Raw genomic sequence first — 57671 nt, 5'->3', positions numbered from 1 at the left:
GCCATGCATCGCCTCATCATCTGCAGCATCCTGTTGGCATGGGCTGCCACCGCCAACGCCGCCCAGCCAATTCGTCTGGGCTTGAATTACCCAAGCACCGGCAACTACAAGAGTGAAGGGCTTGAGCTGCGCCGCGGCGCCCTCCTCGCCATCGAGACCATCAACCGACAGGGCGGTGTGCTGGGCAGGCCGCTCGAGCTGATCAGCCGCAACTCGGCCGCCCGTGAAGAAAAGGCGCGGGCCAACATCGACAAATTCGCCGCCCAAGGCGCCGCGATGGCGTTTGGCGGCGCTACCAGCGAGGAAGCCGTGGCTGCCGGCCAGCGCGCCCGCGAGCTGGGCATGCTGTTTTTCCCCACGCTGGGGTATGCCAACGCGATCACCGGACACGATGGGCAGCGTTACCTGTTTCGCGAAACCAACAGCGCCTTGATGAGTGCACGCGTGCTAGGCGAGTACTTGAGCTGGCATCTGCCGAACCGTCGCTACCACTACGTCAGCCTCGACGACACCTGGGGCCACAGCATGGAACAGGCATTGCGCGAAGCCACCCGCAGCCGGGACCGAGCTCGCCACGGCTTCTCGCGGATCAGTGCCAGGGGGGCGCATCATGAGGAATATCGCGCCGCGCTGAAGAAGGCCGCGGCCAGTGACGCCGATGTATTGGTCGTCATCCTGCTCGGCCAGGATCTGGTGCAGACCATGCGTCTGGCGCATGACCTCAAGCTCGACCAGCGGATGCAGATCATCGTCCCCAACCTGACCGGCAGCATCGTTGAACAGGCGGGCCCGCAGGTCATGGAGCACGTCATTGGCACGGCAGCCTGGACCTGGCGCGTCCCGGCCCTGGTCAAAAGCGAACAGGGGCAGGCCTTCGTCGATGCCTATATCGCCCAGCATCAGCGCTACCCCGACAGTACAGCCGCATCCGCCTACGCCATCGTTCGGCAATGGGCTGCGGCCGTACAGCGTGCAGGCAGCTTGCACAGTGAGAAAGTCATCAAGACGCTTGAAGACCATCGCTACAGCCTGCTCAAGGATGAACAGTACTGGCGCAGCTTCGATCATCAGAATGTCCAGAGCATCTACGCCGTGCGGGTCCGATCGCGTGAGGAGATCATGCAGGACAGGTTCAAGCAGGATTATTTCACCATCATCCACCGCATGGATGGTGAAGCGGCAGCCCCAAGCCTCGATGATTGGCAGGAGGAGCGCGGTGACGAGTTGACCTTACGCTAGGCACCGCGTTGCGCAAGGAAGGTCACAGACTGAAACGCGGGCTCATGGGTCGTTAATCACCGAGCGAATGAGTGCCCGGACTTCACTTCGAGTCGATACAGTAGGCGCCTAGTGATCGGAGCGTTCATGTCTCCATGCGGGCCGCGCTGGAAAGACGCCATTCTCACGTCAAATCGGGCTTTATCAATGAAACAAACCTGGTCCCCATTTCCCTGGGTGTGCTTCGCCATGTGCGTCGGTGTCATGGGCACGGCACTCATCTCACCGCTGTATCCGCTGTATCAGCAGGCGTGGCAGCTTCGCACCAGCGATATCTCACTGATCTATGTCGTGTACATGGCAGGTGCGCTTTTCGGGCTCCTGTTCATGGGCCGACTGTCCGATACCTTGGGTTTTCGCAAGGTCATGCTCAGTGGTTTGCTGCTCGGCTGGGGCGGGACGCTGGTGACGATGCTGGCGTGGAATCTGCCGAGCCTCAATATCGGCCGCTTCGCAGTCGGCCTTTCTTCCAGCCTGATCGTGACCAGCGCGTCGGTGGGCCTGGTGCAGATTTCCCGTGACGGCGCGTCCCAGCGGATTTCGATGATCACCAGTTTCCTGCTCGCCTTTGGCTTCGGCCTCGGCCCGCTTACCGGCGGCGTTACTGGCCAATGGTTTGCGCAGCCGCTGATAACCACCTATATCCCGACGCTGATTCTGGGCGTGCTGGCTATCTACGCGTTGCTGCGGGTGCAGCTCAAACCGCATCCGGAGCTCAGCGCAGCCGCGCCGCTGGGTTTGCGCACCTTCATTCCGCGACTGACCTGGGCAGCGCGCCATGACTCGCTGGCGTTCCTGCTGACCTGTGCCTGCCCTTTTTTCGCCTTTGGCGTATTCGGCATCTATGCATCGATGGCCCCGCTGTTTCTCGAAAAGATGCTGCCCTGGCATGGCCCGGTGGTGAGCGGCACCTCCATCGGCGTCATCCTGCTGGCTTCAGCCCTGATGCAACTGGCCTGCGCGAGGATGAGCCTGCGCTGGTGCGGGCTGCTCGGCCTGTTGTCGGTGGTATTGAGCAACGCGATGCTCGTGCTCAACTTCACGGCTGGGTCTTCGCTGGTATTCATCATCGGCGTCTGCGCGGCTGCCACCGGCCATGGCATGTGCCTGTTGGCCGGCATCAGCATGGTCAACCGTATTGCCAGCCTGGGCGAGCGCTCGGGGCTGATTTCGACCTACCTGGTGTGCGGCTACGTTGGCAGCATCGTGCCGCTGCTCGGCGTCGGCTGGATCGCCGACCACTATGGACTGCCCGTTGCGATCAGTTTGCTGGGCTGGGTGGTGGTTGCACTCGCTACGCCGCTGGCTGTGTGGTTTTTCCGGCATCCACGGATGCAGGCCTGCGGTCATGCCGGGCCAGCGGACTAAATTGGCGGTCGGACGGATCAGGACACACGAACTCCGTCCGGCGCCAACAAACAGACCCCGCAGGCATCGGCAGCCGGATAGAGCGCTGATCAGTTCTCGCCCAGCTGCACCTGATACAGCTCGGGCAACTCATAGCGCAGCCCGTAATCGGCATAGATTGCCTCAACTGCACCGTCTTTCATCAAGCCTTCCAACTCACCCTCGAGCGCATAGGCCAATTGCCGATTGGATTCATGCACGGCCATGCCCAGCTCCCATACCTGCTTGCCCATGTTCGGATAGGCGTTTTCTGCAGGTTTGAGATGACTGTCCTTGGCTTGCCCCAGCATCCAGTCGATCTCGCCGCGCATGGCCATGGTCGCGTCAACTTCCCCGGCCTGCATCGCTGCGAATGCGGCCTGAGCCGTCGGGTAGTGATGCAGCATCTTGGCGATGCTGCCGTTGAATACTGATGACAAATAGAACGAGGGGACGCTTTCCACTTCCACCCCGACCGGGTGGTAACGGAACACTGCGACACTGGGGAGCGCTTCGAGGCGACGATCGTCATAAGCCGACTGCCAGCGCTCACGCTGGTACGGGCCAAACATGACCACCAGCTCGTTTATCAGCTCGCCCAACTCGTTCTGCTTGTAGGAAAACTCACGGTCGTAGGGCACACGCATCATCACGTCGGCCAGAACGTTCGGCCGCAGGTAATGCCCTTTCCAGATGAAGTTGCGCAGGTCGTCATCCAGCGTCTCGTCTGGCGTTACCCATAACACTTCGATCTCTAACCCGAGTCTGGACGCCAGTTTTTGCGCGAGCTCGAAGTCGACCCCACGCGGCTTGCCATCGGCCATGAAGCTGTACGGCGGAAAGTTCTCGTACATCGCCACCTTGAGCACGCCCGAATCGATGATGTCATCGAATGCGCGCACCTTGACGACCTCCGCCTGTACCAGCGCACAGGCCATCCACAAGCAGAGCCCCGCAAGCAACTGGCGCATGGTGATCACCGCTTGGCAGCTTCGCTTTCGACGTACGTACGGATGGCCCAAAGTGCTTCCTGGCTGAGGTAATCGGCCATGCGGGGCATGTAGACGGCGCCATCGCGAACGGCACCGTTGATCACGCGCTCCTTGAACCACTCGTCACCGTCATAGCTGGCTTCCAGGTCACGCAGATCCGGTGCGATGCCGCCAGAGATTGCCTCAAGGCCATGGCAGCGCGCGCAGTTCTGGTTGTACGCCGAAGAACCGATTTCAACAGCCTTGTCATAGTCATCGCTGGGCGCGCGGTACGGATTTTCATCGAGCCACTCTTCTCCCAACGGCGTCAGCCCCTTGGTTTCCACCTTTTGCGGCGTGACATCGCCATGGGCGAAGGCAAAGCCAGCGAAGCCGAGCAGACCAGCAGCAAAGAGTGCGCGCAGTTCAGTTTTATTGTTCATGACTACCACCGTTGTTATCGAATACCTGAGCAAGGCAGCCCCAGTTGGAGCGCATGGTGGTCATCTTGGGCATTGCGATCAGGTGGCAGAATCCTGCTTTGGTTGTCGGCGTCTCCTCCCTTGGTAGTAGGGCCTCATGCGCCATCGGCGCAGCACCCAGGTAGCAGACCGAAATCACAGGCGGATTGGGAAGTTTTCCCTGAATCAGCGGGAGCTTTTCCGTATCAGCCGTCGCGATCCCATCCCAATAATCGAATCGCCTGACCAGCCTCTCGCACAACCCGTGTAGCGAGCACAGCAACTGGCCTCGTCCGAATCGACCAAGGGAAACCAACCATGACAACTACAGCCCACCTGGGCAGCAAACGCCCCCTCGTCATCGCCGTTCTGATTGGCGGTCTCTCACTCAGCGGCTTGGCAGCTGCCAAGAACGTCACCTGGGACGACATTGCCAACGACCACCTCTCGACCGAAAACGTGTTGCAGTACGGCCTGGGCACCAACGCCCAGCGCTGGAGCCCGCTGCAGCAGGTAAATGACGAAAACGTGTTCAAGCTAACGCCGGCCTGGTCGTTTTCGTTCGGTGATGAAAAGCAGCGAGGACAGGAGTCCCAGGCGATCGTGCACGATGGGGTCATCTACGTGACCGGTTCGTACTCACGCGTGTTCGCGCTCGATTCGCGTACCGGCAAACGTCTCTGGAGCTACGCCCACCGCCTGCCCGCGGACATTCGCCCCTGCTGTGACGTGGTCAATCGAGGCGCGGCGATCTATGGCGACAAGATCTACTTCGGCACGCTGGATGCCCAGGTAGTCGCCTTAAACAAGGACACTGGCAAGGTCGTCTGGAAGAAGAAGTTCGGTGACCACGGCGCGGGTTACACCATGACCGGCGCACCAACTCTGGTCAAAGACCAGAAGAGTGGCAAGGTCCTTTTGATTCACGGCAGTTCGGGCGACGAATTCGGCATTGTCGGCAAGCTGTTCGCCCGCGATCCGGACACCGGTGAAGAGGTCTGGATGCGCCCCTTCGTCGAAGGGCATATGGGGCGGCTGAATGGACAAGACAGCACACCAACAGGCGATGTGAAAGCGCCTTCCTGGCCGGATGATCCCAATTCACCCACCGGCAAGAAAGAAGCCTGGAGCCAGGGCGGCGGTGCCCCATGGCAGAGCGCGAGCTTCGATGCGCAAACCAACACCATCATCGTAGGCGCAGGCAACCCGGCGCCCTGGAACGGTTGGGCGCGTACCGCTGATGGCGGCGAGCCGAAAAACTACGACAGCCTCTATACCTCAGGGCAGGTCGGCGTGGACGCCTCGACGGGCGAAGTGAAATGGTTCTATCAGCACACCCCCAACGACGCCTGGGACTTCTCTGGCAACAATGAGCTGATTCTGTTCGATTACAAAAACAAGGAAGGAAAAACCGTCAAGGCCACGGCTCACGCCGATCGCAATGGCTTTTTCTACGTGGTCGATCGCAACGATGGCAAGCTGCAGAACGCCTTTCCTTTCGTCGATAACATCACCTGGGCCAGCCACATCGACCTGAAGACCGGTCGGCCAGTCGAGAACGAAGGCCAGCGCCCACCCATGCCGGAGCCTGGCGAAGCGCATGGCAAAGCAGTGGAGGTTTCACCCCCCTTTCTGGGCGGCAAAAACTGGAATCCCATGGCCTACAGCCAGGACACAGGACTGTTCTACGTGCCGGCCAACCACTGGAAAGAGGATTACTGGACCGAAGAAGTCAGCTACAAGAAGGGTAATGCCTACCTCGGGCAGGGCTTTCGCATCAAGCGCATGTACGACGATCACGTCGGCATTCTTCGCGCCATGAATCCCACAACGGGCAAGGTCGCCTGGGAACACAAGGAGCCGCTGCCGCTCTGGGCGGGCGTGCTTGCCACTAAGGGCAACCTGGTATTCACCGGGACCGGTGATGGTTACCTGAAAGCCTTCAACGCCAAAACCGGCGAAGAGCTCTGGAAATTCCAGACAGGCAGCGGAATCATCGCCCCGCCCATCACCTGGGAGCAGGACGGTGAGCAATTCATCGGTGTGACCGTCGGCTACGGCGGCGCCGTACCGCTGTGGGGCGGTGACATGGCAGCGCTGACCAAGCCTGTTGCGCAAGGCGGCTCGTTCTGGGTGTTCCGGATCCCGAGCTGGGACAAGCAGACCGCCAAACGCTAAGCCTGGGCTGCGCCGTGATGCGGCGCAGTCTCCCGCGCTGGACAGCTGGCGTTGCCAGCTCGGTTGAACCGCAAGGGTTGGCGCTCTCCGGTTCATCGAGCCGTCACACATCAGCTGTCCTCTCCCCTTCGAATACGGAGCTGCCATGAACCCGATTCTTCTTTTGCTGCCCCTTGCATTGCTCGCCAGCACGTCGCTGCTCGCTGACGACGATCAGCCAACAGTCATCAATGGCTGCGTCATCCAGCCAGAAAGCAGATGCCTCAACGCCGACCTACGTAATGCAGACCTGAGCAATCAGGACATGCGCAAGATGGACCTGGCCGGTGCCAATCTGGCCGGTGCCAACCTGCGTCATGCGAATCTCGATCTGGCTAATCTTGAAAAGGCTGACCTGACCGGCGCGACCCTCACCCGCGCTAGCCTGCAACAAACCAACCTGCGGGTGGCGAACCTCACCAATGCCCACCTGGTGGCAATTCAGGGATGGGGCCTGTTCGCTCAGGCCGCACGGTTCAACGGGGCTGACCTGACCGCGGCAAATCTCGAGTTTGCGCGTTTGAGCGGGGCGAAAATGCAGGGCGCGGATCTAACCGCCGCCAACCTTGAAATGACCTGGCTGAGCAAGGCCGATCTTGCACGCGCAACGTTGACTGACGCGAACCTGCAAGAAGGCAAGTTCAACGATGCCAACCTCGCAGAGGCCACCCTGACTGGCGTGCGCCGGCACTATGCAACCTTTCAAGGTACCAATATGGATCGCTGCATCGATTGCCCTATGGATTGGGAGAAGTAAGGGATACGCATCAAACATGCGTCTGGGCGCGTTGTGCGCTAGTCTCGCCTGCATCAGCGAAGCCACTGCACCCCGCTGCTCTTGTCAGCGCTTGCCGGAACCCTTCATGCCCTTCATCCGTATTCCGCAGGTCGTCGAACTGGACGTCCTGCCCCGCTTCGATGGCCTTCATCTCGATCAGATCATCATGCCCGAAACCGCCGAAGCCTTTAGCCAAGCCAAGGATGAACTGCTCGGTTGGCCGCAGGTCGGCTTTGATACCGAATCAAAACCGACCTTCAAGGTGGGCGAACTATCGACGGGGCCGCACTTGATTCAGTTTGCCAGCCCCGAGAAAGCCTATCTGTTCAAGGTGGACTCGGATGGCTGCAGGGAAGCCGTCAGCGCAGTGCTCCAGTCAGATAGGGTGTTGAAGGTGGGCTTCGGGCTGAGCACCGACCGCAGCCGTTTGCGCAACCGCCTGGGTATCGAGATGCAGCACTTCATCGACCTGGGCACTACCCTGCGCTACCAAGGCAAAAAGGGGCAGGTCGGACTACGCGGCGCGGTTGCAGCCGTATTGGGTATGCGAGTGAGCAAATCGCGCAGCGTATCTACCTCGAACTGGAGCAACCGTTCTCTAACCGATGCGCAGCGGCTGTACGCGGCGAACGATGCTTACGCCGCACTTAGAGTATTCCTTGCCTTGGGTGACGACGCCGAACGCGTTCTGCAAGACCGGATCGTCCCGGCCAAAAGGCTGGACAGCTGACAACGCACTTGGTCGATACGAAGGAATGCTCTCTTCCTCGTACTGAATGTGCAACCCATCTACCTCGGTTGGCGTCTACCAAGGGCAGACTCCAAAGGAGATAGATGTGGAAGGTATGTTCTTCAGCGGCTGGTCGACACTGGTCCGCACCCTGGTCATTGGCGTCCTGGCTTACATCAACCTGATCGTGCTGCTACGTATTTCCGGTCGCCGCACACTATCGAAAATGAACGCTTTCGACCTAATTGTCACGGTAGCTCTGGGTTCCACGTTCGCCACCATTCTGCTTAACAGCAAGGTATCACTCGCCGAAGGCACCTTGGCTTTAGCGCTTCTGATCGGTTTGCAGTACCTGGTCACCTGGTCCAGCGTCAGAGTCGGTTGGGTACGCAAGCTCGTCACCGGCGAGCCAGCACTGCTGCTGTATCAAGGTCAAATGCTGAACACCGCAATGCGCGCCGCTCGGGTAACGGAAGATGAAATTCGCGCGGCGATCCGATCCAGCGGATCTTCTGCAATCGATGACGTTGAAGCGGTCGTTCTGGAGACAGATGGCAGCTTCAGCGTGATCAACCAAGGTTCCGGCGGCCAGCGCTCGAGCTTATCCGGTGTTATGACTCCGGGTCCTAAAGACGTCGAGCTTTAGGCGAACACACTGACGTCAACAGCTGCGGTACACGTGATGCCATCCCCAGCCATCGGCGGCCAGTAAAGCGCCCAACAAACGGCGCCGCTCAGTTGCGTTGAGCAACTGGTCCACGTTCGACCTGAGAGGTATTCCGGCTTCTCTGAGTGACGCTAGATCCATCACCGGAGCATTGGCGTGGCTATCCACGCGGCCGAGGTAGTTGGAACGTTGCACCTCGATATGATGGTCCAACGCTGAAACGAGCATTTTGTGCTTCAGCGTATCTTGCGGCACTTCTCCAGCAACCCCTTCGAGCAACTGCAATACCTCGTGCAAGCTCGCCACGGCAGGTATGACGTTTTTCTCCGTCTGTTTGTTATGAAAGCAACGAATCACCGGATAGGCTTGATGATTGAGGGTGTGCTCAACCAGCATCTGACGGATGTTGCTGGCATTGTCATAGAAACGCGAAAAGTCAGACCCGTTCCAACTGTTGATGAGGATCTCCTGTGGCGTCCGGCCCATGCTGCTGATGAGCAGACTGAGCTGGTTTTGCAGGCTGACAGCCGACAGTACCGGAACGATGTAGGTGATCGCAGCCGTGATGAAGGTCAGTCCACAGAAGGCTGCAGCACTGGTCAGTACTCGCCAGGCATCGTTTGACGCTGCGAAATCGCCAACTCCCAGCGTCGAAAGTGTAAAACCGGCGTAGTACAAGGTTTCCCAGAGGTCCGCGGCGAGCTTGGTCGTGTCGTTCACCACCGAGGCAGGATCCGACGCGAGCATCAAAAACAGACTGAGCCATAGACTGACAATCCAGGTGAGCAGCGCCAACAGCAGCACGCACTGCCCGGCATATTCCAACAGTCGGGACTCCCCTCGCCGTCCCGCAACGTTGAAGAAGCAACGCCATACCATCCTGGAAACCGCGTTGGTAATAGGCCCACCGCCTCGCGTCGACAGTGTGGTTTTGATGATATCCATCGCCGTAATCAGAAAGAGCACAATTCCCAACACGAGAAAAACCATATGGCGCGTATTGCTCCATTGCAAAAGGATTCAGTAGGTAGGAAGAATCCAGCCGCTGTTAGTTCAGAGCCGGTTACCTCACTCGAGTAATCAAACCGGCAGGACAAGCGAAGGGCGTGGCGGCATTCCTGTTAGGCGAGCTACGCAACACCGATGCGGCATTCCGTATCGGCGGCGAGGAGTTTTTGCTGATGTTGCCGCGCACGCAGCCGACAGAAGCCTTGGCAAAGCTGGACGCAACTCTGCCAGCAATTCGCGGCTCAACCGCTGGAAACGCGTGCAGGACCTCTGCAGCTGACCATGTCGACCGGCGTAGCGCACTACCCGTCGCAAGCCAGCGACCTGGACGGCCTCATGCAGCACGCCGACAGCCAGCTTTATCTGGCCAAGGGCAGCGGGCGGAACCGGGTCATGGCGATGCCCGTGGTGAACGACGCCGCAGTCAGTGCCCGACCACTACCTCGCTGATCTGCCGGACGGGCATCAGGTCGGTGTAGTTGGCAATGTCAGCAACGATCTCCTCGGCATGCGGAGCAATGCCAGCTTGGAAGGCCTCCAACGAATCGCTAAAAATGTGACACATCGCGACATACGGCGCCGGTTCGTCAGAAGTGCGTCCGCAGATGGCCTTATCAATGGTGTAGTAAAGGCAGGCATCGCCCATGCGGGCCTTGAGAAGCGGTAGGTGCTTGTCGCGGTAGTAATCGTGATCGAACCTCGCGCCGGGGGTGTTGGGGTACATCACGCTGACTTTGATCATTGTTATCTGCCTATATGGGGACGTAACGCGTTCAGGACCCTTGCTCGATTGCAACCGTTGCGTGTGCAGTATCAACGTTCAGACACGACGCCACGGGGGTCAGCTTCTGACAAGCTGCGATGCCCAACGGTTTGCACAAAGAACCGTCAGTTCGCACTGCCGCCGACAAAGGCGACGTCATCAAACCCCGGCCTACCGAGCTAACCGGCTGCACGATCACCCAGCCGCAGAATACCGGTATCGATGGCCAGATGAACCAGCTCGGCATGGGAGCTGACCTGCAGCTTGCTCTTGAGTAGCGTCAGGTAGTTGGAAACCGTCTTGCCACTGATGCAAAGCCGTTCGGCGATCAGCCTCGTTGGGGTGCCCTTGGCGAGCATCACGAAGATTTCAAATTCACGCTGGGTCATCCCTTGCAAACGTGGATCCAGCGCATTGGCAGTCGCCGGGTTGCGTGCCAATTGAGTGGCCAGCGGCTGTTCGATATAGGCATAACCAGCCAAGGTTCGGCGTACCGCATCCAGCAACACATCCGGCGACGAACTCTTGGTGATATAGCCGGCGGCCCCAGCATCCAGTGCCTGTCGTACCAGGGGCAGTTCGTCGTGCATGCTAAAGAACAGCACGCGCAGTTGTGGCAGCCGCTGCAACAGACGCCGGGTGGTTTCGACGCCGCTGATGCCGGGTAGCCCCACATCCATGATCACCAGACTTGGGGAAGCCTCCTGAGCTTTGGCCAGGGCCTCCTCGCCGTCGCAGGCCTCAATGACCTGAACTTCGGGTAGCAAGGCGCGTAGCAGCGCAGCGTAGCCCTGGCGGACCACAGCGTGATCGTCAACGAGAAGGATCTTCATTGGAGCATGACTCCCTGATCGGAATGTCCAGATAAACCACCCAGCCGTAACCTACTCGCCTGCACGCGATCAACCGGCCATCCAGCGCCCGCGCACGCTCATGCATCGAGCGCAGGCCAATGCCCGGCCGTCCGGGTGCGCCGTGGCCGTGGCCATTGTCACGGACAAGCAGCCTCAGTCGGCCGCCGTTCATGCGCAGGCGGATAAACACGAAGCTGGCGCAGGCATGCTTGGCCACGTTTGTGAGCGATTCCTGCAGCAACCGATACAGCTGTTCTTTCTTGTTCAGCGGAAGGGACGGAATGCGCCGGTCGATCTGCACGCGCAGCTCGATCCCTTGCGCGCTTTGCCACTGCTCGGCCAGCAACTGTATTGCTTCAGGCAACTCCAAATGGTCGAGCATCACGGGATAGAGCTCGCGCGTTAGCCTGCGAAAACCGTCCTGCAACTGTTCACAGTGATCATCCAGAGTGCGTGCGGTTGTGCTGACCAGCTGCGGCTGGTCTTTTATCGCCTGTAGCAAGCAGGCCTGGGCGCGGATACCGGCCAGGTATTGTCCAAGGTCGTCATGCAGCGCCTGAGCAAGCTGTGTGCGCTCCCGCTCCTGCAGCTCCAGCAACGAGCGTGTCAGGTCATCGTTTTCCCGCCGGGTGTACTCCAAGGCGCTGACCATGCGGTTGAAATGCCCGGAGAGCTGCCCTGCCTCCAGCAGGGAGTGGCTCGGCAGACGCGTATCGAGGCGGCCTTGGGAAACTTGGCCAAAGGCTGCAAGCAATTCGTTCAGCACGCCGAGCGCCGGCCGGACAGCCCACCGGATCGCCAGCAGGCTCAGCAATAACGCACTGCCAAACCATACCAATAGCTGTACCAGCGAATCCTCTACCTCCTCAATTTCGTCTTGTGGATCTACGCTCAATTGCAAGGTCCGACCTTCAGGCATCTGTACTGTCAGGGGCGCGGGCAACTCGGCGGGATACAACAGGGTCTCGAGCAAGGTGCTTCGCTGTGGGCGGATCTCACGGCTCGGAACGCCCGGGCCTAACCAGCGAACCTGCACATGCCGCAGATGACGCGTCAGCTCAGGTTGGAGAGCAGCGGGATCGCGTTTCGCTATATCGCCGAGATAGCTAAGCACGGCACCCGCCGCAGCCAGTTCACGGCCTACGTCTTGGCTCGCCTGACGCAGCAGTACGGCCAAGCAGACGGCCGCAACCAGGCCGAAGAACAGCGAAACCAGAAGACTAATGCGCCAGAGTGCCGACATGTTCAGCGTCCGCTTTAAGGGCAGCAGGTTGCTGTGCTACTTGACCACGAAGCTCCCTTCCATGCCCTTGTTCTGCAGCCCTTTGCAATAGAAGGGGAAACGCCCGGGCTTGATCGGCAGGAAGAAAATTTCCGCCTCGCCCGCTTCTTCGAACTCCAGTTCGACGAGCGTCACGGCTTTGATCTCCACACCGCCGGCCTCGACCTTGCGCAGGAAGATGGCCTGTGAAAACTCAGGAGCCTGAAAAGCACACTCTTTCTGGCCATCGGCGATGACTTTGAGTTGATAGGCGACGCCGGTTTCCAGCTGGTATTCCTTCTGGGAAACCGCGTAATCGCTTTCTTCGGAGCCAAACCTGAGATCGGGCAGCGATTGTGTACGACGGGTAAGGTCACCGGCTGCAAGCACCTGATCGAAGCCGATCAGGCTGGCGATCAGCAAGAGGTGAAGTGTTAGCGCTTTGAATGGAGGCATGGGGCTTCTCGTTCTTGTTATGGATGGCTACATGCTAGAGGCGCCTGCCAGGGTCTTGTTTACTACCTTGGTACACAGCAGCTGGTACTTTCTGCATATTTCCCCGCGCCGACAGGCTTCCTATGCTGACCACAACGCCATAGGAGTCGTCCATGCGCCCTCTTTTGTATCGTGCCGGTTGCTTGATTGCCCTTGCCTGCTGCGCCGTTTTCGCCAGCACTGCAGGCGCGGCGGGGCCAGAACTCTCGGCGCGCATCGGTTACCTCGGTTACCGCCCGGACCCAGGCCCGCTGCTATCGAATGTGATACCTGAGCCGGTTGACGCGGGCTTGAGCGGCGCCGAGCTGGCCATTACCGACAGCAACAGCACCGGTCGTTTTCTCAAGCACAGCTACACCCTGGACCGCGTCACGGCTGAAACCCCAGAGCAGCTACTGGACGAAGCGCGGCAGCTGCATGATCAGGGTGTGCGCCTGTTTGTGGTGAACGCTCCCGCGCAGAGCCTGGAAACGTTGGCCGGGGCCATGCCGGACAGTCTGCTGTTCAATGCCGGCAGTCCCGATGATGAGCTGCGAACGTCTCGTTGCCTGGGTAACGTGCTGCACACCCTGCCAAGCCGCAGCATGTTGGCCGACGCGCTGGGGCAGTTCCTCGCCGTGCGCCGCTGGAATCGCTGGCTGTTGATCAGCGGGCCGACTGAAGAGGATCAGGCCTATGCCGAGGCGCTCAAGCGGGCAGCCAAACGCTTCGGTCACAAGATCATCGAGGAAAAACCCTGGTCGTTCGATAACGACCAGCGGCGCACAGCCCAAGCCGACATGCCTCTGTTCACCCAAGCTGGCGAATACGACGTGGTCGTGGTTGCCGATGAGCGCGGCGACTTCGGTGAATATGTGCCCTATCACACCTGGTTACCGCGGCCGGTTGTGGGCACACAGGGCCTGACTCCGACCGGCTGGCACAAGACGGTCGAAACCTACGGCGCGGCGCAGTTGCAGAAGCGCTTCGAAGCCCATGCCAATCGCTGGATGAACGACCGCGATTTTGCCGCCTGGATCGGCGTACGCAGCCTGGCCACGGCAATCACGAAGCTCGGCACTACGGACCCAGACGCAATCCGCCAGATATCGCTGAGCGAGTCGCTGCCGGTCGATGGATTCAAGGGCCGCAAGTTGACGTTCCGGCCCTGGAACGGCCAGCTGCGGCAACCAGTTCCACTGGTGCATCCGCGCGGGCTGGTCAGCAATTCGCCCCAGGAGGGCTTTCTGCACCCCACCAGCGAGCTGGATACCTTGGGCTTCGATCGGCCTGAGAGCCAGTGCCGGCTGAGCGACGCGGTCCAGAATCAGTGACGTGAAAGCCGCAGAGCGGTTCAAACAACAACAAGAGAGACTTCCGATGACTCAAACGCTTTTTGCTGCAGCCACCGCTTGCGCCCTGCTCTGCGTCAGCGCATCCGCCCTGGCGGCCACCGCCTATGTATCCAATGAGAAGGACGACACCGTCAGCGTGATCGATCTGGATACGCTGGAAACGGTCGAAACCCTCGAAGTAGGCCAGCGTCCACGCGGATTGACGCTGTCGCGCGACAACAAGCTGCTCTACATCTGCGCCAGCGACTCGGACACGGTGCAGGTCATGGACTTGGCGACCCGGAAGATCATCAAGCAGCTGCCATCCGGCGCTGACCCCGAACAGTTCGCGCTGCACCCGAACAACAAGTGGCTGTACATCTCCAACGAGGACGATGCGCTGGTGACGGTGGTCGACGTCGACAACGAAGAGGTGCTCGCACAGATCGATGTTGGCGTTGAGCCTGAAGGCATGGGCGTAAGCCCGGACGGCAAGTGGGCGGTGAACACCAGCGAAACCACCAATATGCTGCACTGGATCGACACCAGTACCAACCAATTGGTGGACAACACGCTGGTCGACCAGCGCCCGCGCCACGTGGAGTTCAACAAGGACAGCACGCTGCTCTGGGCCTCGTCGGAGATCGGCGGGACGGTCAGCGTCGTTGACGTTGAGAAGCGGGAGATCATCAAGACGCTGAACTTCAAGATCAAGGGCGTGCATCCCGACAAGGTCCAGCCGGTCGGCATCAAACTCAGCTCAGACGGCAAATACGCCTTCGTCGCGCTCGGCCCGGCCAACCATATCGCTGTGGTAGATGCTAAGACCTACGAGGTGCTCGACTACCTGCTGGTGGGGCGCCGGGTCTGGCACATGGCGTTCAACATCGATGAAAGCCGACTGCTGACCACCAATGGCGTCAGCGGCGATGTTTCGGTGATAGACGTGGATTCGCTCAAGGTGATCAAGTCGATCAAGGTTGGCCGCTACCCCTGGGGCGTGGTGGTCGCACCATGACGGCCCTGCAGGTCGAGGGCGTCAGCTTTGCCTACGGGGAACGTCAGGCGTTGCGCGACGTGAGTTTCGACACGGCAGCAGGCGGCTTCACCGCCCTGCTCGGCCCCAACGGAGCCGGCAAATCGACGCTGATCGCGTTGCTGACGCGCCTCTACGACTTGCAGCAGGGCGACATTCAGGTGGCTGGCTTCAGTCTGCGCAGCCAGCCGCGCGAAGCCTTGCGGCGACTCGGAGTGGTTTTCCAGCAAAGCACGCTGGACCTGGATCTCAGTGTCGAGCAGAACCTGCGCTATCACGCCGCCCTGCATGGCATGCCGCGCAAGGTCGCCAACGACCGCATCGAAGTGGAGCTGGATCGCCAGCAACTGGGCGAGCGCCGCAAAAGCAAGGTGCGCGAACTCAATGGCGGCCATCGCCGCAGGGTAGAAATCGCCCGCGCGCTGCTGCACAAACCGAGCCTGCTGCTGCTCGATGAAGCCAGCGCCGGGCTCGATCCGGCCAGCCGCCAGAACCTCAACGATCACGTGAGATCGCTGTGTGATGAGCAAGGCATGAGTGTGCTCTGGACGACTCATCTACTTGACGAGGTCCAGGCAAGTGATGAGCTGATCATCCTCAACCGCGGAAACCTGGTCGCGCAGGGTCGAGCCGATACACTGGCCGCCGCGGATGGCGACCTCAAGCAGACCTTCGCCCGGCTCACCCGTAGCGCGGTGCCAGCGTGATGTGCCGCGTTCGAGCCAAGTGCCCCGCCCCACCTCCAATGCAGGAAGTCTCGCCATGACGCCCTATTGGGAATGCCTGCGAGCCATCGTGTTTCGTGAGTGGCTGCGTTTCGTTCAGCAACGCTCGCGGTTCTTCAGCGCCCTGGTGCGCCCGCTGCTCTGGCTGGTGGTATTCGCGGCCGGATTTCGCGCTGCACTGGGCATCGCCATCATCGAGCCCTACGAGACCTATATCACCTACGAGACCTGGATCGTGCCGGGCCTGGCCTGCATGATCCTGCTGTTCAACGGCATGCAGGGCTCCCTCTCCATGGTGTATGACCGCGAGATGGGCAGCATGCGCGTACTGCTGACCAGCCCTCTGCCGCGCAGTTTTCTACTGGCGAGCAAGTTGTTGGCGACAGCGCTGATCTCGCTGCTACAGGTCTATGCGTTCCTTTTCATCGCCTGGTTGTATGGCGTGCAGCCGCCTGCAGCAGGCCTGCTTACGGCTCTGCCAGCGCTGCTGCTGGTTGCGTTGCTGCTCAGCGCGCTGGGGTTGTTGCTATCCAATGGCATCAGGCAACTGGAAAACTTTGCCGGGGTGATGAATTTCGTCATCTTTCCGATGTTTTTCCTGTCATCGGCGCTCTATCCGCTGTGGAAAATGCGTGAAGCCAGCGAATGGTTGTTCTGGCTCTGCTCGTTCAACCCCTTTACCTACGCCGTGGAATTGGTTCGCTATGCACTGTATGAACGCCTCAATCCGCTGGCGTTGGCGGTGTGTCTCGGCCTGACGTTGCTGTTCAGCCTGCTTGCGGTGCTCAGCTTCAATCCGCAGCACGCCGCGCTACGGCGGGTGACCTGAGCCGTTCTCTACTACTTTGGTGCTGGTTCTCCTGTCGATTGTAGGATTTTAAACACCTGCACTTTGCCCTGTAATGTGGCCGACCGAAGTACTGGAAAGCTGAACATGCCAGAGCCCAAAAGGTCTGTTGCCGCTCGAAACGCCGCGGTTTCCAGAAGACACCCAGGGTGTTTTCGACGATGGTTTTCTCTCCCAGGACTGGGCAAGCTTATGGGTGAACAGCCCCTGATCGAATAGGCGCCGCACAATGGCAGCCATTGGTCGCTCGAAGCCGCGCACGACGAAGGTCTTCTTCCGATCTACCCCACCATAATCAGAACAATGAAGGTGACCGGCCATGTACAAGATACTGATCGCTGACGACCACCCGCTTTTTCGTGAAGCCATCCATAACGTCATCCAGGACGGCTTCCCAGGCAGCGAGATTCTCGAAACTGCCGACCTCGACAGCGCGCTGTCGATGACGCTGGAGAATGACGACCTCGATCTGGTGCTGCTCGACCTGAACATGCCCGGAATGCACGGCCTTAACGGGCTGATCAACATGCGCAACGAGGCGCCGACCATTCCCGTGGTGATTGTCTCTGCCGAACAGGACAAGCAGATCGTGCTACAGGCGATCACCTATGGCGCGTGCGGCTTCATCACCAAGTCATCGCCACGCGCGCAGATGACCGAGGCCATCGAGCAGATCCTCAACGGCAATGTTTACCTGCCTTCGGACATCATCCGCAGCCAGAAGGCCACCACCCGCCGCGCCCAGCACAACGAGCAAAGCATCCCACCCGAGCTGTTGCAGGCGCTGACCCGCAAGCAGCTGCTGGTGCTTGAACGCATGACCAAGGGCGAATCCAACAAGCAGATTGCCTACAACCTCGACATCGCCGAAACCACGGTCAAGGCCCATGTCTCGGCCATCCTGCGCAAGCTCAACGTACACAACCGGGTGCAAGCCATCCTCTCGGCAGGAGACATCGACTTCACGGCTTATCTGCGCAGGTGATCAGCCGCGGCCACGCGTGCCCCAGCAATAAGCTAGAAGATCTCCTGCAGGAGCCAGCTTGCTGGCGATAGCCGGAGCGCCTGAGTTACCGCTGATCGCGAGCAAGCTTGCTCCTACAGATTGGCCATAGACGTCAGCACCGCCGAGCCTTTGTAGATCGAGCCTGGCGCTGCTCTAGGAATGCCCCTGTTCCATCATGTGGCACATGGCGGTCTTCAGCTTCATCGGGCGCACCGGTTTATGCATCAGCATGTGGCCAAGCTCACGCACCTGCTGTTTGAGTTCGTTGCTGTAATTGGCGGTGATCATCAAGGCTGGCAGCGGGCTGGCACGCCGGGCATTGACCGTCTCGACCACGTCGATGCCATTGCAGCCGTTGTCCAGGTGATAGTCGGCGATGATCAGATCGGCATCGGCGTGGAAGTTGTCGACCTGCCCGGCCAGGTCCTGTTCCGAGAGCGCCGTTACAACGTGACAGCCCCAGCCTTCCAGCAATGTGCGCATACCGGCACAGATCGCGGTGTCGTTATCCAGCACCCAGACCCGCGCGCCCTTGAGCCGTTCGAGCAGTTGGTCCGTGGCTGACGGCTCTACGCTGGCCTTTGGTGCCCGCTTGGCCAAGGGCACTTCGATGGCGAATTTGGAGCCGCGCCCGGGCACCGAGCTGACCTGGATCCGATGACCGAGAATCCGCGCGATCTTCTCGACAATCGCCAGGCCCAGGCCAAGCCCGCGATCCTGTTGAGGACGTACGCCTTCGCCGCGTTTGAATTCGTGGAAGACCTCCTCGAGCTTGTCCTCGGGGATGCCGACGCCGGTGTCCCATACCTCGATCGACAGGCTCTGCCGGCGGCGGCGGCAACCCAGCATCACACGGCCTTGCGGCGTGTAGCGAATGGCGTTGGTCAACAGGTTGCGCAGGATGCGCGCCAACAACTGGATATCGCTGCGCACCAGTGCGGAACAGGGAATGAAATCCAGCTGCAGCTGCTCGCTGCCGGCGATCTGGTTAAACTCCGCGGCCAGGTTTTCCAGCAGCTCGCTGACGGCAAACGGGGCGATATCGGGCTTGATCACACCGGCATCGAGTTTGGAAATGTCGACCAGCGTACCGAGCAGGTTTTCCACGTCTTCAAGTGAATTGCTGATATTGCGGATCAGCCCGCCGCTGGCCGCAGTCGGCTGTTCCAGCAATGCGCTGGTGAACAACCGGGCAGCGTTCAAGGGCTGCAGCAAGTCGTGACTCACCGCGGCAAGAAACTTGGTCTTCGACAGGTTAGCCAGTTCCGCTTCGCGCTTGGCTTCACGCAGCCGCGCCTCGGCGTGAGCGCGTTCGTCAATTTCGCACAACAGCTGGTCGTTCAGGCTAGTGAGCTCCGCGGTACGCTCACGAACTCGCTGTTCGAGGTTCTGATAGGCCTGGTGCAGCGCCTCGGCCGTGCGCCGGCGATCCGTAATGTCTTGAATCAGCACAAAGATACCAACCACCTCGCCGCTGGCCTGCCGGTTCGGCACATAAGAGCGCAGCATGTAGCGCTGCAGTCCGGAATGATTGTGCTCGGCCATCTCGAAGCTGACGCTTTCGCCGCGCAGCGCCCGGTCGATATAGGGTTCGAGCTGCAGCCAGTGCTCGCCGCTGTGAATGTCACGCAGCGACTGGCCGAGCATGCCTTCGCTGGGCCAGCGATACCATTCCTCGTAGACCTTGTTGGTGAATTCGTAGGTCAGATCAGCCGACACATAGGCGATCAGCGCCGGCACATGGTCGGTGATCAGGCGGATCCAGCGCTCGCTCTCGCGCAGCGCTTCGGCATGGCGGTAACGCTCGGTGATGTCAGTGAAGGTATTGACGAAGCCACCAGTGGGCAGCGGATGAGTACGGACCTCAAGCGTCCGGCCGTCGAACAGGTGCTGCTCCAGTTCCGTTAGCGGCTGACCGTCGGCGTCACGGGTGTTGGGCGTCAGCAGTTTCAGCTCACTGTCGGCCATCACCTCGTCGAATGGTCGATGTGCTTCGACGGGCGCCAAGCCGCAAAGTTCGAGGAAACGACCGTTCCACAGCTCCAAACCACCATCGGCGCTGACCATCGCCACGCCTTGTGAAAGGTTGTCTACGGCGCGCTGCAACAAGCGGGACTTCTGCGCCAAGGCCTGCTCGCGGCGCATGGTCTCGCTGACCTTCACCTCGGTGATGTCGGTGTAAAGCATCACCAACCCACCCTCGCGGGTTGGCCGCTCGCTAAGCTGCACCCAGCGCCCGCTTTGTAGACGGTAGACGGTGGGCTCGTTGGCCTTGCCACGGTGCTCCTCGGCGATCAGGCCGCTGTTCTCCGCCAGCCGCTTTAGTTCCGACAGCCGCGTGCCGCTGTTGATGCGGACGCGGGTTCGGCTCCACAGCGTCTTGAAGCGCTTGTTGAACAGGACGATGCGCTGGTCCTTGTCGAACAGTACGAAGGCATCGGAAATGCTCTCGATCGCATCGACTAGATGCTGATGCGCGGTTTCGGCACGCAGGCGCGCGTCGCTCAACAAGCGGTTGCTGGCCTTCAGCTCGGCCATCGCCTGATTCAGCGCGTCGGTGCGTTCGCGCACCTGCTCGGCCAGTTCGACCGAATGCTGAAAAGCCGCGTAGGACGCGTCGCGCCCAGTGTTACTGGATTCGATACGCTCGATCAGCGCAGCATTGATGCGCCGCAGCTTGTAGTTTTCGCGCTCGAGTTCGGCCTGCCTGTCACGCCGCTCAACGGGCCCCTCTTTCTCCAGCCCGTCCACCTGGCCGGCCGATGGCAACGCCGGTGAAGGTCTGGTTGATATGCATGCCATTGAACTGCTCTCCGTAGGTGTTGAAACCGATCACCTGCTGGCGTCGGAGAAAGGCCGAAGTGTCGTCGCTGGAGCCGTTGTCATCGATCTCCAGCCGCCGCAGGAAGCAGTCGCAGCCGATGGTCAGCAACGGTGGACCGAGGCGCTGTTCGAGGCGTTCGAACAGCCCTTCGAGGTTGGGCATCAGTGGACCAGGACGCATCGCAGTCAGCACGATGCCGTTCTCCACGGCGCAATAGAACGTCAGGCTGAGGTCATCGTTGACCTTTTGGATGGCGCGGACGTAGTAGTGCTCGTTAATCCGTACCGCCAGCGGATGCGCCGCGAACAGGCGGTGATTGAGATCACTGACCTCGACACCGATCAGCCGCGCATATTCCTCGGCGGCGGGCTCTGCGTTCAGTTCGTAGACCCGCCGGGCATGACTGTCCACGCGCGTCACCACCAGCTTCTCGGTGCGCGGCAGCATGTGATGCGTGGTGAACACCTCGAAATCCAGCCAGGTGTTGATCAGCACCACCGCTGCCGCCCCGCTGTGGAACTTGCCGCCGTAGTAGACGTGAGTGTCGGTCAGGTGATTGTCGTCGCCGGCCGAGCCGCCGAAATGCGGGATGCTGCCAAAGGCAGCACTGAGCGCGGACAACACGATCTCCTCGCGGCTCGACAGCCCGTCAAGCAGGGTTAGCGCGAAGCTGTGATCCTTAATCGGCGCCAGCGAGTTGCTGCGGCAATCGCTGCCCAGCCGCTCGACCAGTTGCTGCGCATCGGTGAGGCTGAAGCGATCCATCTCGTCGATCAGCTCGCAGGCGATGGAAAAGCTGCGGTGATCGAAGCCAACCGCAGTCACGCAACTGCGCCCGTAGCCCTGCGAGGTAATTTCGCCAGCCGACGTACAACCGACCATGCGCACGCCGCCGAAGTACTGGTGCAGCGCATTGCCCAGTGCCGGTAAGTCGTACTCGGCAGAGCAGAAAAACAGAACGAAGCCGAGATACGGATGTATCAGCTGGCGCGCCAGGTCCTGGGCCACCGTCTCGGCATCCTGAGCTTCAGACATTGCTGTGCGCACCGCTAAGGATTCTTGCTCGCCCACGCACACCACCCCATCCACCGTTATCGTATGACCTCATTCTTGGTCAGGGCATTGGGCACGAACATGCTACTTCAGTACCGCCTGCGGCCTGCCAAGGTAGCAAAGCGACGAAACAGCGCAGATGCAGCCGCTGGCAGGGCGTCAATCCTTGCCGGTTGAGCGAAAAGCGCCCCGCAATACACCCCTGTTGGCAGCGCAATCTTCCGCGACCTCACGACAAAACTCGCGGAACGAAAAAAGGCGCCCACTTGAGGCGCCCTTTTTCGTTCTGTGTTGCGGTTACCAGTTGAGCACTGCACCTACGGCGAAGGTGTCTGTGTCTTCGTTCAGCGCACTGCCAGTAGCCGCGTCGACTTCGTACTGGTTGTACTCGGCGACCAGCTTGAGGTTGTCGTTAATCGTGCGGAAGTAGGCGATGCCTCGGGTTTCGTAGTCGGCCTGGCTACCAAGGGCCACCACGTTATTGCCGTCATCCTCGGTCTGACCGTAGGACAGCGCAACACGGTTTTTGCCGAAGGTGTACGAGCCCTGCAGTAGGTAGCCGTCGCTGTCGGTTTCACGCAGAGCCGGTTCCAGGTAGTTGTTGGTGAAGAACGGGCTCATGCCTTCGGCCTGGAAGCCCGATGCTGTCAGCGAGACGCCGCCCATCTTTGCCTGCACACCATAGCCGAGGCCTTTGGAGGTGACTTCGTCCACCGCGGAGTCGGTGTTGTCCGAGGTCTGGTACCCGGCGTTGACCCAGGAATAGATCTGCGCGCCTCCCAGGTCGAACTGGTAGGTGACTTCAGACTCGAAACGCGGGTTGTCCTGATAGGAGCGACCGGCGGCGCTGCTGTCGTTGGTGTCCACCGGGTCCATGACGCCGACCGCAACGCGCAGGCCTTCCATCACCGGCGATCGGTAGGTGATCTGCGAAGTGGGGAACGGATAGGGGTAGCCGGTGCCGATGTTGCCGAATGAGACGCCGGCACCGTCGACCAGACCCAGGGAGTCCGCCGAGTTGCCAAAGCTGGCCAGGAGCTCGTCCATGAAGATGTTCGAGCGGGAGAACAGGCCGAAATCCTTACCGATCAGCACTTCGCCCCAGTCGCCGCCGACAGTGCCGTAGAACTGGCGAACATCGATGGCGGTTGCGGTGCCGTTTGTCTCGCTGTCGTTGATGGTGACCCAGAACGAGGAGCGTGCTCCAAGCTTGAGGTCGCCGACTTGCTTGCCAAAATTGAAGCCGATCCAGTTTGGCAGAAAGCCCATCTTGACCCTGGACTGTCGGCGGTCATTCAGTTCGCCTTCGTGATCGATATCGCTGTTGACGAAAAAGGCGTTGACGTAACCGTCAGTGGAAAAGGTGGTGTCATCTTTTTCGTAAAGCATGATTTCAGCTACTGCCGACTGGCTTAGGGTCATGCCAATCGCGCTGGCCAGAGCCAACGGTAATAAGGTGCTAACCGCTTTCTTCTTGTTGTACATGGCGCTCTCCGCTGATGTGACGACAGGCAGTCGTGTCGAGGCGGATTATCGAAAGCGCAACCGGAGGGCCATACGCTCCAATGGCGGCGACTGGCTGCTACTTTCGTCAGGCTCGATGAACCAAGCGTTAAGGCGCTCCCGGCCGTTCCGTTCGAAGTAGCGCTTAGGTCTTACGCCGTTACGCTTAAGTCGATCTGCAGACGCAAACCGGCAGCTCGACGCCACTCGTGAGCGGTCGGGGAGAAAATGGGATGGGTTTACGGCGGGATTGAGCGTCAGCTCCAGCTCATGTCTGGCGCTGCTGCATTGGCCACAGCCACCCAGCCGGCGTCTGCACCACGCAGTGAGTCCAGGGCTGCCGTCAGGTCGTGCCGCTGAAGCATGCGCATCGCGTCGGCAACCTCGGCGGGTCGACCAAGCTCATGTCCCGCCTGCAGGCACTGCCATGCCTGTTCGGCCTGGGCACGAAAATCCGCTTTGCCGGCTAAGTGCTGGTCAGCGGCTTGGCGTGCCGCGAGCTCGGTCAAATCCTCAGATTGACCGGCCAGCTTCGCGGCGCTGTCGCAGAGAAACCTTTCGACATGCCCGAGGATCTCGCCGGCCGAGGCGCTCGGTGACTGCACGGCAAAAAGCACCCCGGCATGCTCGCCGAACTGACAGAAACGGCTGAATACGGCGTATCCCAGTTGCAGCTCGCTCCTCAACCTTCGGAAAAAGTCTGCTTCGATGACCCGCGCCAACAGACGCCACGACGCCTCGCATTTGGCGGTGCGGTCCGGCAGTGGACAGAACAACAGAAATGCGGTTTCCGCCTTCACGCTACTGCCGCTGAGGTCGTGCCAACGCTTCAACGCTGCGGGCTTGCTGCGAGCAACCGGCATAATCACGGGCGTTCCCGGCAACGCATGTATGGCAGCGCTCAGTGCTCCGCTCACGGACGGCGCGAAGCCGATGGCCTGGCCATGCCACTGAGCCGACTGCCACAGCCGGGACAGTGACGCTGGGTCTGCGTCCGCAGGCTGGGCGTCGGCCGCAGCAGAGCCTGCCAGCAGTCGAGGCAATTGGTTGAGCAACTGGCGGATCAACATCTCATCGTGGCTGAGCGCTGCATCGCGCTCAGCCAGTGAATTGCCCTTTGTGAACGCTGCGGCTGGCGGCACGGTTAGCACTGGCACGATGTCGCTGAGAATCGCCGGTATGGCCTCTGCGAAGCCTTCCAATCGGAGGCACCATGCGCCTCCAAAATTCTCGAAACGCAACATCACGCCCGCTTGCTGCGCTGCCCAAACAGCCGGCTGCAGGGCATGCGCTACCGTGTGCCACACGGCGGCGGAAGACGGGCATCGCGCCAATTGCCAGCGCAGAAACAGGGCGCCCTGCCCGCTCATGTCTTCCGGCCCTTGCCTATGCAGTGCAGGCGGGATATCCGCCGTATCGTGGCGGATTGGGTTGGGCTTCAACCAGGGATTCGGAGCGGGTTGTTGCCAGTGCCAGTCAGCAGGCGTTGTTCGCTGTGGCGGCTCGGTCCGCAGATGCAGCGGAAAACCGCTGGTTTCGATCAGCTCGCAATGGCTTTTGTCGGCAGTGAGGACCAGCGGCGTGGAGCCGAGCATCTGCGCCGTGAGTGACACCAACGCCTGTTGAATCGCAGCTTCATCGCTGTCGGGGCCCCAGGCCTGCGGCTCCACCCAGTAACGTAGCCGTGCCAGCGGCTCGGCGTTGTGCAGATTTCGATGACGGATCCGCTGGTATTCCTCACGGCAAGGCTGCCAGCGTGCGTCGTCGGAGAAGAAACGTATCCAGTCAAGCACCGCATCGATGACGATGGCGCGGGCGTCCACGCCCCGTTGTGTCAGTGACAGCTCAATGACCGCAACGCTCTGCCCTGCATACCAATACGGCGTGCGTAGCTTCACCGACTGGCACAGCTCGGTTTCACGCAGCCGCTGGGCAAGCCCCCCTGGCGCTTCGGAGGCGAGCCAGGTGGCAAGATAATCCAGCGCAGGTACGGCTTGTTCCGGCAGTTGATCAAGAGCGAATGCCAGTTGCAGGCGTGGTTGTGCATTGCTGAGCTGCAAGCGCAGCCAGGCCTCGGTGTTAAAGCGCAATGGCGGGGCCTGGCGAGGAACAGCTGGACGGCTCGCGAGTTCAGCGTCCATTCGCTCTGCGAGACGCTGCAGCACAGCTTCGTGCTGAGGCCCGGCCAGCAATAACTCAATCTGACCGGCGTGGTAGAAACGCTGATGATAGCCAAGCAGAGCCTGCTGAAAGGCGTCGTCCTCGACGGGGAGCGTTCCGCGATTGCCGGCGTGAAAGCCAGCGAATGGATGGTCTGGGTTGGCTGCGCGTCCAAGCGCCGCATCGCACAGCGTTTCGGCGTCCTGTGCACGAGCCAGGTACTCGGCCTGCAAGACTTCGCGTTCACGCAGCTGCGCACCAGGCGCGAGCAGCGGATGGGCAAGCATGTCCAGCAGGCGCTGCAAGCCCTCTTCTAGCTGGCTGGCTGGCAGCTGAAAGAAAAAGTCGGTTTGCCGTTCTCGGGTCGACGCGTTCAACTGCCCTCCGCACCCTTGAACGAAGGGCATCAGGCCTTCGGTCGCAGAGTAATTCCGGCTGCCGAGAAACAGCAGATGCTCCAGAAAATGCGCCAGCCCGGAATAGGTGCTCGGCGCGTCATGCGAGCCAGCATGGACGCGCACCAATGCCGCGGCCTGCGAGCTGCCCAGCAACGGCAGCAGACGCACGCGCAAACCGTTAGAATAAATGCGTTGCTGCGGTCGCTGGAGAGGTTCGGCTGACGAGTGCATTGGGCGACGTGTTCCGGCTGAGAGTTGAAAGGATCGCGCGGGGGCTCCCTCGGCACAATGATGCTTAAGCATCAAAACCTGCGCTCAGCTCGGCAGGTCCGCCCCCGTCAGGTGTCCAGATGTCCGTCGAGGAACTGCAACAGACGACGCTGTATCAATTTGCCGGCGGTGCCCAGACAGGCGATGGGCGATCCGCGCAACCCTTCCTCGGAAAACTCGGCCGCCTCACCCGCCATGGCCAGGGGGCAATCGAGGCTCAGCGCCAGCCTGGCAAATTGTTTCAGCAAGGCGGCGTTGGGCGGAACGTTGGAATACAGCACCAATGCGCGCGGGCGGACCTTTTCGCAGATCAGCGTCAGCTCATCCATCGGTTGACCGATGGCCAGCACACTGACGCCGACCTGATCACTGGAGAGCAGCAGACCGGCAATCAGTAATTCCAGCTCGCGACATTGTCCAGGCACCGCCGCCAGCAACACGCGATCTCCCGTCTGGGCTCGGGCAAGTTGCAGGCGCTGCAACACGCGGGCCCGCAAGAAATTATCGAGAAAGAGCCACTCGCTGGTGTGACCGAACTCTTCCTGGCGCACCAGCAACTGTTGCCACAACGGCAGCAGCACATCCTGAAACACCACGGGTAATGGATAAGTCGAGAAGATCTGCCCATAGACCTGATCGAGGCGGTCCTCATCGAAACTGCTTACAGCCCGCTGCACCTGGGCCTGCCATTCGCGCCACTCGCCGGTGACGGGCTCCTGCTGCTCGGGCCGCACCGCCGCGCGGGTGGCGGCACTGCGCGACAAAATGCTGCCGACCTTGCTTACTGCCACGCCACGTTCCGTCCAAGCCACGATGCTGCGCACTGCCTCGACATCAGCCATCGAATACAGGCGATGACCGCTTTCGGTGCGGGTTGGCTGGATCAAGCCGTAGCGGCGCTCCCAGGCTCGCAGGGTGACCGGATTGACACCCGTCAGGCGAGACACCTCGCGGATCGGGAACAACTCTTCCTGCTTGAGTGATGACGACGAAAGCAGCGAGGAAGCACGGGCAAATTCAGTCATGACGCGGACAGCTCATGCAAAGGAATGGTGGGCAGTGTAACTCAAGGGTCTGCAGGCATAGGCTGTGCAGAGGTTAGAGACGTACAGGATTGTGCGATGTCTCCGAGTTGCGATTTGCGCTTTCAGTCCACGGTGCCCGCGCGCTCTGCACCTGCGACGTATCGGGTTGCGGCCTTGCCGACCGGCAGCGCCGCCTCGCTACAAAACCCTTTGTGCCAGCGCTCAGGTAGTTGTTCTAGAATGCCGCGAAGCGCACAAGAGACACCCCTATGATCAACGCCAAGCTGCTGCAACTGGTAATCGAAGCCTCCAACGACGGTATCGTGGTAGCCGAGCAGGAAGGCGAAGACAACATCCTCATCTACGCCAACCCCGCATTTCAGCGGCTGACCGGCTATGAGGTCGACGACATCCTCTATCAGGACTGTCGCTTCCTGCAGGCCGACGACCGTGACCAGCCCGGTCTTGCGGCGATTCGCGAAGCGATTCGCAACAATACGCCCTGCCGCCAGATCATCCGCAACTACCGCAAGGACGGCAGTGCCTTCTGGAACGAGTTGTCCATCACGCCGGTTTTCAACGAAGGTGACCAGCTCACCTATTTCATCGGCATCCAGAAAGACGTCTCCCCGGAAGTCGAAGCCAAGCAGCGAGTCCGCGAGCTTGAAATCGAAGTCCAGCAGCTCCGGGAGCAACTTGCGGCTCTGCGCAGCTAGCAGGTGTTCCGGTCATCAGTTGCCGAAGGGACGAGACGAACAGCGGGTATTGCGGATCGTCGCGCTGATAGCTGCGACATGCTCCACAGCTGCCTGTCCAGCCGCCCCGTCCCGCTGGAAGCGTTCGAGGCGCCGGATTCGACCCTGTGGCGCGAGCGTCGCTTACCCGCACGCCAAAGCGAGTCGCTTACAGCGCCAGAGGGGCCCGGCGACACAGCGTGACCAACGCCTGCACCCACTGCTCATGGGTGTTCAGGCAAGGGACCAGCTGTAGATCCGTACCGCCGGCAGCAACGAACTGTTCGCGGCCTCGGTCACCGATTTCCTCAAGCGTTTCGATGCAGTCAGCGACGAACGCCGGGCACATCACCAGCAGCTTCTTCACGCCCCTGGCCGCCAGCGCTTCCAGCTGCGCCTCGGTATAGGGTTCGATCCACTTGGCGCGCCCCAGTCGTGACTGGAACGACACCGACCATTGCTCGGGTTGCAAGCCGGCACGCTCGGCGAACGCAGCGGCGCTTTGAATGCACTGCGCGCGGTAGCAGCTGGCGAGCACGGTGCCTTCGGCGCGCTGGCAGCAATCGTCGGTTTTCAGGCAATGCGCGCCGGTTGGATCCGTTTTGCGCAGGTGCCGCTCAGGCAGCCCGTGATAGCTCAGCAGCAGGTGATCGAATGGTTGTTCCAGATGCGCTTGGGCGCTAGCAACCAGCGCCTCGAGGTATTCCGGTTGGTCAAAAAACGGCTGCAGGATCGACAACTGCATGTCCAGGCCCCGATCACGAATCACCCGTCGCGCCTCTTCAATGACAGTGGTCGTGGTGCTGTCGGCGAACTGCGGGTACAGCGGCGCCAAGGTGACCTGCCTGATGCCCTGCGCCGCCAATTTCAGCAACGAGCGTTCAATCGACAGTTCGCCGTAGCGCATCGCCAGTTCCACCGGGCCCTCTTTCCAATGCGGCCGGACGGCGTCCGCCAGGCGTTCGCTGAGTACGACCAGGGGCGATCCTTCCGGCCACCAGATGGACGCGTAGGCATGTGCCGACTGTTCCGGTCGCTTGATCAGGATCAGCGAGACCAGCAGCCGGCGAACGGGCCAAGGCAGATCGATGACATAGGGGTCCATCAGGAACTGGTTTAGATAGCGGCGTACATCGGCCACTTCGGTGGACGCCGGGGAACCCAGATTGACCAACAACAACGCCTGCTCGGACATGCACATTTCCAACTACTGATTTAATGGATCGCGCCGCAACCTGTTGGTCGCGGCGCTATTTTCACACAGCGGTCACGCCTTGCGCAGATCCGCCAATGCCGCATCCAACGTCACGAAACGAAACTGAAACCCCGCGACCTGCAATCGTAGCGGCCGCACTTTCTGACCGCCGAGAATCAACCCAGCAAGTTCACCCAAGCTGGCTTTCAAGGCCAGAGCGGGCACAGGTAGAACGGCTGGTCGACCCATGCTCGCAGCGAATGCCTTGGCGAACTCGCCGTTGCGCACCGGCTGCGGTGCGCACGCATTGTAGGGCCCACTCGCATCGGGCTGGTGCAAGAGAAAATCTATCAGGCCGATCTGGTCGTCGATGTGAATCCAGGACATCCACTGACGACCACTACCCTGCCTGCCTCCAAGCCCTAACGCGAACAGCGGCCGGAGACGTTGCAGGAACCCGCCTCGGGGCGCCAGCACCAGCCCGGTCCGGATCAGTACCACGCGGATGCCAAGCGGCTCTGCTCGCATCGCGCTTTCCTCCCAGGCGGCACACAACTGGCTGGCGAAATCGTTGGTAACCGGGCTGTCGTCCTCGCTCAATTCCCGCTCACCACCGTCGCCATACCAGCCGACGGCCGAGCCGGAGATCAGCACTGCGGGTTTGTGCTGCCTCGTTGCAAGCCACTCGACCAGATGCTCGGTTAACTTGATGCGGCTGTCCCACAGCAGCAGACGACGAGACTTGGTCCAGGGGCGATCGGCTATCGGCGCGCCCGCGAGGTTGATCACCGCATCAAGCGGGACCTGATCGAGTTCGCGCAGATCGCCAATGCCGATTGCCGACTCGCCGCAACGCTCTGCCACCTGCGTGGGCGATCGACTCCAGACCCAGAGCCGATGGCCCTGTGCCAGCCAGTGTCGACACAGCGCGCGACCAATCAGACCGGTCCCGCCGGTGAGCAATATGTTCATTGAGCCCTCCGCATCTTAGCCGTGGTCCCGCGTCGGTCATTCAGCGGGATACATTGTGATGTTAGCGCCTGTACATCAATCTGGCGCTGTATAACTTATTGGCGCAAGCGTAGTCTATGTACAACTCACGATTCGGCAGCCAGTGCATCTCGGCTTTTCCTCAACACCAGGACACCATGAATCGTTTCAATCCAGACAAGCTACTGCTTTCTAAATGGACAGCCACTCAGCCGCAAAACAAGGAAAAGCACTTCCTCATCGCGGATCTGTTGCGCGATGAAAACGGCGTTCTACTGCAGGTCGAGCTACAGGCTGCCCTCACTAGACGCAACCAGTGGATCGACTGGCGTGAGCTGCGCGACGATCAGCGGTGGCTGTTTGGTTGGCAATAGCAAACCTCAGCGCACGAGGCTAGCGCTCCGCAAATCTTGTACAGCAGCGGTTGACTTGTACAAGTAAGGGCTTATGATGACCTCACGTTGTACAGAAAATCCGATCTGTACAAGAACACAGCGAGGCCGATCCCATGCCCAATACCTCTCGCCCTCCTATAAAGGTCGGCATCAGTGCCTGCCTGCTTGGCAGTCCGGTGCGGTTCAATGGCGGCCATAAAGAGTCGCGGCTATGCAGCGAAACGCTGGCCAGGCATTTCGAGTTTGTTCCGGTTTGCCCGGAAGTCGCCATAGGGCTGGGCACGCCCCGGGAGCCAATCCGCCTGATCGGCGATCCAGACAACCCTAGCGCAGTCGGCACCGTGCACCCGGAGCTGGATGTCAGCGAGGCGCTGACCGCGTACGGCAAGCAAATCGCCCACGAACTGAGCGATATCAGCGGTTATATCCTGATGCAGAAATCCCCCTCCTGCGGGATGGAGCGGGTCAAGGTCTACCAGGCCAACGGGCATCCCATTGATGGCGGCGGCTCCGGCCTGTTCGCTCATGCGCTGATGGAAGCGCGGCCAGATCTGCCCATCGAAGAAGATGGCCGGCTGAACGACGCCGTACTGCGGGAAAATTTCCTCACACGAATCTTTGCCTATGCCGAATGGCAACGGTTGCTCGACGCCGGGCTGACCCGCAAGGCGCTGGTCGACTATCACTCGCGCCACAAGTACCAACTGATGGCAACCAATCCTGAGCAGTACAAAGCCCTCGGTCGGATGGTCGCGACAGTCGGCACAAAGCCGCTGGATGAGTTTGCGCCAATCTATTTCAGTCACCTGATGGCCGCGCTCAAGACCGCGGCTTCGCGCGGCACGCACAGCAATGTTCTGCAGCACCTGAGCGGGTACTTGAAGAACGACCTGTGCCGCGACGACAAGCAGGAGCTGCAACGTCTAATCAGCCAATACCGTGAAGGAATCGTGCCGCTCGTCGTGCCAATGACATTGCTGAAACATCACTTGCGTCGTCATCCGGATCGCTACGTTGCCAGCCAGGTGTATCTGCAGCCGCACCCAGAAGATCTCAGCCTGCGCAACGGCATCTGACCATGGCCCTGAGCATTGACGATGACATCGCGCTGAGTCGGGAAGACGGCTGGTTTCCGATCAGGGAGGTGGCGCGCCTCACCGGAGTCAATCCGGTTACGCTTCGCGCCTGGGAACGGCGTTACGGACTGATCGTGCCGCGCCGCACCCCCAAGGGTCATCGGCTCTACGACGGCAGTCACGTCAAGCGCATCCAGAGCATTCTCAAGTGGCTGAATCGGGGCGTCGCGGTCGGCCAGGTCAAACAGTTGCTGGACGCACGTCAGAGCCCCAACCTGCCCGAGCACAACCAGTGGGGCGGTCTTCAGAACCAGATGTTTCTGGCCGTCATCGAGCTTTCCGAGCGGCAGCTCGACGATAGCTTCAACCGTGCGCTTTCCCTGTATCCGCCGGTTACCCTGTGCAAGCACCTGCTGTTGCCTCTGCTGCTGAGCCTCGAACAGCGCTGGACCGGCGCGTTTGGCGCGGAACTTGAGCGTGGCTTGTTCTATTCGTGGCTACGAACCAAGCTCGGCACTCGCATCTACCACAGCAACCGTCAGCATGGCGGCGCGCCGTTGCTGTTGACGACCTTGTGCGAGCAGCCCTTCGAGCCGGGTCTGTGGCTCAGCGCCTGGCTGGTCTCCAGCGCGGGCTGCCCTGCCGAAGTGATTGAGTGGTCGGTACCGCTGACGGAATTGCCGCTCGCCCTGGAACGGATCAAACCGCGGGGTTTGCTGATGTATGCCAGCCAGTCGCTGGACAGCGGTTACCTCAAACGGCAATTACCACGCCTGGCCGACACGCAAGAGCTGCCTCTGCTGTTAGTCGGGCCGGCAGCCAGCATTCACCTGGCCGAACTGCGCAACTTACCCGGCCTTACCCTCGCCATCGACCCGCTTGCGGCGCTCGAAGTCCTGCAGGCGGGGCCGCTGCTTGAAAAATCCAAAGGCTTTCTGGAATGAATCAGCTTCTCTGGCTACGCGCCGACCTGCGCGTCAGTGACAACAGTGCCCTGAATGCCGCAATGAGCGCCGGCCCGACGGTAGCGCTCTATCTGATTACGCCGGGCCAGTGGCGGGCCCATGATGATGCGCCGTGCAAAGTCGATTTCTGGCTACGCAACCTGGCTGAGCTATCGGTACGTCTCTCGGAACTGAACGTTCCGCTGCTGATCCGCAGCGCTGAAGACTGGCAGGCCGTGCCGGCCCTGATTGCCGATCTTTGCCGTACCTATGAAATCGACACCCTGCACGTCAACGACGAATACGGAGCCAACGAGCAGTGCCGTGACGAGGCCGTCGCCGCAGCGCTGCAGCAAACGCCCACCTGCATGCGCCGCCACCTCGATCAGCTGTTGTTTGCGCCAGGCACGATCACGACGCTGTCGGGTGGTTACTTCAAAGTCTTCAGTCAGTTTCGAAAGCTGTGTTATGCCCGGCTGACGCAGTCACTTCCCGCCTGCGTCCCGGTCCCGGATCGTCAGCCTTCGCTGCCGATTGTCAGCGATTCGGTGCCGCAAACAGTCGAAGGGTTTACCCGGCCCAGTGATTACTTACGTTCGCTGTGGCCAGCTGGCGAAGATTTCGCCCAATTGCGTCTCGCGCATTTCGCTGAAGACGCGCTGGCAGACTACCAACAACGTCGCGACTTCCCTGCCGAGCCGGGTACCAGTCAGATGTCCGCTTATCTGGCCGCGGGTGTCGTTTCCCCCCGTCAATGTTTGCATGCCGCGCTGCGAGCGAATCGGGGCGAACTCGACAGTGGCAATCCCGGTGCGGTCACCTGGATCAATGAGCTGCTCTGGCGCGAGTTCTACAAACATGTCCTGGTCGGCTATCCACACGTCTCGATGGGCCGGGGGTTCCGGCGTGAAAGCGAAGCCCTGCCATGGCGTCACGCGCCGGATGAGCTGGCCGCCTGGCAGCAAGGCCGTACCGGTTTTCCAATCATCGATGCGGCGATGCGCCAGTTGTTGGCAACCGGCTGGATGCACAACCGCCTACGCATGATCGTCGCCATGTTTCTGAGCAAAAACCTGCTAATCGACTGGCGCGAAGGCGAGCGCTGGTTCATGCAGCACCTGATCGACGGCGACCTGGCAGCCAACAATGGCGGATGGCAGTGGAGCGCTTCGACGGGAACCGACTCGGTGCCCTATTTCCGACTGTTCAATCCGCTTAGTCAGTCCGCCAAGTTCGATCCGGATGGCCGTTTCCTGCGGCGTTGGTTGCCCGAGCTGGGCGAGTTGGACAACAGAGCAATTCACAACCCGGCGAAACTGCACGGATTGCTTGCTGGCGTCGATTACCCACCGCAAATCGTCGATTTGCCGATGAGTCGCGACCGTGCGCTTTCGGCTTTCAGGCAATTGGGAGAGCCGTTGTGAGCGGCTTCGGAACCGGACAGGCCCCCCCCATACGACTCCTGTCCGCAAATCACCTGTCGTTACAAGGTGCGCGTTGGTCCACCGCCGAGCGCAATCACAACCGGTTCCTGATGCGGCCTTGCCGCTGAGGCGATGGGCGGTCAGAGCTCCAATCCCAAACCAGCCGATATAGCGATGCGCGCCCGAGCGCCTTACGAGAATCAACAATGAACAGCACGACCTTCACCATGCAAGACCACTACCGCAAGGCTGATCGAATCATGCTCGGCGTGCTGTGGTTTCTCGTCGTCTATGCGCTCGGCTTGGCAGCGATGAGCGGCAGTTGGGCACAGGCGATCGTCATTGGTGGCGGTACTGCCGTTGCGATGACGGTGCTCAACGCCCTGATCGCAGGCGAGCGGCTGATGCGTTGCCTCTTCGGTGCGGCGTTCATGATCATGTCGGCGCTGCACATCAATCAGCAACACGGCATGTTGGAGATGCATTTCGGCATCTTCGCCCTGCTCGCGTTTCTGGTGTACTACCGGGACTGGCTGCCGATCGTGGTGGCTGCGGCGACTATCGCAGCGCATCACCTGGCCTTCTTTGCGCTGCAACAGCAGGCAGCCGGGGTGTTCCTGATGCCCAGCGGCAATTGGGGACAAGTCTTCCTGCATGCGTTCTATGTGGTGCTGGAGAGTGCCATCCTCATTTATCTGGCGGTGCGCGCCAACGCTGAAGCGCGCGAAGGCGAAGCACTGCTGCTCGCCGCGGCAGAGATCACCCGCAACCCGGAGCGGATCGACCTGCATCAGCGCTCCGCAGCCAGCGGGCCTGTCGCTGAGCGCTTCAATCACCTGATCGATCAGCTGTCCAAACTGGTCAGCGCGGTAGTAACCGATGCTCGCGGGCTCGACGGTACGGCTGGCAGCCTGAGCGCCGCTACCCGGCAAATGCGCGACGGCGCCGATCTGCAACTGGGCGAAACCGCGCAGATGGTCGATGCAATGCAGCAGATGTCGACGGCCATTGAAGAAGTCTCGGGCCATGCCGATCGGGCTGCACAAGCGGCACAAGCCGCAAACGCGAAGGCTGGACAGGGCCGGCAAGCGATGGCATCCAGCCGCGAGGAAATCGCCCAGCTGGCGCAGCGGATCGACGGAACCGACGCGGTCATGCAAGACCTGGCCGCCCAATCCGAACAGATCGGGCGCGTGCTTGAAGTGATCCGCAACATCGCCGAACAGACCAACCTGCTGGCCTTGAACGCTGCCATCGAAGCCGCTCGGGCCGGGGAGCAAGGCCGGGGCTTTGCGGTAGTGGCCGATGAGGTGAGGAACCTCGCGCAGAAAACGGCGACCTCGACACGTGAGATTCAGGAGATCATCACGCGTCTGCAGCAAAGCAGCCGCAAGGCGGCCGAATCGATGCAGGACAGCCGGCAGGGCGTGGCCCGGTGCGTCGACGACAGCCAGCAAACCACGAAGCTGCTGGACTCCATGGCGCAAGAGATCGAAGCCATCAGCCACATGAACGAGCTGATTGCCGCCGCCACCCATGAGCAAACCGCTGTCTCCGCGGAGATCACCAGCCACCTGCAGAGCGTTCAGCAGATTGCCGAGCAGAACGCTGTAGATGCCAACCAGCTGGAGCAGGACAGTGCCGGTTTGAGCGCGCTGGCCTCGCGCTTGGGCACGCTCAGTGGTCGTTTCGCCGTACGCTGATTGACGACTTCACGGGGCTTCGTTCGTACAACGGCGCTCCCGAAGCAGTCGCGTACCCCGCTCTCTCGATATGTTGCGGACACTGCGAACCATCCGCCGAACGCCCCACAACGATCGCTCGGGATCCGGCGCCGGCAGAAAGTGGATCGCCCTGGCCTTGGAGACTACCCGCTAAGATTGGCGCTGTTTTAGTTGACGCGCACTGGGGACAGGTGTCAGGCGACGATGGACGCCTCTGGCGTTCGACGGTCTCGAATGGTATTGGTCGACGTCTGCTAGCGACTATGCAAGGAGTCAATCCATGATCCCAGCCCCACTGATCGATGCACTGCGTCGCGCCAGGCACGTTGTAGTCTTCTCAGGCGCAGGCGTGTCGGCAGAAAGTGGTATCCCGACATTTCGCGACTCGCTCACCGGGCTGTGGGAGCGTTTCGACGCGGCATCGCTGGCTACACCCGAAGCCTTTCGGATGGACCCGGCGCTCGTCTGGGGATGGTACGAATGGCGGCGCATGAAAGTACTGCAGGCCCAGCCGAACCCCGCCCACACCGCCGTTGCCGAACTGGCTCGCCACGTCCCACGCCTCACGCTCGTCACCCAGAATGTCGACGATTTGCATGAGCGAGCTGGCAGCACCGACGTGGTCCATTTGCACGGTAGCCTTCATCAGCCTCGCTGTTTCGGCTGCGGTAGATGCCCAGACGCACCGTCAAACATGGCGGATGAGCCCGAAGGCGGCCGTCGTCTGGAGCCGCCGCGCTGCACGGCGTGCGGTGGCCAGCTGCGCCCCGGCGTGGTCTGGTTCGGCGAAAGCCTGCCGACTGAAGCACTGAGTGCCGCCTTCGCTGCTGCACAGTCGTGCGACCTGCTGATCTCAGTTGGCACATCCGGAATGGTCTACCCCGCCGCCGAGGTTCCGGGGCTGGCCTGGCGTGGCGGTGCGGTGGTCGTCCATGTCAATCCGCAACCTCGAGCCGATTGCGGCGAGCGGGAATTTGCGCTGGCCGGGCCGGCTGGCGAGCAGTTGCCATTGCTGATCCGGCAGGCCTTTGGTGAGCTGGCCCCAGGCACTCCGGCAAACTAAATTCGTTCGCTCTCGGAGTCAGCGCTGGAGCTTCCTCGTTTCCCACGAGCGACCGTTTCAGGACGCTTCAGGTCAAGGGTGTAACCACAGCCGTCTGATACGCCGTGCGCTGCCGCAGCCGCTCATACCAGGCCTGCAGGTGCGGCAGGTCGGGCCGCTCGATGGGCATCTCGAACCAGGCATAGGCGAAACAACCGAGCGGAATATCGCCCATGCCGAACGACGCGCCGGACAGGTAGGGTTGTTCCGACAACGTCCGGTCGGCAATCGCCAGTAACTTGCCGCACTCCGCTGTTGCGGCAAGCACCGCTGGCATGTCGCGTTGTTCCGGCGCGGTGCGCACCATGTTCCAGAACACTGTGCGAAACGGTGCGGCCAGCGACGAGGTGACCCAGTCCATCCACTTGTCAGCCTGGGCGCGCTGCGCCGGATCCACCTGCCACAAGATGCCCTCACCGTACCGCGCCGCCAGATAACGAACGATGGCGTTGGATTCCCACAGCACCAACTCGCCATCCTCCAGGCAAGGCACCAGCTGGTTGGGGTTCTTTTCAATGTAGTCCGCCTCGCCAACCACCCCGAAGATCCCGCCGGCATCGACACGGGCGTATTCGATATTCAGCTCCTCCAGGCACCAGAGCGCTTTTTTCACGTTGGTCGAATTGAGTCGTCCCCAGAGTTTCAGCATTCGATGTGCTCCTGTGCTTCGATATCGGATGTCAGTGCATTTGTGACCCCAGCTGCGGACGGCTATCGCCCGCTAATCGGCCTGGCTCACCGCTTCTTGCGTTGGTCTGCCAGCAGCCGTGTCGCGCCCTGGGCTTTCTGGGTGTACCAGAGTACACGGCTGACGCCTCGGGTGATCGCCACGTAGGCCAGGCGCAAACTCTCGTCGGCCATCGCCTGGTCATAACTGTTACGGAAGAAACCTGAGTAGGCATACAGCGCGTTTCGCAAAGGATGGCGCTCGGCTGGCAGACAATCGTCGACGATGATCGCGACCTCTGCCTGCAGGCCCTTGGCGCGATGAATGGTGTAAGTCTTGACCGGCAGCTTGCGGTCCAACTGCGCCTCGATGGCCCGCAATGGCTCGTTGCGCCGGCTGAGTACCAGCACCGCGTTGCGGTCAGCATTCGGGCGAGCGGCAACATGTTCGCATTGGGCCTGGATCTCGCGGATCAGCTCCGGCAACCGCGTCTTCACATCGAAGCGGGTTATCAGTTTCACGCCATGATCACCCGGTTGTGTCGCCTTGGCCGCCTGGCTGACCTTGGCCTGCTTGAATGTCACCCCGCTCAACACGGCTTCACCATCGCGGATGACGGGCTCGATTGAACGGTAGTTGGTATTCAGCAGCAGCACCCTGCTCTTCTTCGATGCGCCGCGGCCAGGGAAGTATTTGTCGAAATCCATGAACAGCTCCGGCGAGCTGCCGCGCCAGCCGTAGATCGACTGCCAGTCGTCGCCGATGGCCATCAAGCTGACGGCCTCGCCCTGGCTTGACAGCGCACGGTGCAGCGCCTGCAGCCACTGTACGATTTGCGGTGAGATGTCCTGAAATTCATCGATCAGCAAGTGGCTGAACGGCGTCAATGCCGCGGACGGCACGCTGCGGTCGGACGCCGCAAGACGCTGGGTCAACGCTTGAAACGCGCCGTTGAAGGTGGTCATTCCCTGAGACGCGAGCAATGCCTGGAGATGCTGCCAGAACAGCACCAAGGCCTCGCTGAAGGTTCGCTCAGCCGATTGACCCTGCAGCCGGCTGGGCTGCATCTGGTCGATGCGGATACCAATGCTTTCGATAAACCCGGCTTGTACGTAGAACGCTTCGAACAGCGGCACTGGGGTGAACTCGCCAGCCAGCTTGAACGCGTCCAGGGGCGCCTTTGGCACGCGCTTGTTAACCTCTGGTGGCGGCAAGCGCAGCAGCTCGTGAACCAGCACGCGAAAGCGCTCTTCTTCGGCATAGCAGGTCTGATAGGCCTGTTTGAGCAGTCGCTGCTGGGCCGGCCGCATACGCGAAGCGGTCAAGGGGTTATCCAGTTCGAGAGGCGAGGCACCCTTTTCGTCCAGTTGCTCGAACCAGACCGGCTTGCCGAGCACATCCCTGGCCATCGCAGCCATTGCCGAATGGAACGTTCTCACGCACTGCCGCGCGCTGGCCGGATCGAAATCGAAATTCCAGAAACCCAGCACCCGGATCAGTTGCTCGCGCAGTTGGGCGCAAGATGCGTTGGTGAAGGAAATGACGGTCAGCCGTTCTGGCGCGATGCCCAAATGGCAGAGCATGAACACCACACGCAGCACCAGGGTGGTGGACTTGCCCGAGCCGGCGCCCGCAAAGATGCGCGTCACCGGGCTGTCTCCGAGGATCATTGCCCATTGCTCATCCGACGGCGTGCAGATCACGCCAGCCTCTACCGCGCGACCGACACGAAGACGCATTGCCTGAATCTGCTGCTCATCGACCGTCAACTTAGCCGGCCCATAAATCCCTTCACTGGTCGGTTTGCGAGCTTTTGCGCGAGGCTTGCCTGGAGTAGCTGCCGCCGCAGGGGACTTGATCGTCCGACCGATCTTCGCCGTTGCACCTGGCTTTTTGCCCGTGCGCTGCAAGGCTTGCTTGGCAGCTGCGTTCGGCCAGCGCCGCAACAACAGTTCCTCTTCCGATTGCAGATAAGCTGAGGTGCGAGGGAAACAACGCGCCAAGGCACCCGAGACCAGGAGCTTGTAGCGTTTGACGGCAGAAAACATCGAAAAACCAACCAGAGCATCAACAGGTGGTTGATATGGTACGGGTTTTTCACCGCTGGCTGCCTGCCGAGCGAGCAGTGGTCGCGGCGATGGCCCGACGCTTCGCACGGGCCAGGACACGGATGCACCCATCGGCAGATGTATTGGCTTTACGGGTTCCGTTCGAGTTGTTGCGGTCGACTGTTCATCAGGTCCATGGCACGCCATGTACTTCCGGGGTACTAAACAAGACATTCACTTGCAGCGGCTACCAACCGCGCCGCCCGGCATAGGTCGTTATGTACAAGATCGGTTTTGCCTGCATGTACCGTCACCCCGGCCACAGCGAGTCGCTGAAGGAACTGGAAGCCATCGAGCGTGCGTTCAATCCGCGCTCGACCACGTTGCGTTGGCTCAACAGCGTGTCGCAGGAGGTCGCGCGCGAGAAGCTGAACGGCATCATCGAACACAACCTGGCTGCGCAGTTACGCATGCTCGATTACGTCGAGACCTTGCCACTACCGCTGCGCATGTTGCGCCTGAGCAGCGACTTGCTGCCGTTCTACAGCCATCCGGAAGCAGCTGACTTCTACCGCCAGCCCGAAGTGCAAGCGAGGATGGAAAAAGGCTTTGCGCTGATCGGCGAGCGCGCCCGAGCAGCCGGAATCAGGCTGTCGCTGCACCCTGGGCAATATTGCGTGCTCGGCTCTGACAAGCCTCAGGTCGTCGAGAACAGCCTGGCTGAGTTCGAATATCACGCCGACATGATCCGCATGATGGGCTTCGGCCGGCAGTTTCAGGACTTCAAGTGCAACGTGCATATCGCGGGTCGCCTGGGCATCGACGGCATCCGCAGCATCTGGCCGCGACTCTCCACCGAGGCGCGCAATTGCATCACCTTCGAAAACGAGGAAAAGACCTACGGCGTCGACGACTGCCTGCAACTCGCCGACCTTGCACCCGTGGTCCTGGACATTCACCACTGCTGGATCAATGAGGACCGCTATATCGACCCACAGGACCCGCGCGTCGCACGCATCATCGACAGCTGGCGCGGCGTACGGCCAGCCATGCATTACTCGCAGCCACCCGAAAGCCTGATGGAGCTAGGGTTCAGCATCGATGGAAAGCTGGAAATACCTGCACTGCTGCAAAAGGTCAGCAAGCGCGATCTCTATAGCCACAGCAAACGCATGTGGAATCGCTGGACTAATCTCTATGCCCGTGAATTCCTCGATCGGTTCGACATGATGTTCGAGGCCAAGGACAAGAACCTCGCCACGTTGGACTACTACCGTGATTTCCTAGAGGGGCGCTCAACCCATTAGTCATCACTGCCCGGTTATACGCATTGACAACGTTGCCGGAGAACACGGGCTTCCCTGCGGTAGGTGCTATCGAGACATTGAATGACGAGACCGGCGATGAGGTGGCCAGCTTGGCCAAGCATGATGTCCGGAAACGCCGCGAACCGTAGTGGCTAAGCTGCAGCGGTAGGAAGGCAGCGGAGATCGAAAGGAGTTCTATCCTGCGCGAACCGCACGGGTCAGCGCAGGACGGCAAGTGGTCAGGAATTCCTTGGTTGAATGTCATGCTCCCGACGTCTGGCCAGCATGTCCGCAGCAATCAGAGCCAGCAACGGCAGCACACCAACCTTGAGGCCCAGCTCCCATGATCCGAGGAACCCAATCAGTACCGCTCCTACAACAACGATGGTAGCAATGCAGTGTGCGCAAAAGCGCCACAACTCGAGTGCAACGACCTGAGCATTCTGGTTGTTGGTCATAGTTAGCCCCTCTTTCTTGTTGTAATAAGCTTTGTACAATTTCAGCGTAGTCAGCATGACGGCTCGTGCAAACACATTTTTGTTTCAGGAATGTGTCTATCTCGCAGGTTTCAGCCCTCTCTATCTACCCCAGGGACCGTATTCGCGAGGGCTCCGGCATGCGACATGGCTCAATAACAGGTCTGCGCGGCCGTCTCAACTCCTATCCATTGGGCGACGAGCGGTCTCGATCTCGTCGGAACCGCTCTACTAGGCGTGACCTAGACGGCAACAATCTGATCGAGGGCGCGCTGCAGAATATTTAACGTCCGATCAAGATTCTTCAGCTTCTCGAGGCCAAACAGCCCCATCCGGAAGGTCTGGAAGTCCGCAGGCTCATCACACTGCAGCGGGACACCCGCGGCGATCTGCAGACCTTGCGTGGCAAATTTGCTGCCGTTCTTGATATCGGCATCGTCGGTGTAACAGACCACCACGCCGGGCGCTTCGAACCCTTCGGCAGCCACGCTTTTGAATCCCTTCTGAGCCAGCAATGATCGGACTCGCTGCCCGAGCTCCAGTTGCTGCGCACGAACGGTTTCAAATCCGTATTCGCGAGTTTCCAACATGACATCGCGAAAGCGCGCCAAGGCGTCGCTCGGCATGGTGGCGTGATAGGCATGGCCACCCTGCTCGTACGCTTGCATGATTTGCAGCCACTTTTTCAGGTCGCACGCAAAGCTGCTGCTCTGTGTCGCCTCGACGCGTGCTTGGGCAGCCTCGCTGAGCATCACCAGCGCGCAGCAAGGTGAAGCACTCCAGCCTTTCTGGGGCGCACTGATCAGCACATCCACGCCGCTCGTCTGCATATCCACCCAAAGCGCACCGGAAGCGATGCAGTCCAGAACGAACAGACCACCCACCGCGTGGACCGCGTCGCTGACTGCGCGCAGATAGCCGTCAGGCAGGATGATCCCCGAGGACGTCTCCACGTGCGGAGCGAACACCAGATCCGGCTTTTGGGCGGCAATGCTCGCGACGACTTCATCGATTGGCGGTGGCGTGAATGCGGCTTGCGCAGCCTGATTCACCGGGCGCGCCTTGAGCACAGTCGACCGTGCAGGAATACGGCCCATGTCGAATATCTGCGTCCATCGATAGCTGAACCAGCCGTTGCGGATCACCAGACAGTTGCGGTCATGCGCGAGCTGGCGCGCCACGGCTTCCATGCCGAACGTGCCACTGCCTGGAACAATCGCAACTGCATGGGCGTTGTAGACAGACTTCAGCGTGGCCGAAATATCGTTCATCACGCCCTGGAAGGACCGGGACATGTGGTTAAGCGACCGGTCCGTGTAGACGACTGAATATTCGATCAGCCCATCGGGGTCGACGCGAGGGTATAGCTCCGACATGGAAATCACTCCGCAGATAGAGACCTGGCTTCGACCCTGCCCGAAGCATCAGTGCTTTACAAGCACAACCAAAGCCCCTTCAACCTCGTCCCTGTCGTTGATAAAACATGGATGCAGGGCTGCTGTTCCGCTGGGTTCGCCTGGTGTGCGCCGCAATCATTTAAGCAGATTTGGAATAGTTCAAAATAATTCTTACCGTTTATCGGATTTAACTTCGTCATCAAAGAGAGACAGCGTTAACGGCGAATTCAAAAAAATGACGCCATCATCACTGCAAGCCTTGTCTGTAGCGGGTTTCAGGCGAGCGCTTGTTAATCATCAGAGCGGCGTTTAAATATCAAATTGCCACTAACTAACAGATAGTCTGTTTTTTGGCGCCTTGTTTAAGTCGCTGTTTGTTTAATACATTGTAAAAATAAATTATAACTATCAAACGAAACGGACAGCTCTCGAAGCGCCTTTCGTTTTCCATTGGTTCGTTCTGTATGTGGTCTCTCGTCTGCCTTTGCAGCACCGCTTATTGATCAACCTCCCTGTCACTTCATCGAAGCTGATGCTTCGGTGTTCATGATCACGGTGAGCCGATGTTTACCTCCATTTCCAGAGCCTGTAGAGGCTCAATGCCTGCAATCGCACTGTCTGCGCTGTTGGGCTTTCTCCCTGTAACCAGTGTTCACGCCACTATCGCCGCTGATACCGGCGTATCAGGCATGTCCTATTCGGCGCTGATCAACAAGTTCACCAACAGCTACTGGCTGAACGGCTCCTGGCGTGCCTCGGCAGGTGTATCGGTTGCCGCAACACAACAAAACATGGCCGCATTTCGAGTCGGTACTTCGGTGCAAACGGCAGACGGCCAGATTCGTACGGTTACCGCGCTCAAACCTGCCAGCGGCGCCCTGACCGTATTCATGAACGGTACGGTGCTCGACGGCAATCTGGTTGGCTATCCCAACAGGCTCCGCGTGAGCACAGTGACCAGCACACCGCTGGCGTCAGCCGAAACGAGCCCCGCACCGGTCTCCTCACCGACCCATACGGCGCTGATCAACAAATTCACCAACAGTTACTGGCTGAACGGCTCCTGGCGTGCGTCTGCCGGCGTTTCTGTCGCTGCGACTGCGCAGAACAAGGCAGCCTTTGCAGCCGGCGCATCGGTGCGCACGGCTGACGGCCAGGTACGCACTATTACGTCGGTAAAGCCTGCCAGCGGCGCGCTTACAGTGTTCATGGATGGCCCCGCGCTTGATGGCAATCGCATCGGCTATCCGAACAAGCTCAGCCTGGTAGCGGCTCCGACCGTCCTGCCAGCCGCACCTTCGGCGCCGATAGCCGAAGTCACGTTGCCGGCTATCGAACCGGTACAACTGGTCGGTGTTGCCCTGTCTGGTGCGGCCTTTGGCCCTTCGGTTCTGCCAGGCAAGCATGGGACCAATTACATCTATCCGGCGGAGTCCTACTACAAGAAATACGCCGAACAGGGCTTGAAACTGGTGCGGCTGCCGTTCCTCTGGGAACGCATCCAACCACAGCTGGACACCGACCTCGACAGCGCGCAACTGGCGCTGCTCACTCAATCGCTCGACTTTGCCCACAAGCATGGCGTCAAGGTCGTGCTGGACATGCATAACTACTACCGCTACTACCGCCAGCCAATAGGTTCCGAAACGGTCTCGATCCAATCGTTTGCCAACACATGGAAGCGCATTGCGTTGAAAGTCGGCAAACATCCGGCACTCAGCGGTTACGGTCTGATGAACGAGCCGAACACCAAGGGACTCTGGCCGCAAGCCGCGCTGGCAGCCGCCAAGGAAATCCGCAAGGTCGACCGGACCAACTGGATCTACGTTGCCGGTGATCGGTTCTCCAGCGCCTGGCACTGGCCGCAATCGAACACCCAACTCATCGCTGACCCATGGATGCGCGACCCGCAGAACAACCTGATCTTCGAAGCCCACATGTACCTGGACCGAGACACCTCGGGCATGTACGCCGACAAGACCGAAACATTCGCGCCTGAGCTCGGCATCAATCGCGCCAAGCCTTTCGTGGATTGGCTGCGAATCAACAACCTGCGTGGATTCATCGGCGAGATGGGCGTGCCCAACTACGCACCCGATGCGATCGTCGCGATGGATAATCTACTCGGCTATCTTCGCGAGAACTGCGTTCCGATGACCTACTGGGCCGCTGGTCCATGGTGGGGCAACTACATTCTTGCTCTGGACATTGCAGGAGGCGCCGAGCAACCCCAGTTGGCGGTGCTGAGAAAGCACGCTGCGACCGCGAACAGCTGCGCAGCCATTGGCGAACCGATGTAACCTCGAGCGGCAGTCCACTCCAGAGAAGGCCTGACACATTCTGAGTGACAGGCCTTTTTTGTTGGTTTTGCCGGAGCGCCCTCAGGCGGCCTCCGCCCGCATTCCATTCCTTCCATCGGAAAGCAGGCGGAACCAATCCGCGCCTCGACGGGACGAATTTGTTATGCCTGCTCTCAGCTACCCGAACGGCCGATATGACATCGCGCCGAACTGCACCGAGGATCGGTCATGACGGAAGGGATCTTGTTGGCGGCGACTGGCCTGCTGGTCGTGCTGACTTTTCTACCACTGTGGAAGAACCCGGTCTGGTGGGTACGCGGGTTGGATTTCCCGCGATTGCAACTGTGCGTACTCGCCTTCACATTGCTGTTGGCCCAGGCACTGTTGCTGCCCTATTCCGAACCGTTTCAGGTCCTGATCAGTGGATTGGTGATCCTCTGCCTCGCCTATCAGGCCTGGTGGATCATCCCGTACACCCGCTTGTGGCGCCCCGAGGTGAAAACCGCTGTTCCCAACGGCGACAAACCGCGCATACGCGTCATGGCGGCCAACGTCCTGACGCCGAACCGCCGGACGGAGAAGCTCAAGGCACTGGTCCAAGAGCATCGTCCCGATGTGCTGGTCACGCTCGAAACGGACCAATGGTGGGAGGACCAGCTCGAGGAGCTGACCGCAGAATACCCTTACACCAAGCGTTGCCCGCTGGACAATCTCTACGGCATGCATGTCTGGTCCCGCTTGCCGCTGGAAAACGCTGAAACCTGCTTTCTGGTCGAGGACGATGTGCCCTCCATGCATGCCAATGTCCGCCTGAATGACCAGTTGGCGATCCGCATGCACTTCCTGCACCCAGCCCCGCCGAGCCCCACGGAGAACGACGAGTCGACCGAGCGTGACGTCGAACTGCTGGTCGTCGCCGAGAGTGTTCGGGACGATCTACACAGCGCCCCGGTGATCGTCACCGGAGACCTCAACGACGTTGCCTGGTCAGCCAACACGCGCCTGTTTCGCAAGATCAGCGGCCTGCTGGACCCACGGGTCGGTCGCGGCATGGTCAACAGCTTTCACGCTCAGCACTGGTTTCTGCGCTGGCCGCTGGATCACCTGTTTCATAGCCATCACTTCCAATTGGTGCGCATCCAGCGTCTCCCCGAGTTCGGCTCCGACCATTTCCCGGTACTGGTCGAACTGCAATACGAGCCGGCGCCCGAGCAACAGAGCCTGCAGGGCGACGCGGAAGACGAAGATGAAGCAGAGGATAAGATCCGCAAGGAAGGGGTCAGCGTGTCCGACGTGCCGGAGCCGGAAAAACGCTGAACAGGGCGGCGCAAGATTCGCTCATCGTCGGCGCATTGAGCACGGTACTGCCAATCGCCTGATGCGCCGGACAAAGCACAGCAAGGGTCTACGCTGAGGAGATACAGCTAGATGAGCCGCCCGCGCTTGTCTATCGGTGGCAATGACCGGGGCAGACTGCTGCCAAGGTATTTCGCCCACCTCATCTCGGAGGACAGTTACATGGTCACCAGCACGCTGGATATCGCGCTCGACGAGGCAACCCGCGATCGACTAGAGGTGACCGCCAGCCGGTTTAAGCGTCCGCCGCAGTGGGTGATCGAGCAAGCACTGCTCCGCTATCTTGATCAGGTCGAAAGCGAGGCTAACCAGTCTGACACTGAGCCACTGTCGCACGCCGGCCATGACCAGACGGCCAGCATCACGCCTGACAGCCAGCCGTTTCTTGAGTTTGCCGAAAGCATCCTGCCGCAGTCGATACTCCGTGCTGCCATTACCGCTGCCTATCGCCGTCCCGAGCCGGAGGCGTTGCCGATGTTATTGGAGCAGGCGCGCCTGTCACCGGACAAGGCCGAAGCGAGCCACCAACTCGCGCTACGTATCGCCGGGAAATTGCGTAATCAGAAAAGTGCTGGCGGACGTCAGGGTCTGGTTCAAGGGTTGCTGCAGGAATTCTCCTTGTCGTCCCAGGAAGGCGTGGCCCTGATGTGCCTGGCCGAAGCACTGCTCAGGGTGCCGGACAAAGGCACGCGCGATGCGTTGATCCGCGACAAGATCAGTACCGGCAACTGGCAACCGCACCTGGGCAACAGCCAATCGGTGTTCGTGAACGCCGCTACATGGGGTCTGATGCTCACCGGCCGATTGGTGGCCACGCACAATGAAACCAGCCTTTCTTCGTCACTGAATCGCTTGATCGGCAAAGGTGGCGAACCGCTCATCCGCAAGGGCGTGGACATGGCGATGCGGCTGATGGGCGAGCAGTTCGTTACCGGTGAAACCATCAACGAAGCGCTGGCCAATGCGCAAACCATGGAGGCCAAAGGATTCCGCTACTCGTATGACATGCTCGGCGAAGCGGCGCTTACCTCCGCGGACGCACGCCGCTATCTGGCATCGTACGAACAGGCGATCCACTCCATCGGTATGGCATCGCGCGGTCGCGGGATCTACGAAGGGCCCGGCATCTCGATCAAGCTCTCGGCACTGCACCCACGCTACAGCCGTGCGCAGTACGACCGGGTGATGGAAGAGCTCTACCCGGTTCTGCTGTCACTGACACAGCTGGCGCGGCACTACGACATCGGTATTAACGTCGATGCCGAGGAAGCGGATCGCTTGGAACTGTCCCTGGAGCTGCTCGAACGGCTCTGCTTCGAGCCTTCGTTGGCCGACTGGAATGGCATCGGCTTCGTCATCCAGGCGTACCAGAAACGCTGTCCCTATGTGGTCGATTTCCTGATCGACCTGGCCAAGCGCAGCCACCATCGTTTGATGATCCGCCTGGTCAAGGGCGCTTACTGGGACAGCGAAATCAAACTGGCTCAGCTCAACGGCCTCGAGGGCTACCCGGTCTATACCCGCAAGGCGTACACCGATGTGTCGTTCATTGCCTGTGCGCGCAAGCTGCTTGCCGCGCCAGAAGCCATCTATCCGCAATTCGCCACACACAATGCGCATACCCTGGCCGCGGTTTATCACCTGGCCGGGCAGAACTACTACCCCGGTCAATACGAGTTCCAGTGCCTGCACGGCATGGGCGAGCCGCTTTATGAACAGGTCGTGGGAAAGGAGGATGGACGTCTCAACCGGCCTTGCCGCATTTATGCGCCGGTCGGCAGCCATGAAACCCTGCTGGCCTACCTGGTGCGTCGCCTGTTGGAAAACGGCGCCAACACCTCCTTCGTCAATCGCATTGCCGACAAGAGCATCTCGCTAGAGGAACTGGTAGCCGACCCGGTGACGACGGTCGAGCAGATGTTCGCCTCAGAAGGCACGCTCGGCCTGCCGCACCCGCGGATTCCATTGCCCCTTCACCTCTATGGCGAAGGCCGTCTCAACGCCTGCGGTATCGATCTGTCCAACGAGCAAAGGCTGGGCTCGCTTTCTTCCGCCTTGCTTGCCAGTGCACGCCGGCGCCTCACCGCCACGCCGTTGCTCGGCTGTGACGCCGTTTCGACGAACCCTGCCGCGCCATTACTCAACCCCGCTGATCACCGGGACATCGTCGGTCATGTGCAGGAAGCCAGCGAAGCGGATGTGGACAACGCCCTGCGCTGTGCCCTCGACAGTGCCAGCGCCTGGCGAACCACACCGCCAGCAGAGCGCGCCGCGGCATTGGAAAAAGCTGCGGAATTGATGGAACAGCGCATGCAGCAGCTGTTGGGGGTGCTTATCCGTGAAGCGGGTAAGTCGTACGCCAACGCCATTGCCGAAGTGCGCGAAGCCGTCGACTTCCTGCTTTTCTACGGCGCCGAGGTGCGTGACAACTTCCATAACGACACTCACCTCCCGCTCGGCCCGGTGGTCTGTATCAGTCCGTGGAACTTCCCGTTGGCAATCTTCACTGGCCAGGTCTGCGCCGCGTTGGGTGCAGGCAACACGGTGCTGGCCAAGCCAGCGGAGCAGACACCCTTGATCGCCACGCTGGGCGTGCAGATCTTGCATGAAGCTGGAATTCCGAAGGGCGCCTTGCAACTGCTGCCGGGACGCGGCGAAACCGTCGGTGCACAGCTGATCGCCGACGAGCGCATCCGCGGCGTGATGTTCACCGGGTCCACTGCGGTCGCTTCGATCCTGCAGCGCAGCCTCGCCGGTCGCCTGGATGAGCGCGGTCGAAGCATTCCCTTGATCGCCGAAACCGGTGGCCAGAACGCGATGATCGTTGATTCGTCGGCATTGGCCGAGCAAGTGGTCATGGATGTCATGGCCTCGGCTTTCGACAGTGCCGGTCAACGCTGCTCAGCCCTGCGAGTGTTTTGCATACAGGAGGATGTCGCCGAAAGAGTCATCGGCATGCTCAAGGGCGCCATGGCCGAAGCACGCATGGGTAACCCGCAGCGCTTGTCAGTGGATGTCGGCCCGGTAATCGATGCCGAGGCGCGCGACAACATCGAGCGACACCTGCAAGCCATGCGCGACAAGGGGCGTCGCGTGCATCAGTTGGCCCGTGTGGACGAGAAGGAGTGCGCCCACGGCACCTTCGTGACGCCTACATTGATTGAACTCGAACGCCTCGATGAGCTGCAGCAGGAAGTCTTCGGCCCGGTACTGCATGTGTTGCGCTACCGCCGCACAGAGCTGGACCAGCTGTTGGGCCAGATCAACGCGGCGGGCTACGGATTGACCTTGGGCGTGCATACGCGTATCGACGAAACCATCGCCAAGGTCGTCGACCGCGCCAAGGTCGGCAATCTCTATGTCAACCGCAACATTGTCGGCGCGGTCGTCGGGGTGCAGCCGTTCGGCGGCGAAGGGCTTTCCGGTACCGGACCCAAGGCCGGTGGCCCACTGTATCTGTATCGCCTGCTGTCAGAGCGGCCGGACGACGCGCTGTTGCGCGCGCTCGACTTCGGCGGTTCTCCTGCGCAGCCTGAAGTGCGTCGTTCCCCCGCCCAGGTCGATGCCGCCACGCAGTTCCAGGACTGGGCCCGGCGAAACGGCCGGGAAACAATTGCGGCGTTGTGCGACCGTTACGCCAGTCAATCTCAGAGCGGCACCACGCGCCTGCTCAACGGCCCCACCGGCGAACGTAACAGCTACAGCCTGCTACCACGTGAGCATGTCCTGTGTCTGGCAGATGACGAAGGTGACCTGTTGATCCAGTTGGCTGCGGTATTGGCCGTTGGCAGCGAGGCGGTGATGGCGGATCTACCGTCAGTGCAAGCACTGCGCGGCACGCTCCCGCAGGCGGTTCAGGCCAGGATCACGCTGACACCGGATTGGACCCGCGACGCGACGCGTTTCGATGTTGTGCTGTACCACGGCGGCCCCGACCAGTTGCTGGACATCAGCCAGCGGCTGTCGCAACGCAGCGGCCCGATTATCGGTGTACAGGGAATGGCCAGCAGCGATACCGACATTCCTCTGGAGCGTCTGTTGATCGAGCGAGCGCTGAGCATCAATACCGCGGCGGCGGGCGGCAATGCCAGCCTGATGACCATCGGCTGACCGGCTGCATTGGCGGAGAAGGTCACGGGCTCGCTGGTTGGGTCTCGACATGCCGGTCGACCGAACCCACCCACTCCGCCACGAAACAAGCCGCCGCAAGTCTGCGGCTTGAACATGTGGGCTGCGGTTTGGCGCGTTGCGAGCAACAACCGACATCACCCAATTACGATAATGCGAACGATTTGTGTTTGATATAGCGTTAAGCTTGTCTTAGGATGCAGCCCGCCTGTCAAAACGAGCGTGCCACCATCCGATGAAAGTTGCCGTCCAGACAAGGATCGCCGTTCACCTAGCGATGCTGATCAACATGCTGTCCATTGGCAGCCTGATGATGGTCATGCCGCTGGGGCCGGATCTTGTGCGCGAGCTCGGTATGGAGGCTAGCCACATCGGCTACATCAGCGGCGGCGCAACCTTGGCTGCCGCGTTGAGCGGATTCGCCAGCGCACCCTGGTTGGATCGTTTCGACCGCAAGCGCGCACTCGTCGCCCTCCTCGTTTTGCGCTTTCTGCTGCTGCTCAGTTGTGCCTGGGCGACCGGGCCCAACCAACTGATTGCGATTTTCGTATTGTCCGGCCTGGTGGCCGGACCGATGGGCGCAATCCTGATGGCCACCATGCTCGACCTGATACCGCCTGCAGAGCGCGGTCGTCAGCTTGCCTATGTCGGAATGGGCTTCTCACTTGCTGCGATCCTGATCATTCCATTGGCATTGGAATGCTCGATTCGCTGGGACTGGACTGCTCCTTTCTTCCTGTTGGGCGGCACAGGGCTGCTGCTGGCATTGCTGTGCCAGTTTTGGCTTCCCAAACCCGTTGCCGTTGAGCGCCCGAAAGCCTCGGTCAAACCGCTGCTGGCTTCGCGCCTCTGCCTGGTCGCGCTCGGCATCACATCACTGCAAATGTTTGGGCACTTTCTGTTGGTGCCGCACTTCGCCACTTACTTCGAGTTCAACCTGGATTTTCCCCGTCCGCATCTCGGTCTGCTGTATCTGCTCGGCGGCGTTGCCAGCCTTGCGGCCATGCGGGTCGGTGGCGCCTGGATCGATCGCGGCAGCGCGGTAACAGTGGTGCTTGTCAGCAGCGGCTGCCTCTCGCTGGTGACCCTGCTCGGGTTCGCCGTCCCGATTGGCATCTCCCTCTACATCATCTTCACGCTGTTCATGGCGCTGAGCGCCGTACGCACCAACAGCACCATGACCATTGCTGCAGGCGTTCCGCACGCTCACCAGCGAGCAGCGTTCATGGCCTTCCAAGGAACCGTTTCGAACATCGCAGCCGGGCTCGGCAGTTTGTTCTCAGCGCGCTATCTGGGCGAAGGCCCTCAACACCGGGTGATCGGCTTCGAACAGCTAGCCGCACTCTATGCGCTGGCGGGCGTCTTGGCGGGTCTCGGCGTGCTTTACCTGCTGCATGGCATCAGACAGCGCGACATGTGCCTCACCTCAACCAAACAACAGGCGGGTTAACCCGTCGCGGATACGTGATCAGTCCTTTCGACCCTCGAGCAGCAACGGAGCATGCTATGTCAATCGCACTAAACCGGGGTATCAGCCGTCCCCGTCACCTATCCCTGACCATCCTGGCCAGCCTTATGCCGCTTGCCGCATTCGCGGCCGAGCCTGTTGCTCTGGAGCAGCAAGTCATCACCGCCACCCAGACGTCACACAGCGAGCTCAGCGCGCCGGCCAGCGTATCGGTCGTTACCCGCGAAGAGCTCGAGCAGCGTCCGGTGTACAACCTGGCCGATGCGGTGAAGTACCTGCCTGGCGTCCAAATCAACCCCTCCTCGACCTATGGGCGCAAAGAGATCAAATTACGTGGCCTAGACGCGGATTACACACTGCTTCTTGTTAACGGACGCAGGATCAACTCCCGAGATGTGTTGACCTCCGAATATGCCAACGATTTTGATCTTTCTTCGATCCCCATCGCGGCAATTGACCGAATCGAGGTAATCCGCGGGCCGATGTCTTCGCTGTACGGAGCCGACGCTATCGGCGGTGTGGTGAATGTGATCTTGCTGCAACCGAGTAGCCAAACTAGGGCTGGAGTGGCCTACACCTACGAGGCGCCCACCGAGGGCGATTCAGGTGATAGCCACAAGGCCAGCGGGCACATAAGCGGCGCGCTGATCGAAGACAAGCTCTTAGGTAATCTGATTGTTGAAGGCGTCGACCAAGCTGCTTGGCGCTCTGACCAAACCGTGTCACCAGACGCGGATGCTGCAGAGAACCGCCAGGCCGGAAGTATTTACGGCTCGCTAAGCTGGTTGCTTGACGAGCGGCAGGCCTTAGACATCGATATCACCCATCGGCAGGATGATCGCGTTGCAAACTGGTATCCCGGTCTGCGTTACGGGGTTGTTCAAAACGATCAGGAGATGGAACGCACCAGTTTTGGACTCGCGCACAGCGGTCGCTGGGATGGCTTCAACAGTCGACTGCGCTACTACTATGAGGATGTCGAGCTCACCGATGGATCCGCGCTAATGACTCGATTCAACGGCAACGTGGTTGGGCAGGCGGAACAGCAGAATCATACGGTCGACGGTCAGCTCAGTGGAATCGTTGCAGGCCAGCTATTGACCGTCGGTGCCGAGCGCCGTCGAACCGAGTTCAGCCACAACCAGAACCTCGGAACAGAGACCAATGTTGATCAGTATGCAGTCTTTCTTCAGGACGAGTTTTCTCTCGGAAATTTAGACGTGACGCTCGGAGGACGCTGGGATCATCACGAGGCGTTCGGTAGCGAGTTCAGTCCGCGCGCATACGGTGTCTATAACCTAACCGACAATTGGGTCATCAAGGGCGGGGTCGGCAAGTCGTTCAAGGCACCTGCGATTTATCAGTCTGATGAGACTTACAGCGTCGCAGCATGCCAGGGTTTCTGTCGCGTCAAGGGCAACGCGCAACTAAAGCCCGAGACCGCCATCAGCTACGAGCTGGGCACGCTATACCAAAACGGCGGTTTCGAAGCGGGTGTCACACTCTTCCAGACAGAAATTGATGACATGATTGTCAGCGACCGGTGGCGTGCGGGATACCGCCCAAGCCTGATGACCTACAGCAATATAAGTACGGCGCGGGTGCGCGGATATGAGCTTTTAGGCCGGTATGCTTTCGACGAAACACTCGGCCTGCGTGCGAACTACACCTATTCTGATGCCGAGGATCGCGAGGCTGATGCCCCGCTAAACAATACCCCGCAACACATAGCTAATATCGGGCTCGACTGGCGAGCATTGCCGGCGCTCGCGCTAAACCTGGATTACCAGTATGTCGGGAGCCAATGGCTGTCTACTCCCGCCGGCGGTGCCCAGGAAAGCGGGGCATTCCACGTGTTGAATCTTGGTACTCGCTACCAGGCTACTCCTCAACTGGCACTCAACGCCGGCATGAACAACCTGAACAACGAGAAGCGCGACGACGTCGCCCAGTCCGTTGATCACATCCTCATGGGCCGTACGGTGTTCGTTGGCTTCAGTTACGACATCTGACCCGCGCTACACCCCGGCAGCTCGCTGCCGGGTTCAGGAGTTTGCTCAAAACCAATGATACGAACTGATTCGACCTTCCCTGGCTACCAGCAAGCGGTCCTCGTTACGGGGGGCGCGCTTCTGCTGGCTTTGCTGGTGATCTCGATGAGCACCGGCGCGGGTGTCTACGGCGCGGTTGAAGTGCTGCACTATCTGCTAGGAGACCAGCTGGCCGTGGCGGATGAAAAGCTCGCCATGGTGGTAGAGACCCTGCGCATGCCGCGTACGCTGGCAGCGCTCGTTGTGGGCGGAAGTCTTGCCATCGCCGCCTCGCTGTTGCAAAGCGCGACACGTAATCCGCTGGCCGAACCCGGTTTGCTCGGCGTGAATGCCGGCGCAGTACTGGGTCTGGTCATCGGCCTCATTTTCTACGGCGTCGAATCGACACGGGGCTACCTGCTCTGGTCCGGTGCCGGTGCCCTGCTGGGCAATCTTGTGGTACTCGGCATCGGCCTCATGCTGGGCCAGGCCAGCCCGCTGAAACTCATTTTGGCCGGCGTGGCGCTGGCTGCGATATTCGGTGGTCTTTCGAATTTCATGCTGCTGTCGACACGGGTGGCGTTGGAGCAGTTTCGGTTCTGGAATCTGGGCTCCCTCTCGGCTACCCGGCTCGATGCGGTGGGCACCGTCACGCCCATCGCACTGATAGGCCTGGCGCTCGCTGGACTGCTGTGCCGACAACTGACCCTGATGCAGATGGGTGATAGCCAGGCCCGGGCCTTGGGCATTCACACCACCTGGGTACGACTGGGCGTATTGGTCGCGTCGACCTTGCTTACCGCCTGCGCGATCTCCTTAGCCGGACCCGTTGGCTTCGTGGGGTTTTTGGCTGCGTATTGCGCTCGCTTGATTGAGCCGGTCGCCCTGCTCCGACAGCTGCTGTTTTCGACGCTGTTCGGCATGCTGTTTTTGCTGGCAGCTGATGTTCTGGCCCGCTGGCTGTTGCAGCCCTTCGAGCTGCCCGTCGGAACTTTGCTGGCCGCGCTCGGCGCGCCGGCGCTGATCGCTATCGTCTTGCGCGGTGGATTCCGCTCTCTGTTGGCGGTGAGGTAAGAATGGAATCAACCAATCCCAGTGGCGTATGGGCGCTACGCATAGGCGGCCTGAGCCTGCTGCTGCATCGGCGCAACTGGCTGATGTGTGGCCTGATGACCCTGTTGCTTGCCGTACTGGCTACGCTGGCGATCAGCCTGGGCTCAGGCAAGATGGGCCTACAAGATGTGATTGCCACACTGCTCGGCAATGGCAGCAAGCTGCACGACATCATGGTGTTCAAGATCCGTATGCCGCGGGTGGCAGCCGCCATCGTAGCCGGTCTCGCCATGGGCATGGCGGGCTGTCTGATACAGACACTGGTACGCAACCGCCTGGCGACACCAGACATGATCGGTGTAAATGAAGGCGCTTCGTTAGCAGTAGTGGGCTTTTCACTGTACCTGACGCTGGGTAGCTGGCCCTGGTGGGCTTCACCGCTGGGCGCGGTGCTGGCCGCTGTGGCGCTATTCACCCTGTGTCGGCGCCCCGGTGAGCAAGGCTATCTGTTCATTGTCATCGGTATCGCACTATCGGAGTTGCTTGGCGCGATCGGTGACTTCGCGATGTCCACTCAACCGCTGGTGCATCTGGGCAGCCTCTATCTCTGGACCATGGGGCACTTCGCTGGCGTCAGCTACCAGACCGTCAACCCAATCGCCATGGTGCTGCTCGCGCTATGCCCGCTGATGGCGTTGGTCAACCGCCCACTGGCCTTGCTGCGTTTTGGTGACGCCACAGCGCAAAACCTGGGCATCCGGGTGCCGCTGGTGCAGCTCGGTGTTTTGGGCTTGGCCATTCTAGTGGCCTCGCTGGGTACAGCGATTGGTGGGCCAGTAGTGTTTATCGCCATGGCAGCGCCCATTCTGGCGTCGTGGCTAGCGCGCGATAATCTAGCCCCGCTCTGGCTATCGGCTCTTTGCGGAGCGGTACTGCTGGTGGGCAGTGACACCCTGGTTCGGGTACTGGCGCAGCCGGAAGAGATCCCCACCGGCATCATGACACGACTACTTGGGGGCATCCTGCTGCTGGCATTGCTGCTCAAGGACAGACGAGGAGCTGACTGATGACGGTATTGAGCGTCGAACACCTTCATTTCGCCTATCAGGACAAGGTGGTCCTGGACGATCTCTCCTTCTCGCTCCCCAAGGGCCGGTTGATCGGCATCGTCGGGCCCAACGGCAGCGGCAAATCCACCCTGCTCAAGCTATTGGCGCGTCAGCTTCCGTTGCAACGTGGCGAAATCCACGTGCATGGGCAGTCGCTTTCCAGTTACTCGATGAAAAGCCTCGCTCGTCAGCTGGCGTTTCTCCCCCAGCGCCCCGTGATGGCCGAAGGGATTCGTGTCGAGCAGTTGGTGCAGTACGGCCGGCATCCACATCAAGGCTGGTTCAACCAGTGGAGCGATGAAGATGCGCGCCAGGTCGCCCGCGCTCGTACGGCCATGCAGCTCGACGCTATCTGGCATCGCCAGGCCTCTTCGCTCTCTGGCGGGCAGGCGCAACGTGCGTGGCTGGGCATGATCCTGGCGCAGAACACCGATCTGATTCTGCTCGACGAGCCCACCAGCGCACTGGATATCGGCCACCAGGCCGAAGTCATGGAGGCAGTCCACCGAATCGCAGCCGAAGGCCGTACGGTGCTGATCGTCATCCATGACCTGGGCATCGCCGCGCGCTATTGCGATGAGCTGATCGCGCTTTCCGATGGGCAGATTCAGGCCATGGGCCCAGCACGCGAGGTGATGACGAAGGCACTGGTGGACCGCCTTTATCGGACCGAGGTGGACATTTTGCCGGCGCCAGGTGACGGCGCCCCGGTGATCGTCCCACGTCGCCGTTCGCTCGCAGCGTCTGCGCCTCTCTCCTCTGCACCATCAGCCACCCGCACCCCGCCGGTGCTTGAATCCGTTGAAAAGGACACGACCCAATGATGAAACGAACCCCCTGGCACTTCTCCATTGCACTTTTAGCGGGGCTGATGACCCTCAGTGCGCAGGCCGCCACCCGTGAGGTGGAAGATGCGTTCGGTAACACCGTTACCGTGCCAGCCACGCCTGAGCGGGTTGTCACCCTCGACGAGATTGATCTGGATACCGCCCTGGCGCTGGGCGTGACGCCGATAGGCACAGTCAACGGTCGCGGCCAAGCTGCACCACCGCGCTATCTGGAAGGCAAGGTGCCATCCGGCATCAAGGTCGTTGGAGATCTGGACAACCCCAACCTGGAAACGCTGCTGGAGCTGGAGCCGGACCTGATCCTCACCGGGCCGGTCAAGCCAGAGCAGTTGGCGATTTTCAACGAGATCGCGCCCACGGTAGTAACCTTCAAATGGGCGGAACCTTGGCGAGCCAGCATGCAGCGTACGGCGCACGTCCTGAACAAGGATGCTGAAGCCAAGGCCTTTCTGGACCGTTACGAGGCGCGGGTAGCCGAAGCACGTGAGCGTCTGAAGGACCATCAAGGCGAGACGTTCAGCATTGTTCGCTGGAACCCGAAGGGTCCGTCCTACATGTTCAAAGACGCCTTCTCCAGCACCGTCGTTGAAGATATCGGCCTGGTCCGCCCAGCTCATCAGCAGGATCCTGGCCATACCCACTCCATGGCGCTCAGCCTTGAATCGCTTGAACTGCTGGATGCGGACTGGCTGGTGATCGGCACCCTGGCTACCAGTGGTGAAGCCGTCGAGGCGCTCCGCCAAGCGGAAGAAACTCCGGCGTTCCGTCAGCTTTCCGCGATTCAGGCCAAGCGTTTCGCCGCCGTCGATGGATCCTTGTGGACCTCGCTGGGTGGGCCGATGGCTGCTCTGCAGGTGATCGAAGATGTAGA

The 57671-nt window shown here is 60.5% G+C and carries 47 protein-coding genes; 29 read left to right on the top strand and 18 right to left on the bottom strand.

Annotated elements, in window-relative coordinates; all coding sequences use genetic code 11:
• Positions 1 to 3 precede the first annotated feature (3 nt).
• Both PSTU_RS0100255 and PSTU_RS0100250 read left to right on the top strand, forming a co-directional pair.
• Positions 4 to 1239 (top strand): ABC transporter substrate-binding protein, encoded by a 1236-nt coding sequence (locus PSTU_RS0100255; RefSeq protein WP_019339044.1) that lies wholly within the window; start codon positions 4 to 6, stop codon positions 1237 to 1239.
• A 186-nt stretch (positions 1240 to 1425) separates the two neighbouring features.
• Entirely contained in the window at positions 1426 to 2646 is a 1221-nt protein-coding gene (locus PSTU_RS0100250; RefSeq protein WP_019339043.1) for an MFS transporter, read from the top strand.
• An 89-nt stretch (positions 2647 to 2735) separates the two neighbouring features.
• Here the strand turns inward: PSTU_RS0100250 and PSTU_RS0100245 are convergent, their stop codons facing one another.
• Entirely contained in the window at positions 2736 to 3635 is a 900-nt protein-coding gene (locus PSTU_RS0100245) for a substrate-binding periplasmic protein (protein ID WP_036992377.1), read from the bottom strand.
• Positions 3636 to 3640: 5 nt separating this feature from the next.
• Positions 3641 to 4078 (bottom strand): cytochrome c-550 PedF, encoded by a 438-nt coding sequence (pedF, locus tag PSTU_RS0100240; RefSeq protein ID WP_019339041.1) that lies wholly within the window; start codon positions 4076 to 4078, stop codon positions 3641 to 3643.
• Positions 4079 to 4414: 336 nt separating this feature from the next.
• Here pedF and exaA point away from each other — a divergent pair, with 336 nt between their 5' ends.
• The 4 genes from exaA (at position 4415) to PSTU_RS0100220 (ending at position 8467) form a co-directional block, all read left to right on the top strand.
• Positions 4415 to 6274, top strand: a complete 1860-nt coding sequence (gene exaA / locus PSTU_RS0100235) for a quinoprotein ethanol dehydrogenase (RefSeq protein WP_019339040.1) — start codon at positions 4415 to 4417, stop codon at positions 6272 to 6274.
• Positions 6275 to 6419: 145 nt separating this feature from the next.
• The gene (locus PSTU_RS0100230) at positions 6420 to 7070 is read left to right on the top strand and encodes a pentapeptide repeat-containing protein (protein ID WP_019339039.1); all 651 of its coding nucleotides are present in this window, start codon (positions 6420 to 6422) and stop codon (positions 7068 to 7070) included.
• Between the two features lie 106 nt (positions 7071 to 7176).
• Positions 7177 to 7821, top strand: a complete 645-nt coding sequence (locus PSTU_RS0100225) for a 3'-5' exonuclease (protein ID WP_019339038.1) — start codon at positions 7177 to 7179, stop codon at positions 7819 to 7821.
• 106 nt (positions 7822 to 7927) lie between these two features.
• Entirely contained in the window at positions 7928 to 8467 is a 540-nt protein-coding gene (locus PSTU_RS0100220) for a DUF421 domain-containing protein (protein WP_019339037.1), read from the top strand.
• 15 nt (positions 8468 to 8482) lie between these two features.
• On the opposite strand, the gene PSTU_RS0100215 is transcribed toward PSTU_RS0100220, so the two are convergent.
• Entirely contained in the window at positions 8483 to 9478 is a 996-nt protein-coding gene (locus tag PSTU_RS0100215; protein WP_019339036.1) for a potassium channel family protein, read from the bottom strand.
• 267 nt (positions 9479 to 9745) lie between these two features.
• Between PSTU_RS0100215 and PSTU_RS21100 the strand changes: the two genes are divergently transcribed.
• Positions 9746 to 9946, top strand: a complete 201-nt coding sequence (locus PSTU_RS21100; protein WP_080571157.1) for a diguanylate cyclase domain-containing protein — start codon at positions 9746 to 9748, stop codon at positions 9944 to 9946.
• Here PSTU_RS21100 and PSTU_RS0100205 read toward each other — a convergent pair.
• From PSTU_RS0100205 to PSTU_RS0100190, 4 genes are all read right to left on the bottom strand, one after another.
• Entirely contained in the window at positions 9921 to 10238 is a 318-nt protein-coding gene (locus PSTU_RS0100205; protein WP_019339034.1) for an EthD family reductase, read from the bottom strand. The genes PSTU_RS21100 and PSTU_RS0100205 overlap by 26 nt on opposite strands.
• Before the next feature lie 200 nt (positions 10239 to 10438).
• Positions 10439 to 11092 (bottom strand): response regulator transcription factor, encoded by a 654-nt coding sequence (locus tag PSTU_RS0100200; RefSeq protein ID WP_019339033.1) that lies wholly within the window; start codon positions 11090 to 11092, stop codon positions 10439 to 10441.
• Complete coding sequence (locus PSTU_RS0100195) at positions 11073 to 12356, bottom strand: histidine kinase (protein ID WP_019339032.1); 1284 nt, start codon at positions 12354 to 12356, stop codon at positions 11073 to 11075. Before PSTU_RS0100195 ends, PSTU_RS0100200 begins: the two co-directional genes overlap by 20 nt.
• Before the next feature lie 36 nt (positions 12357 to 12392).
• Positions 12393 to 12830, bottom strand: coding sequence for a copper-binding protein (locus PSTU_RS0100190; protein ID WP_019339031.1), 438 nt, complete (start codon positions 12828 to 12830; stop codon positions 12393 to 12395).
• 152 nt (positions 12831 to 12982) lie between these two features.
• Between PSTU_RS0100190 and PSTU_RS0100185 the strand changes: the two genes are divergently transcribed.
• The 5 genes from PSTU_RS0100185 (at position 12983) to PSTU_RS0100165 (ending at position 17775) form a co-directional block, all read left to right on the top strand.
• The gene (locus tag PSTU_RS0100185) at positions 12983 to 14182 is read left to right on the top strand and encodes an ABC transporter substrate-binding protein (RefSeq protein ID WP_019339030.1); all 1200 of its coding nucleotides are present in this window, start codon (positions 12983 to 12985) and stop codon (positions 14180 to 14182) included.
• A 1-nt stretch (position 14183) separates the two neighbouring features.
• Positions 14184 to 15200: a YVTN family beta-propeller repeat protein gene (locus PSTU_RS0100180; protein WP_272941872.1), complete on the top strand. Its 1017-nt coding sequence runs from the start codon at positions 14184 to 14186 to the stop codon at positions 15198 to 15200.
• Entirely contained in the window at positions 15197 to 15925 is a 729-nt protein-coding gene (locus PSTU_RS0100175; protein WP_019339028.1) for an ABC transporter ATP-binding protein, read from the top strand. The genes PSTU_RS0100180 and PSTU_RS0100175 overlap by 4 nt, the downstream gene beginning before the upstream one ends.
• A gap of 55 nt (positions 15926 to 15980) precedes the next feature.
• Positions 15981 to 16772 (top strand): ABC transporter permease, encoded by a 792-nt coding sequence (locus PSTU_RS0100170; RefSeq protein ID WP_019339027.1) that lies wholly within the window; start codon positions 15981 to 15983, stop codon positions 16770 to 16772.
• A gap of 337 nt (positions 16773 to 17109) precedes the next feature.
• On the top strand, positions 17110 to 17775 hold the full coding sequence (locus PSTU_RS0100165) for a response regulator transcription factor (protein ID WP_019339026.1): 666 nt from the start codon (positions 17110 to 17112) through the stop codon (positions 17773 to 17775).
• A gap of 174 nt (positions 17776 to 17949) precedes the next feature.
• On the opposite strand, the gene nahK is transcribed toward PSTU_RS0100165, so the two are convergent.
• The 5 genes from nahK to PSTU_RS0100140 all read right to left on the bottom strand — a co-directional run bounded on the left by nahK (position 17950) and on the right by PSTU_RS0100140 (position 27029).
• Positions 17950 to 20598 (bottom strand): hybrid sensor histidine kinase/response regulator NahK/ErcS', encoded by a 2649-nt coding sequence (nahK, locus tag PSTU_RS0100160; RefSeq protein WP_080571156.1) that lies wholly within the window; start codon positions 20596 to 20598, stop codon positions 17950 to 17952.
• Positions 20516 to 21655 carry a nitric oxide-sensing protein NosP gene (gene nosP / locus PSTU_RS0100155; protein WP_413771550.1) on the bottom strand — a complete coding sequence of 380 codons (1140 nt, stop codon included), beginning with the start codon at positions 21653 to 21655 and terminating at the stop codon, positions 20516 to 20518. The genes nahK and nosP overlap by 83 nt, the downstream gene beginning before the upstream one ends.
• A 315-nt stretch (positions 21656 to 21970) precedes the next feature.
• On the bottom strand, positions 21971 to 23158 hold the full coding sequence (locus PSTU_RS0100150; protein ID WP_019339023.1) for a porin: 1188 nt from the start codon (positions 23156 to 23158) through the stop codon (positions 21971 to 21973).
• A 275-nt stretch (positions 23159 to 23433) separates the two neighbouring features.
• The gene (gene pqqF / locus PSTU_RS0100145; protein ID WP_019339022.1) at positions 23434 to 25965 is read right to left on the bottom strand and encodes a pyrroloquinoline quinone biosynthesis protein PqqF; all 2532 of its coding nucleotides are present in this window, start codon (positions 25963 to 25965) and stop codon (positions 23434 to 23436) included.
• Between the two features lie 107 nt (positions 25966 to 26072).
• Entirely contained in the window at positions 26073 to 27029 is a 957-nt protein-coding gene (locus PSTU_RS0100140; RefSeq protein ID WP_019339021.1) for a MerR family transcriptional regulator, read from the bottom strand.
• A 269-nt stretch (positions 27030 to 27298) separates the two neighbouring features.
• On the opposite strand from PSTU_RS0100140, the gene PSTU_RS0100135 reads away from it, so the two are divergent.
• Positions 27299 to 27745, top strand: a complete 447-nt coding sequence (locus PSTU_RS0100135; RefSeq protein WP_019339020.1) for a PAS sensor domain-containing protein — start codon at positions 27299 to 27301, stop codon at positions 27743 to 27745.
• 187 nt (positions 27746 to 27932) lie between these two features.
• Here PSTU_RS0100135 and hemH read toward each other — a convergent pair whose 3' ends face one another.
• Together hemH and PSTU_RS0100125 are read right to left on the bottom strand one after the other, a co-directional pair.
• Entirely contained in the window at positions 27933 to 28958 is a 1026-nt protein-coding gene (gene hemH, locus PSTU_RS0100130; RefSeq protein ID WP_019339019.1) for a ferrochelatase, read from the bottom strand.
• A 72-nt stretch (positions 28959 to 29030) separates the two neighbouring features.
• The gene (locus PSTU_RS0100125; protein WP_019339018.1) at positions 29031 to 29930 is read right to left on the bottom strand and encodes a TIGR01777 family oxidoreductase; all 900 of its coding nucleotides are present in this window, start codon (positions 29928 to 29930) and stop codon (positions 29031 to 29033) included.
• A gap of 176 nt (positions 29931 to 30106) precedes the next feature.
• Here PSTU_RS0100125 and PSTU_RS0100120 point away from each other — a divergent pair, with 176 nt between their 5' ends.
• The 6 genes from PSTU_RS0100120 (at position 30107) to PSTU_RS0100095 (ending at position 36574) form a co-directional block, all read left to right on the top strand.
• The gene (locus PSTU_RS0100120; RefSeq protein ID WP_029404526.1) at positions 30107 to 30322 is read left to right on the top strand and encodes a TIGR02450 family Trp-rich protein; all 216 of its coding nucleotides are present in this window, start codon (positions 30107 to 30109) and stop codon (positions 30320 to 30322) included.
• A 134-nt stretch (positions 30323 to 30456) separates the two neighbouring features.
• Positions 30457 to 31419 (top strand): YbgA family protein, encoded by a 963-nt coding sequence (locus PSTU_RS0100115; RefSeq protein WP_019339016.1) that lies wholly within the window; start codon positions 30457 to 30459, stop codon positions 31417 to 31419.
• A 2-nt stretch (positions 31420 to 31421) separates the two neighbouring features.
• Complete coding sequence (locus PSTU_RS0100110; RefSeq protein ID WP_019339015.1) at positions 31422 to 32363, top strand: MerR family transcriptional regulator; 942 nt, start codon at positions 31422 to 31424, stop codon at positions 32361 to 32363.
• Complete coding sequence (phrB, locus tag PSTU_RS0100105) at positions 32360 to 33787, top strand: deoxyribodipyrimidine photo-lyase (RefSeq protein WP_019339014.1); 1428 nt, start codon at positions 32360 to 32362, stop codon at positions 33785 to 33787. Before PSTU_RS0100110 ends, phrB begins: the two co-directional genes overlap by 4 nt.
• Positions 33788 to 33993: 206 nt before the next feature.
• Positions 33994 to 35490 (top strand): methyl-accepting chemotaxis protein, encoded by a 1497-nt coding sequence (locus tag PSTU_RS0100100; RefSeq protein ID WP_019339013.1) that lies wholly within the window; start codon positions 33994 to 33996, stop codon positions 35488 to 35490.
• A 301-nt stretch (positions 35491 to 35791) separates the two neighbouring features.
• The gene (locus tag PSTU_RS0100095) at positions 35792 to 36574 is read left to right on the top strand and encodes an SIR2 family NAD-dependent protein deacylase (protein ID WP_019339012.1); all 783 of its coding nucleotides are present in this window, start codon (positions 35792 to 35794) and stop codon (positions 36572 to 36574) included.
• A gap of 67 nt (positions 36575 to 36641) precedes the next feature.
• Here the strand turns inward: PSTU_RS0100095 and PSTU_RS0100090 are convergent, their stop codons facing one another.
• On the bottom strand, positions 36642 to 37262 hold the full coding sequence (locus PSTU_RS0100090) for a glutathione S-transferase (RefSeq protein WP_019339011.1): 621 nt from the start codon (positions 37260 to 37262) through the stop codon (positions 36642 to 36644).
• 86 nt (positions 37263 to 37348) lie between these two features.
• Positions 37349 to 39328, bottom strand: a complete 1980-nt coding sequence (locus PSTU_RS0100085; RefSeq protein ID WP_029404524.1) for a DEAD/DEAH box helicase — start codon at positions 39326 to 39328, stop codon at positions 37349 to 37351.
• A 278-nt stretch (positions 39329 to 39606) separates the two neighbouring features.
• Here PSTU_RS0100085 and uvsE point away from each other — a divergent pair, with 278 nt between their 5' ends.
• Entirely contained in the window at positions 39607 to 40635 is a 1029-nt protein-coding gene (gene uvsE, locus PSTU_RS0100080) for a UV DNA damage repair endonuclease UvsE (protein WP_019339009.1), read from the top strand.
• A 239-nt stretch (positions 40636 to 40874) separates the two neighbouring features.
• On the opposite strand, the gene PSTU_RS0100075 is transcribed toward uvsE, so the two are convergent.
• Both PSTU_RS0100075 and PSTU_RS0100070 read right to left on the bottom strand, forming a co-directional pair.
• On the bottom strand, positions 40875 to 41150 hold the full coding sequence (locus PSTU_RS0100075) for a hypothetical protein (protein ID WP_019339008.1): 276 nt from the start codon (positions 41148 to 41150) through the stop codon (positions 40875 to 40877).
• Positions 41151 to 41353: 203 nt separating this feature from the next.
• Positions 41354 to 42487 carry an aminotransferase class V-fold PLP-dependent enzyme gene (locus PSTU_RS0100070; protein WP_019339007.1) on the bottom strand — a complete coding sequence of 378 codons (1134 nt, stop codon included), beginning with the start codon at positions 42485 to 42487 and terminating at the stop codon, positions 41354 to 41356.
• Positions 42488 to 43107: 620 nt separating this feature from the next.
• Between PSTU_RS0100070 and PSTU_RS0100065 the strand changes: the two genes are divergently transcribed.
• The 9 genes from PSTU_RS0100065 to PSTU_RS0100025 all read left to right on the top strand — a co-directional run.
• Complete coding sequence (locus PSTU_RS0100065; RefSeq protein ID WP_019339006.1) at positions 43108 to 44808, top strand: glycoside hydrolase family 5 protein; 1701 nt, start codon at positions 43108 to 43110, stop codon at positions 44806 to 44808.
• Between the two features lie 228 nt (positions 44809 to 45036).
• Positions 45037 to 46125 (top strand): endonuclease/exonuclease/phosphatase family protein, encoded by a 1089-nt coding sequence (locus PSTU_RS0100060; RefSeq protein WP_019339005.1) that lies wholly within the window; start codon positions 45037 to 45039, stop codon positions 46123 to 46125.
• Between the two features lie 201 nt (positions 46126 to 46326).
• Positions 46327 to 50274 carry a trifunctional transcriptional regulator/proline dehydrogenase/L-glutamate gamma-semialdehyde dehydrogenase gene (gene putA / locus PSTU_RS0100055; RefSeq protein ID WP_029404521.1) on the top strand — a complete coding sequence of 1316 codons (3948 nt, stop codon included), beginning with the start codon at positions 46327 to 46329 and terminating at the stop codon, positions 50272 to 50274.
• A 253-nt stretch (positions 50275 to 50527) separates the two neighbouring features.
• Positions 50528 to 51742 (top strand): MFS transporter, encoded by a 1215-nt coding sequence (locus PSTU_RS0100050; RefSeq protein ID WP_029404520.1) that lies wholly within the window; start codon positions 50528 to 50530, stop codon positions 51740 to 51742.
• Between the two features lie 56 nt (positions 51743 to 51798).
• Entirely contained in the window at positions 51799 to 53772 is a 1974-nt protein-coding gene (locus PSTU_RS0100045; RefSeq protein ID WP_019339002.1) for a TonB-dependent receptor domain-containing protein, read from the top strand.
• A 54-nt stretch (positions 53773 to 53826) separates the two neighbouring features.
• On the top strand, positions 53827 to 54864 hold the full coding sequence (locus PSTU_RS0100040; RefSeq protein ID WP_019339001.1) for a FecCD family ABC transporter permease: 1038 nt from the start codon (positions 53827 to 53829) through the stop codon (positions 54862 to 54864).
• Between the two features lie 2 nt (positions 54865 to 54866).
• Complete coding sequence (locus tag PSTU_RS0100035) at positions 54867 to 55910, top strand: FecCD family ABC transporter permease (protein ID WP_019339000.1); 1044 nt, start codon at positions 54867 to 54869, stop codon at positions 55908 to 55910.
• Entirely contained in the window at positions 55910 to 56776 is an 867-nt protein-coding gene (locus PSTU_RS0100030) for an ABC transporter ATP-binding protein (protein WP_019338999.1), read from the top strand. Before PSTU_RS0100035 ends, PSTU_RS0100030 begins: the two co-directional genes overlap by 1 nt.
• Positions 56773 to 57671: iron-siderophore ABC transporter substrate-binding protein (locus PSTU_RS0100025; RefSeq protein WP_019338998.1), on the top strand; the 899-nt coding region annotated here is incomplete at its 3' end. The genes PSTU_RS0100030 and PSTU_RS0100025, both read left to right, overlap by 4 nt.

Source organism: Stutzerimonas stutzeri SDM-LAC (genome assembly GCF_000235745.1).
Classification (GTDB): domain Bacteria; phylum Pseudomonadota; class Gammaproteobacteria; order Pseudomonadales; family Pseudomonadaceae; genus Stutzerimonas; species Stutzerimonas stutzeri_H.
The sequence above is the reverse complement of the archived record's forward strand: the minus strand, read 5'-3'. Positions and strand labels throughout refer to the sequence as shown.

What these genes read in the sequence shown, in the direction of transcription:
- PSTU_RS0100045 (WP_019339002.1), top strand. Translation starts at nt 51,799, where the DNA reads ATGTCAATCGCACTAAACCGGGGTATCAGCCGTCCCCGTCACCTATCC.
- phrB (WP_019339014.1), top strand. Translation starts at nt 32,360, where the DNA reads ATGAATCAGCTTCTCTGGCTACGCGCCGACCTGCGCGTCAGTGACAAC.
- PSTU_RS0100050 (WP_029404520.1), top strand. Translation starts at nt 50,528, where the DNA reads ATGAAAGTTGCCGTCCAGACAAGGATCGCCGTTCACCTAGCGATGCTG.
- PSTU_RS0100200 (WP_019339033.1), bottom strand. Translation starts at nt 11,092, where the DNA reads ATGAAGATCCTTCTCGTTGACGATCACGCTGTGGTCCGCCAGGGCTAC.
- exaA (WP_019339040.1), top strand. Translation starts at nt 4,415, where the DNA reads ATGACAACTACAGCCCACCTGGGCAGCAAACGCCCCCTCGTCATCGCC.
- PSTU_RS0100170 (WP_019339027.1), top strand. Translation starts at nt 15,981, where the DNA reads ATGACGCCCTATTGGGAATGCCTGCGAGCCATCGTGTTTCGTGAGTGG.
- PSTU_RS0100195 (WP_019339032.1), bottom strand. Translation starts at nt 12,356, where the DNA reads ATGTCGGCACTCTGGCGCATTAGTCTTCTGGTTTCGCTGTTCTTCGGC.
- PSTU_RS0100140 (WP_019339021.1), bottom strand. Translation starts at nt 27,029, where the DNA reads ATGACTGAATTTGCCCGTGCTTCCTCGCTGCTTTCGTCGTCATCACTC.
- PSTU_RS0100255 (WP_019339044.1), top strand. Translation starts at nt 4, where the DNA reads ATGCATCGCCTCATCATCTGCAGCATCCTGTTGGCATGGGCTGCCACC.
- PSTU_RS0100085 (WP_029404524.1), bottom strand. Translation starts at nt 39,328, where the DNA reads ATGTTTTCTGCCGTCAAACGCTACAAGCTCCTGGTCTCGGGTGCCTTG.
- PSTU_RS0100075 (WP_019339008.1), bottom strand. Translation starts at nt 41,150, where the DNA reads ATGCTGACTACGCTGAAATTGTACAAAGCTTATTACAACAAGAAAGAG.
- putA (WP_029404521.1), top strand. Translation starts at nt 46,327, where the DNA reads ATGGTCACCAGCACGCTGGATATCGCGCTCGACGAGGCAACCCGCGAT.
- PSTU_RS0100030 (WP_019338999.1), top strand. Translation starts at nt 55,910, where the DNA reads ATGACGGTATTGAGCGTCGAACACCTTCATTTCGCCTATCAGGACAAG.
- PSTU_RS0100190 (WP_019339031.1), bottom strand. Translation starts at nt 12,830, where the DNA reads ATGCCTCCATTCAAAGCGCTAACACTTCACCTCTTGCTGATCGCCAGC.
- pqqF (WP_019339022.1), bottom strand. Translation starts at nt 25,965, where the DNA reads ATGCACTCGTCAGCCGAACCTCTCCAGCGACCGCAGCAACGCATTTAT.
- PSTU_RS0100115 (WP_019339016.1), top strand. Translation starts at nt 30,457, where the DNA reads ATGCCCAATACCTCTCGCCCTCCTATAAAGGTCGGCATCAGTGCCTGC.
- nosP (WP_413771550.1), bottom strand. Translation starts at nt 21,655, where the DNA reads ATGTCTGAAGCTCAGGATGCCGAGACGGTGGCCCAGGACCTGGCGCGC.
- PSTU_RS0100135 (WP_019339020.1), top strand. Translation starts at nt 27,299, where the DNA reads ATGATCAACGCCAAGCTGCTGCAACTGGTAATCGAAGCCTCCAACGAC.
- PSTU_RS0100040 (WP_019339001.1), top strand. Translation starts at nt 53,827, where the DNA reads ATGATACGAACTGATTCGACCTTCCCTGGCTACCAGCAAGCGGTCCTC.
- PSTU_RS0100165 (WP_019339026.1), top strand. Translation starts at nt 17,110, where the DNA reads ATGTACAAGATACTGATCGCTGACGACCACCCGCTTTTTCGTGAAGCC.
- PSTU_RS0100100 (WP_019339013.1), top strand. Translation starts at nt 33,994, where the DNA reads ATGAACAGCACGACCTTCACCATGCAAGACCACTACCGCAAGGCTGAT.
- PSTU_RS0100065 (WP_019339006.1), top strand. Translation starts at nt 43,108, where the DNA reads ATGCCTGCAATCGCACTGTCTGCGCTGTTGGGCTTTCTCCCTGTAACC.
- PSTU_RS0100245 (WP_036992377.1), bottom strand. Translation starts at nt 3,635, where the DNA reads ATGCGCCAGTTGCTTGCGGGGCTCTGCTTGTGGATGGCCTGTGCGCTG.
- PSTU_RS0100035 (WP_019339000.1), top strand. Translation starts at nt 54,867, where the DNA reads ATGGAATCAACCAATCCCAGTGGCGTATGGGCGCTACGCATAGGCGGC.
- PSTU_RS0100070 (WP_019339007.1), bottom strand. Translation starts at nt 42,487, where the DNA reads ATGTCGGAGCTATACCCTCGCGTCGACCCCGATGGGCTGATCGAATAT.
- PSTU_RS0100095 (WP_019339012.1), top strand. Translation starts at nt 35,792, where the DNA reads ATGATCCCAGCCCCACTGATCGATGCACTGCGTCGCGCCAGGCACGTT.
- PSTU_RS0100150 (WP_019339023.1), bottom strand. Translation starts at nt 23,158, where the DNA reads ATGTACAACAAGAAGAAAGCGGTTAGCACCTTATTACCGTTGGCTCTG.
- PSTU_RS0100215 (WP_019339036.1), bottom strand. Translation starts at nt 9,478, where the DNA reads ATGGTTTTTCTCGTGTTGGGAATTGTGCTCTTTCTGATTACGGCGATG.
- PSTU_RS0100230 (WP_019339039.1), top strand. Translation starts at nt 6,420, where the DNA reads ATGAACCCGATTCTTCTTTTGCTGCCCCTTGCATTGCTCGCCAGCACG.
- nahK (WP_080571156.1), bottom strand. Translation starts at nt 20,598, where the DNA reads ATGGCATGCATATCAACCAGACCTTCACCGGCGTTGCCATCGGCCGGC.
- pedF (WP_019339041.1), bottom strand. Translation starts at nt 4,078, where the DNA reads ATGAACAATAAAACTGAACTGCGCGCACTCTTTGCTGCTGGTCTGCTC.
- PSTU_RS0100120 (WP_029404526.1), top strand. Translation starts at nt 30,107, where the DNA reads ATGAATCGTTTCAATCCAGACAAGCTACTGCTTTCTAAATGGACAGCC.
- PSTU_RS0100185 (WP_019339030.1), top strand. Translation starts at nt 12,983, where the DNA reads ATGCGCCCTCTTTTGTATCGTGCCGGTTGCTTGATTGCCCTTGCCTGC.
- PSTU_RS0100090 (WP_019339011.1), bottom strand. Translation starts at nt 37,262, where the DNA reads ATGCTGAAACTCTGGGGACGACTCAATTCGACCAACGTGAAAAAAGCG.
- PSTU_RS0100205 (WP_019339034.1), bottom strand. Translation starts at nt 10,238, where the DNA reads ATGATCAAAGTCAGCGTGATGTACCCCAACACCCCCGGCGCGAGGTTC.
- hemH (WP_019339019.1), bottom strand. Translation starts at nt 28,958, where the DNA reads ATGTCCGAGCAGGCGTTGTTGTTGGTCAATCTGGGTTCCCCGGCGTCC.
- PSTU_RS0100175 (WP_019339028.1), top strand. Translation starts at nt 15,197, where the DNA reads ATGACGGCCCTGCAGGTCGAGGGCGTCAGCTTTGCCTACGGGGAACGT.
- PSTU_RS0100060 (WP_019339005.1), top strand. Translation starts at nt 45,037, where the DNA reads ATGACGGAAGGGATCTTGTTGGCGGCGACTGGCCTGCTGGTCGTGCTG.
- PSTU_RS0100125 (WP_019339018.1), bottom strand. Translation starts at nt 29,930, where the DNA reads ATGAACATATTGCTCACCGGCGGGACCGGTCTGATTGGTCGCGCGCTG.
- PSTU_RS0100250 (WP_019339043.1), top strand. Translation starts at nt 1,426, where the DNA reads ATGAAACAAACCTGGTCCCCATTTCCCTGGGTGTGCTTCGCCATGTGC.
- uvsE (WP_019339009.1), top strand. Translation starts at nt 39,607, where the DNA reads ATGTACAAGATCGGTTTTGCCTGCATGTACCGTCACCCCGGCCACAGC.
- PSTU_RS0100110 (WP_019339015.1), top strand. Translation starts at nt 31,422, where the DNA reads ATGGCCCTGAGCATTGACGATGACATCGCGCTGAGTCGGGAAGACGGC.
- PSTU_RS0100225 (WP_019339038.1), top strand. Translation starts at nt 7,177, where the DNA reads ATGCCCTTCATCCGTATTCCGCAGGTCGTCGAACTGGACGTCCTGCCC.